The following is a 57,093-nucleotide window of genomic DNA, read 5'->3' as shown; positions in this document are numbered from 1 at the left end:
TCCAACCCCTTGCCGAAGCCTTAGCCGAAGGTTAGCGTCCCGCACCGCACCGCTAATCAGAGCCGCAGCCGTACTAGAGACAAGGACGTCTGTCATGTCGGCAATGAGCAGCAAGTGGGATCGTCGATCGGTGCTCCGGGCGGGAGCGGGCCTGGCCGCGCTGGGCTCCCTGGCCGCCTGCGGAGGCAACAACGGCCGCTCGGGGGGCGGCGGTTCGGGCAAGAACCTGGTGCAGTACTTCCACGCCTACGGCGAGACCGGCACCGAACAGGCGATCAAGCGGTACGCGAAGGCGTACGACGGGGCGAACGTCACCACCCAGTGGATCACCGGGTCCGACTTCGAGAGCAAGCTGTTCGCGACGCTGCTCACCGAGAACGCGCCCGACGTGTTCGAGTTCCACCCGCAGATCCAGCTCGTCAGAAGCGGCCAGGTGGAGCCGCTCGACGACCTCATAGCCCCGGTGAAGGACGACTTCAACCCGGCCGACATCACCTCGCACACGGTCGACGGAAAGATCTACGGCGTCCGAATGATCGACGACCCGCAGTTCTTCTTCTACCGCAAGTCGCTCCTCGAGAAGGCGGGCGTCGAGCCGCCGACCACCCTGGACGAGCTGATAGAAGCGGCGGCGAAGCTCACCACCGGCAAGGTCAAGGGCGCCTTCCTCGGCAACGACCTGCACGCGGTCATCAGCCCCATGATCTGGTCGGCGGGCGCCGACACCCTGGACGAGAAGAACGGGATCGCGTACCACACCGAGGGCGTCAAGGAGGGGCTGAAGAAGCTGCGGACGCTGTTCACCAGCGGGGACCTGCTGCTCGACGCCCCGGCCGACTACTGGGACCCCTCCGCGCTCAACCAGGGCCTGACCGCCATCCAGTTCTGCGGCATGTGGGCCATGCCCGCGATGCAGCAGGCGCTCGGCGACGACATCGGGATCTTCCCGTTCCCCAGGGTCACGGACGCCGGAAAGCAGTCGGTCTACAACGGCGGCTGGTCGATGTTCGTCAACGCCAAGGGCAGACACGTCGACCTGGCCAAGGAGTACGTGAAGTGGCTGTGGATCGACCAGAAGAACTACCAGGAGGACTGGGCGCTCTCGTACGGCTTCCACATCCCGCCGCGCACCTCGCTCGCCGGGTCCGCCGACAAGCTCAAGACCGGACTGCCCGCCGAAGGCGTCCGGCTCTTCAACGAGTTCGGGCACTTCGACAACATCGGCTGGACCCAGTCGATGATCACCGCCATGGAGGACGTCTTCGCGGACTGCGTCCGTAAGGACGGGGACCCGGAGGCCGCCCTCGACAAGGCCGACAAGACCGTGAACCGCGAGCTGAAGAAGCTCTTCGGATAGGCCGGCGGGCGGTTCTCGACATGTCGACCACCACGACGCGCGGTGTCACGCGCCCCGCCCCGGCCGAGAAGCGGCGGACCCCGCCACGACGAAGGCTCCGCGGCGGCAACACCCTCAACTTCTGGCTCTTCACCGGCCCGTTCCTCGCCGGCCTGGTGATCTTCGTCTACGTGCCGATCGGCTGGAGTCTGTGGCTGAGCTTCTTCGAGGCCCGGTTCACGGTCACGCCCGACAAGTTCATCGGCTTCGACAACTACCGGCAGATGCTGACGGACGACGGCTTCACCGGCGCCCTCGTCACCTTCACCGTCTTCGCCGTGATCATCGTGCCGGTGACCTGGGCGCTGTCGCTGGCGCTCGCGCTGATGGTGAACCGGCTGCGCTTCATGCGGGCCTTCTTCCGGTCCGTGTTCTTCCTGCCCACGGCGTGCAGCTACGTCGCCGCCTCGCTGATCTGGAAGATGTCGATCTTCAGCGGGGTGCGATTCGGCCTGGCGAACACCGTCCTCGGCTGGTTCGGCGTCGACAACATCGCCTGGCTCGCCAACCCCGACCCGCCCTGGTACTGGCTGGTCATCGTCACCGCCCGGCTCTGGCTGCAAGCGGGCTTCTACATGATCCTGTTCCTGGCGGCGCTCCAGAACATCCCGCCGGTGCTCTACGAGGCCGCCGCCATCGACGGCGCAAAGCCCGGCTGGCAGACCTTCCGGCACATCACGCTGCCGCAGCTGCGGGCCACCTCGGCCGCCGTGATCCTGCTCCTGCTGGTCGCCGCGTACCAGGCGTTCGACGAGTTCTTCAACCTGCTGTCGAAGACGACCTGGGGCCGCCCGCCGCTGGTCGAGCTGTACTACACCGCGCTCGGCCAGGCGCAGGACTACGGCGCGGGCAGCGCGGGCGCCGTGATCCTCACCCTGCTGATCTGCCTGGTGACGCTGGCCCAGGGCCGGTTCCTGGGCTTCGGACGAGGGGAGGGCGTCCGATGACCGCCACCGTGCCCGCGTCCGGCGGGAAACGGCGAAGGCGCGCCGGTGTCCTGTCCTCCACCGGCCTTTACGTCGCCACCGGCGTCGCCGCCCTGCTCTTCCTGGTCCCCTTCTACCTGCTCGTGCGCAACGCCCTGTCCACCGACGCCGGGATCACCGGCGAGAACTGGCAGTTCTTCCCCACCGACCTCCAGTGGGGCAACGTCAGGGAGCTGTTCACCGACTCGACGGTGCCCTTCGCCCGCTCGCTGTGGAACTCGGCGGTCGTCGGCGTGCTGCACACCCTGGGCACCCTGCTGGTCTGCTCGCTGGCCGGTTATGGGCTGGCCCGCATCCCCTACCGCCACGCCGACAAGGTCTTCTACGCGGTCCTGGTGACCCTGATGGTGCCGTCCGCCGTCACCTTCGTACCGAGCTTCGTGCTGGTCTCGTCGCTCGGCTGGGTGGACAGTCTGCGCGGCCTCATCATCCCGGGGCTCTTCAGCGGTTTCACCTGCTTCCTGTTCCGGCAGTACTTCCTGGGGTTCCCCAAGGAGCTGGAGGAGGCGGCACGCGTGGACGGGCTCGGGCACTGGGGCGCGTACTGGCGCATCGTCGTGCCCAACTCGCTGAACTTCTTCGCCGCGATCGCCACGATCACCTTCATCAGCGGCTGGAACGCCTTCCTGTGGCCGCTGGTGATCGGCCAGGACCCCGATGCCTGGACGGTCCAGGTCGCGCTCTCCTCGTACATGACCAACCAGACCGTCAACTTCCATCTGATCTTCATGGCCACGGCCGTGTCCATCCTGCCCCTGGTGTTCGTGTTCCTCTTCCTCCAGCGCTGGCTGGTGCAGGGGATCGCGCAGACGGGCATCAAGGGCTGACCCGTTCCCCGTAAGTCCTCCCACGACCACGACCAGGCCCTTTCACGATCTGGAGACCGATGTCCTTCCGCACCTCCCCCGAGGTCCCGTCACCGTCCGCCACCGACTACGTCGAGGACGTCTCACCGGGCGGCGGCGCCCTGCCGCCGCGCGCCTGGTACGCGCGCTCGGACGCGGCGTCCCTGTCCCTGAACGGAAACTGGCGGCTGCGGCTGTCCCCCACCGCCGACGCCCAGGACGACTCGTTCGCCGCCGAGGGGTACGACGCCGGGGACTGGCCGGAGGTCGCGGTGCCGGGGCACTGGGTCCTCCAGGGCGACGGCGCCTTCGGCCGCCCGATCTACACCAACCACCTCTACCCGTTCCCGGTCGACCCGCCGCACGTACCGACCGAGAACCCGACCGGCGACCATCTGCGCGTCTTCGACCTGCCGGACGACTGGCCCGCCGAGGGCGGCTCGGTGCTGCGCTTCGACGGCGTGGAGTCCTGCGCCCGCATCTGGCTGAACGGCACGGACATCGGCGAGTTCAAGGGGTCACGGCTGCCGCACGAGTTCACCGTCGGGCACCTGCTGAAGCCGTCGGGGAACGTGCTCGCCGTCCGCGTCCACCAGTGGTCGGCGGGTTCGTACCTGGAGGACCAGGACCAGTGGTGGCTGCCGGGCATCTTCCGGGACGTCACGCTGCTGCACCGCCCCGCGGCCTGCGCCCTGGACTTCTTCGTGCACTCCTCCTACGACCACGTGACGGGCGAGGGGACGCTCCGCGTCGACTCCGACGTGGACGGCCGGATCACCGTGCCCGGCCTCGGTATCGACGTCGCGACCGGCGAGTCCGTCACCGTGCCGGTGCGCCCGTGGACCGCCGAGACGCCGCACCTGTACGACGGCGAACTGGCCACCGGGGGCGAGCGGGTGCCGCTGCGGATCGGCTTCCGCACGGTCGCCCTGGAGGACGGGCTGATCAAGGTCAACGGGCGGCCGGTCCTCTTCAGGGGCGTCAACCGGCACGAGTGGCACCCGGAGCACGGCCGCGCCCTCGACCTCGACACCATGCGCCAGGACGTGCTGCTGATGAAGCGGCACAACGTCAACGCCGTGCGCACCTCCCACTATCCGCCGCACCCGGCCTTCCTCGGCCTGTGCGACGAGTACGGGCTGTGGGTGATCGACGAGTGCGACCTGGAGACCCACGGCTTCACCGAACAGGCGTGGCGGGACAACCCGGTGGACGACGACCGCTGGACGCCCGCCCTCCTCGACCGGGCCGCGCGGATGGTCGAGCGCGACAAGAACCACCCGTCGGTCATCATGTGGTCGCTGGGCAACGAGGCGGGCACGGGCCGCGGCCTCACCGCCATGGCCGAGTGGATCCGCGCCCGTGACGCCGGACGCCCGATCCACTACGAGGGCGACATCGACTGCCGTGACACGGACGTCTACTCCCGCATGTACGCGGACCACGCCGAGGTGGAGCGGATCGGCCGGGGCCTGGACGGCGGCACGGCCAGGCGCCGCACGCTGCCCTTCATCCTCTGCGAGTACGGGCACGCCATGGGCAACGGCCCCGGCGGACTCGCCGACTACCAGCGCCTCTTCGAGACGTACGAACGGCTCCAGGGCGGCTTCATCTGGGAGTGGATCGACCACGGCGTCCGTGACGAGCGGTACGGGTTCGCGTACGGCGGGGACTTCGGGGAGGAACTGCACGACGCCAACTTCGTCTGCGACGGGCTGCTCTTCCCCGACCGGACGCCGTCGCCGGGGCTCGTCGAGTACAAGAAGGTGATCGAGCCGGTCCGGATCGGGGGCGACGGCGCCGCGGGCACGGTCAGGGTCGCCAACGCCCATGACTTCGCGGACCTGTCGGCGCTCGCCTTCGAGTGGTCGTACCAGGTCGGCGGGGAGACCGCCGAGGCGGGAACGCTGGTGGTGCCGCCGCTCGCGCCCGGCGAGTCGGCCGACCTGAAGCTGCCCGCACCGCCGGCCGACGGGCGCGGCGCGGAGACCGGGTGGACGGTACGGGCGGTGCTGGCCGAGGACACCGCGTGGGGCCCGAAGGGGCACCTGGTCGCCTGGGCGCAGCTCCCGGTGGCCGGGGCGCGCCCTGAGCCCGTGGCCCCGTCGTCCCCGCCCGTGCCCGGCGACCGGACGATCACCCTCGGCCCGGCCGTCTTCGACGCCCGCACCGGTGCGCCGCGGACGATCGCCGGGGTCGGCGTCACGGGGCTGCGCCTGGACGTGTGGCGGGCGCCGACGGACAACGACGAGGGCGCGTCCTGGCAGTCCGACACCCGCTGGGGGCAGCTCTGGCGCAAGTTCGGGCTGCACCGGATGCGGCACCGGACCGACGCCGTGGAGCCGGGCGGGGACGCGCTGACCGTACGGGCCCGGGTGGCGCCCGCGGGCTGGGAGATCGGCTTGCGCACGGTGTACCGGTGGACGTCGGACGGCACCCGGCTGCGGCTGACGGTGTCCGTGGGCCCGGAGGGCGACTGGCCGGTGCCGCTGCCCCGGCTCGGCATCCGGTTCGGGCTGCCCGCGACCGCGGACCGGGTGACCTGGTTCGGCGGCGGCCCCGGCGAGGCGTACCCGGACACGAGGTCGGCCTCGCTGATCGGCCGTCACGAGTCCACGGTCGACGCCCTCCAGACGCCGTACGTGCGTCCGCAGGAGAACGGCGCGCGGGCCGATGTGCGCTGGGCGGAGCTGGGCGGGCTGCGCATCGAGGGCGATCCGGAGTTCTGGTTCACGGCCCGCCGCTGGACGACCGAACAGCTCGACGCGGCGGACCACCTGACCGATCTGGAGCCCGGCGACACGGTGTGGGTCAACCTCGACCACGCGCAGCACGGCATCGGCTCCCAGTCCTGTGGCCCGGGTGTCCTCCCGGCCTATCAACTGCACGCCGCGCCCGCGGAGTTCTCGTTCGTCTTCTCCGCCACCGGCGACTGACCGTCCACGTACGATTCCCGACCATGAACGATCAGGACCTTCCCCCGTACGACGACCAGGACGCCGTCTGGAGCCGGGTGGCCGCCCTGTTGCCGTCGGAGGAGGAGGCCGAGGAGGTCCGGGGCTGCCGGGAGATCGGGGAGCAGGAGTCCGGCCTGCTGCTCCTGGTCGACCGGCTGTCCGGGCAGGGGGTCGCGGTGAGCGGACCGGCGCGGGCCGAGATCGCCGTGCTGGCCCAGGAGTGGACCGTCTGGGACCAGGTCGGCGACCGGCTCGCCGCCCTCCCGGCGGCCCCGCTGCCGCCCTCGGGGCTGCGGCTCTTCGCCGACGGTGACCGGGAACCGCTCCCCGCGGCGTCCGTGCTGCCGGACGGCGCGCCCGCGGAGGAGCTGTACCTGGTGCCGTGGCTCGCCTGCGCCGGCTGCGGGCGGACCCTGCTGCGCGGGCACGTGCGGGAGTGGTGGGGCCTGTTCTTCCTCGCCCGGTGCTACGTCGTCCGGGCGGACGACGGCGCCTTCGCGCCGAGGGTGTTCGACACGGCGACGGACGACGACGCGGTGTGGCACGCCTTCGGCGCGCTGCGCGCCTCCTGCGTCTGCGCGTAGCCGCCCGGCACCGTGTGCTCAGGGTCCTAGTGGTTCGCGCAGCACGGCGTCGGGTTCGGTACCTCGAAGGGGGCCAGGGTGCCGCCCACGGCGGGCATGGCGGCGAGGACGAGCTCGCCGTCCTGCCACTGCGGGCGTACGTGGTCCCGGGTGACCAGGCGCTGGTCCGGGTCGACCGGTCCCGGCGAGCCGAGGACGGTCACGCGGTCGATCGCGGAGGCGGACAGGACCTCCGCGACCGTCAGCGTGCCGGTGAGCCGCGCCGCGCCCGGGTACAGCACCGCGCGGCCCACCGCGTCGGGCACCCCGGGCACCGCCTCGTACCCCTGGTCCGCGAGGCGCTGTCGGACGGTGCTCAGCAGCGCCTCGGTGGGGACCGAGAAGGACAGGGCGACCTGCGGCCGGTCGCCCCGTACCAGGTGGGTGCAGCCGAACTCCGGCTCCGCGAGCGGGAGTACGGGCGCGAGGGTGCGCAGCAGGTGGTCGGCCTCGGCGAGGCTCCGCAGGCCCGCGCGCACCCCGACCGCGTACGGCCTGTTCACGAGGGCAGGACCCACACGGGGTTGGAGTAGAACCACAGGTCTGTCCACGGATCGGCGTCGCCGACCACGTCGATGGCCGGGCCCGCCGGGTCGACGGCCTTGCCGTTCACGCCGACGGCGGAGCGGTTGCCGTCCGTGCCGCGCAGCCGGACGTACACCGGACGGTCGGCCCGGCCGAGCTCGTACGTCAGCCGGACCGTGCCGGTGGACTTGTTGACCTCGTACGACTTGACGACCTTGGCGGTCGGCGCGGTGAAGGTGTCCTTGTCCTTGACCTCGCCGGTGACGTCGCCCTGGATGACGTCGACGCGGGCCAGATCGGGCACGAAGCCCGCCCAGTTGGGGCCGCCGGCCAGCGCCACGGTCACCGTCAGCGTGACTTTGGTGCCCTTCTTGACGTGCAGCGCGCCGCCGAGGGTGGCCCAGCGGCTGCCGCCGGAGACGCGGACGTCGAGGCCGCTGATGAGCCGGCCGTGGTCGACCCAGATCCGGCCGGCCCGGATGCCGTCCATGACGGCGGCGTAGGAGAAGCCGTCCGCGCCGACGTGGGTGCGGCTGTACTGGCCGGGGAAGAAGTCGCTCTGCGTGATGTCGATCCGGCCGCCGTAGACCGGGTCGTCGTACCTGCCGTTGGCGTCGAAGTCGCCGCCGCCGCGGGCCGCGGTGTCGGCGTAGACCTGGTGGGAGTCGGAGTTGGCGGTGATCCACCAGGGCTTGCCCTCGGCGAGCAGGCTGTCCCACAGACCGCCGACGGTGGCGGTCATCCAGTCGAAGCCGCCCCAGGTGCGGTAGCTCTCCAGCGGGTAGGCCGCGAAGGAGTCGGCGCTCGGGCTGTTGTCGTAGATGCCGCGCGCCCCGCCGGGTCCGAGCGGCGTGGGCAGGCCGCCGGCCTGGTGGCCCGGGGCGCCCTCGAAGCCGACGGCGATGCGGTGGCTCGCGGGCGTCGCGTCGCGCCAGGCGCGGATCTCGTGCGGGGAGTCGATGCCCTTGCGCGCCGGGTGGTTGGCGAGCATCAGCGCGTCCTTGACCTTGCGCCGCTTCACCTGGTCGGAGAGGAAGGAGAGGCCCGCGACGGCGAGCGCCTCGTTGGCGGCGGAGGAGGAGGTGGCGCTCTTCACGGCGCCGTCGTAGCCGGTCTCGAACTGCTTGAGGACGGAGACCTCGTTGCTGCCCGGGTGCACGAAGACGGTGCCGTGCTCGGCGGCCGGGATGTTCCACTCCAGGCCCTGGAAGACGAGGGTGTCCTCGTACGCGGCACGGGCCGCCTTGATGTCCGGGTTGACCTTCTCCACGCCGATCTTGGCGTGGGTGGCGCTGCCGTGGTCGGTGATGACCAGCCAGTCCATGCCGTTGCGGGCGCCCTGGCGGACCTGGTCGACGACGCGGTACTTGCCGTCGCTGCTGTACTGGGTGTGGATGTGGTGGTCGCCGGCCAGCCAGAGGAAGCCGTTGCCGCGCCGGCCGCTCCTGGAGGACGCAGCGGAGGAGGCCACCGCGGGCGCGGCACCGGCGGTGCCCGCCAGCACGCTGCCCGCCGCCAGGCCGGCGCCGAGCAGACCCGCGCGGCGCAGCAGCCCGCGGCGCGACTGCTGTTCGGGGCTCAGCGCCTCGTCGGGCACGGAGGTGTCGAAGGCGGCGGGCAGCGCCGCCCCCTCGTGACCGTGGTCGTGATGGTGGTGATGCCCGTGCCCGTGCGAGTGACCCATGTGCTCTCTCCTCTGTCCGCTCTGTCCGGCGTGACCGATGGCCGCGTGAGGAGAATCGAGGCGAAACGTGAACGTTGAACGACACCGGGATGATCGTCCGGCGGCATGGGTGCGGCGGCTCGCCCCCCGCACCCATGATGATTTCGTCATGTACGGTGGAGGAATGACGGAACAGAGCAGCTACCGGCATCTGCGTGAGTTCCGTGAGGCTTTCGACAAGCCCGAGCCGCTGGCCTGGCCGGAGATCAGCCACGGACAGCTGCTGATGATGATGAGCCCGAAGAAGCAGCATCAGCTCGTCGCCCACCGCCTGCGTACGCAGCTGGAGCCCCAGTTGAGTGCGGACCTGGTCCTCATGCTGGAAACCGACATGGAGGATCCGGGACTCGGCGTTCTGCGGGTACCCGACCTCGTCGTGATCGATGAGGAAGAGGCCACGGCCGAGAGCGATGCGATCGATCCCCGCCGCTGCCACCTCGTGATCGAGATCGTCTCCCGGTCCAACCCCAGCAACGACTACGAGGGCAAGCTGCGGGACTATCCGGCCATGGGGGTGCCGCACTACCTGATCGTCGACCCCAGGGACGGCAGTGCCGTCCACCACTGGGCGCCGACCCGGCGCACCGGCGCGCCCACGTACGACAACAGGCAGCACTACACGTTCTCGGACATCATCACCGTCGCCGACTGGAAGATCGACACTGCCGCCCTGCCCCGCTACAGCCAGGACACCGGGCGGTGAACGACACGGCCGGTCTGGTGCGGTTCTGGCGCAGACAGAGGGGCATGTCCCAGGCGCATCTGGCCGAACTCGCCGGCACCGGGCAGGCCGCCATCTCACGCATCGAGTCCGGGCGAGACCTCCCCACCTTGGCGCTGCTGGAGCGCATCGCATCGGCACTGGACTGCCGGCTGACGGTCACCTTCACCTCAAGCCCGGAGGAGACTTCTCCGGCGGTACGGCGATCTCCGCCCACACCGTCTTGAAGAAAGGTGTCGGGCCGGGCGGGCCGGCGGCGCGGAGCTGAACACCAGTGGCCCCGGCTCGGTCTCTCTCCCGCCGCATGGGCGGACTTCGTCGCGTTCGCCTCACGCGGCTGAGCCCGGCTCCCGGAGCGTCCGGAGGAACAGCCACCCGACGGCGGGCAGGACGATCAACGGGGTGAGGGCCGTCCGCAAGGACGTCGCGTCGGCCAGCGTGCCGATCAGCGGGCTCGCCAGGCCGCCGACGCTGACCGCCAGCCCCAGCGTGACGCCGCTCGCCGTGCCCACCCGCCGGGGCAGATAGTCCTGGCCGAGCGTGATGTGCAGCGAGAACGGCACGTACAGGCCCGCCGAGGTGAGGGCGACGAACAGGTAGAGCGGCGGTCCGGGTACGAGGACGACGCCCGCGACGGCGAGCACCGACAGGGCGTACGACCACCGCACGACCCTGATGCGGCCGTACCGTTCGGCGAGCCTGCCCCCGGCCACCGTGCCGACGGCGCCGCCGAGGTAGAGCACGGACAGGGCGGCCGTACCGGCGGCCGTACCCCCCGCGGTGCGCTCGCGCACGTAGAGCGAGATGAAGGCGCTCAGGCCGACGAAGACGACCGACCGGCAGACGATCGCGCCGGACAGCTTGAGGAAGGAGCCCCAGTCGTCGTGACCGGCCCGGTCGGTCACCACCTTGGCCGGCGCGCCCGCCAACTGATGTGCATCTGTACCGAGTTGACGTAGAGCCAGCAGGCACAGCACCGCCCCCGCCAGGGCGGGGACGACCAGCAGCGGGGACGCCCCGAGGCCGCCGGCGGCGATGACGGCGGAGACCAGCAGCGGCGCGGCGGCGAAGCCGAGGTTGCCGCCGAGGGAGAACCAGGCCATGGCCGTGTGCCGGCCGCCGCCCGCCCGGCGGGCAACCCGGGCGGCCTCGGGATGGTAGGCGGCGACACCGACGCCGGACACGGCTACGGCGGCGAGGGTGAGCGCGTAGGAGTCGCCGACGCCGCTGAGGGCCACGCCCGCACCGGCCGCCAGCGTGCTGACCGGCAGCAGCCACGGCATGGCCCACCTGTCGGTGAGCGCCCCGAACAGCGGCTGGATGACGGAGGAGAGCAGCGAGGCGGCGAGCACGATGCCGGAGGCGGCGGCGTAGGTGTAGGCGCGTTCGGCGACGAAGTACGGCACCAGCGCGGCCACCGCGCCCTGGTGGACGTCCACGCAGGCATGCCCGAAGGACAGGAGCGTCAGCGGCCGCCCACCGGCGGGCGGCCCGGCACCCGGTCCGGGTGCCGCCTGCCCTGACCGCTGTTCACCGGACGGTGGGACGTGGGGTTCTCGACGGATCAGCACCCGTCGATCGTCGCCGCGGCACTGCCTGTCGCGCTTCCGATAAAATGCCAACCTGTGTCGAACGTCCGCCACACCCCGCACGCCCCGACCCACGCACGGACGCTGGCCGCCGGGGAGCACATCGACGCGCACCGCCACGACGAGCACCAGATCGTCTACGCGGGCTCCGGCGTCCTGGCCGTCACCACCGACGCCGGTACGTGGTTCGCGCCCGGCAACCGGGCGATCTGGGTCCCGGCGGGCACCGTGCACGCGCACCGCGCCCACGGCGAACTCGACCTGCACCTGGTCGGCCTGCCCGCCGACGACAACCCGCTCGGCCTCGACGTGCCCACGGTCCTGACCGTCGGCCCCCTGCTGCGCGAGCTGATCGTCGCCTACACCGCCGACCCCGCGGACACCAGCCCCGAACGCGGCCGCCTGCGGGCCGTCCTGCGCGACCGGCTGCGCGCCTCGCCGCAGCGGGCCGTGCACCTGCCGACGCCGGACGACCCCCGGCTGGCGGCCGTCTGCGCGCTGGTCCACGCCGACCCCGCCGACACCCGTACGCTGGCCGCCCTCGCCGCCGCCACCGGGGCCGGCGAACGCACCCTCAGCCGGCTCTTCCGGTCCGAGTTCGGCATGACCTTCCCGCAGTGGCGCACGCAGTCGCGGCTGTACCACGCGCTGCGGCTGCTGGCGGACGGCGCCCCCGTCACGACGGTCGCCCACCGCTGCGGCTGGTCCTCGGCGAGCGCCTTCATCAACGTCTTCCGCCGCGCCTTCGGCCACACCCCCGGGTCGTACCTGCGACGCCCCTGACACGGCCTCGACCATAGGCCACCCAGGTAAATACCTAGAGCCTCTAGTTTCCTTCGTATAGCGTCTTCGCCGTGCCCGGAGCTTCCGCGCACGGAGGGGAGCGGAGACCGATGATGATGGCGCGCGCGGGGATCACCGCCGACCGGCTGGTGGCGGCCGGCGCAGACCTCGCCGACGAGGTCGGCTTCGAGCACGTCACCGTGTCGGCGCTGGCCCGCCGGTTCGGGGTGAAGGACGCGAGCCTGTACTCGCACGTGCGCAGCGCCCAGGAACTCCGGGCGCGGGTCGGGCTGCTCGCGGCGGGCGAGATGATCGACCGGATCGCCGCCGCGGTGGCCGGGCGGGCGGGCAAGGACGCGCTCGTCGCGTTCGCGGACGCCTACCGCGCGTACGCCCTGGAGCACCCCGGGCGGTACCGGGCCACCCACGTACAGCAGGACCCCGCCGTGGTCGTCGGCTCCCCCGTACCCCGGCGCACCGCCGAGGTCACGTACGGCATGCTTCGCGGCTACGGCCTCGCCGAGCCCGATCTCACCGACGCCGTGCGGCTGTTGCGGAGCACCTTCCACGGCTACTGCCACCTGGAGTCCATCGGCGGGTTCGGCGCCCCGCGCGAGGTGGCGGCCTCCTGGGCGAACTCGCTCGACGCCCTGCACGTCCTGCTGGAGAACTGGCCGCGCACGGCGCCCGCTTCCCCGGCTTCCCCGGCTTCCCCGGCTTCCCCGAAGGAGACACCCGATGACTGAGCAGGTCGCCGACGACCACGACGTCCGCGGCACCGGGCCCGTGCTGCTGGTCCTGCCGGGCGGGGCCGGGCACCCGATGGGGCTGGAGGAGCTGACCGGCCGGCTCGCCGAGCGGTTCACCGTCGTGACGTACGACCCGCTGGGCCTCGCCCACGGACGGCTCGGGCGGCCCGTCGGGGAGCAGCGGGTGCGGGCATGGAGCGACGGCGCGCACCGGGTGCTGGCCGGAGTGGTGCCGCGGGGCGGGCAGGCGTACGTCTTCGGTACGAGTTCCGGGGGCGTCGCCGCGCTCGATCTGCTCGCCCGGCACCCGGAGGGCCTGCGGCACGTCGTCGCGCACGAGCCGCCGGTGGTGGAGGTGCTGCCGGACGCGGCCGGGCAGCGGGCGATGTTCCAGGAGGTGTACGCCGCGTACCGGGCGGCGGGTCTCGATGCGGCGGGCGCCCGGCTCGGGGCCGGCCTGGAGGAACGGGCGCCGGGACCGCTGCCCGGGGGCGACCCCCTGTCCCCGGAGGAGGAGGCGGCCAGCCCGTTCGCGCTCTTCCTCGCGCACGTCCTGGTCCCGTTCACCGGGTACGCGCCGGACGTGGGCGCCCTGCGGGCCCTGTCGGGCCGGCTCACGCTCGGCGCGGGCGCCGGCTCGAAGGGGCAACTGCCGCACCGTACGGCCGCGGCGGCGGCCCGGCTCTGCGGTGCCGGTCTCGCCGAGTTCCCCGGCGGCCACCTCGGCGCCGTCGGGCATCCGGCCGAGTTCGCCGGTCTCCTGACCGAGGTCCTGCTGCGAACGGGACAGTGAGCAGGGGCGAACGCCCTCGGAGCGTTGTCACCGCCATGCGGAATCCGGCGATCTCGTAGACTGAAAGCTTCGCCGGTGCCCTGTGCCGCCGCGGGGGAGGGAGCGCGTCCGTGTCTCAACAGCAGTTACGCCGGAGGCCGTTGAGATCCGGCTCGACACCACCCGCACCGAGCGGATCCGCCCGGCTGGTGGGCTGGCTCGGCGGCCTCAGCTGCCTGGCCGCCGGTTACGGCGTGTTCCAGTTCCTCTTCGAGGTGCTGCCGGACAGCGTCGACGGACAGCTCGCCCACTATCTGATCCCGGGCGTCAGCGGGGCCGGCACGGCGGTCGCCACCTGGCTGGCCGCGGCCCTGGTGCGAGCGCGCGGCACCGAGCAGGCCGACGCAGGCACGCGCCGCCCGCTCCCGCGCACGCCCCTGGCGGGCCCGGGTCCGCTGCCGGGCGTCTTCTCGGCGGCGTACGAGACCCTCGCGGGGCAGGTCGCGGTCGTCGACGACCCGGTGCGGGGACGGCTGACCGGCTGGCCGCACTCGCTCGGCGAGAGCACCGGCGACGGCAGGGGCCCCGGCGCGGCCGACGGCACGGGCGCGGGCACGGGCGCGGGCACTCCGGCGCCCCCGACCCCCGTCGGCACGGCCTACGGGCTGCACATCGCGCTCGACCTCGGCGTGCCCGACGGCCGGCTGTCCACCGGCGACCTGGTGGACACCCTGTGGCGGCTGCGGCTGCCGGGCGGGGGCTGGTCGGCGCGGTCGCAGGGCGCCCAGGCGCGGCCCGAGGTGACCGCGCTGGTCCTCGGCGCGCTGGCCAGGGCGGGCGCCTCGCAGGAGCGGCTGACGGCCGAGGTCGCCCTGTGCGAGGCCGCCTTCACCCGGGAACTCGACCGGGCGGCACGGGAGTTGACGCACGTGCTCACCACCGTGCTGCGCGGTCTGCTGCGGGCCGCGCCCGGGTCCGACGCGCTGCCGCTGCTGCGCGAGACCCTGGTCGACGGCGCGATCACCGATCCGCGCCGGGACCACCGCCGCTGCTGGGCCTACCGCCTCACCGGTCCGGGCCGCCGCCCGTCGCCGCTGCACACCGCGCAGGCCGTGGTCGCCCTGGACCGGGCCGCGCGGGTGCTCGGCGAGAGCGCCAACGCCCGCGCCGCCCGGGAGGACGGCGTCCGCTGGCTGCTCGCCTGCCCCGACGCCCCGCACGACGCCTGCCTCGACCTGGAGAACGTACGGGAGGAGGTGCGCAGGCCGCGCACCGACGACCCCACGCGCCACGAGGTGCTGAACGTACGGCACTTCACCGCCGCCTGGGTCGTCCGGGCGCTGCTCACCCCGTCCGCCCGGGAGATCGCCCGCGCGGACGGTCTGGAGGACGGCTGGCGGGAGCGGCTGGACGGCGCGGCGGCCGCCGTGTGGGCGGGGCAGACGGACGGCATCTGGACCTGGGTCCGCGACGACACCAGTGAGCTGCGCCGTCCCATGTGGATGACCTACCAAGGTCTTTCGGCGCTGCGGGCGCATGCCGTATGGATGTACCAGCCGGAGGCCTGACGGGCGCGGAGCCGGCGCACCGGGCGCCGCGGGCGCGCGGGTGAAGCACGAGAGACCGAAGCACGGAAGCGGTACGAGGGGTGTGCATGGGTGGTCGGCAGGTTGTGGCGGCGCGGCGGCTGCTGACGGGGACACTGGACGAGGTGCTGTCCGAGCACGAGCTGGCGGCCGCGGCCCGCTCGGTCGTCGCCGCGCTCGGCTCCCCGGAGCGGCTGTGGGAGCTGACGGCCGAGCTCGCCTCCGGCGAGGGCGACCCGGCCGGCTGCGCCCGCCTCTCGTACCGGCACGTCCTCGGCTTCGACAAGCTGCTGCTGATCGACGGCGGGCCCCGGCACATGCTGCGCGCCCACGTGTGGCACGCCGGCGGGAGCGCGGCCGGGCGGGAGGACATCCACAACCACCGCTCGGCGCTGGCCTCCTGCGTCGTGCGCGGCCGGCTGACCATGGAGCTGTACGAGCCGCGCCCCGACGGCCAGATACCGGCGGACCGCTACGAGGAGTCGCTGTCCGGTGCGGCGGCGGACTGGCTGCTGGCGCCGGCCGGTCCGGCGCGGCTGCGTCTGACCCATGTGGCGCAGTACGCGGCCGGCAGCACGTACGCGCTGCCCGCCCACACGCTGCACCGCGCGTGGAGCGACACGGCGGGGCCGACGGTGACGCTGTTCCTGGAGACGGGGGCCGGACGGCGGGCCACCACCGACGTGTTCACGGGGGCCGGTCCGCACCCGGCGGCCGTGCCGAAGGTGCCGATGGACGAGGGCGAGTACCTGGCAGCGCTGACCGCGCTGGCGGAACTGGTCAAGGCGGGCCCGGAGATCGGCTGAGCACGGGCCCGGAGACGCGGGGGGAGACCGGGCCCGGGGGGTCAGGTGAGCGGCAGCGCCTGGCGCACGATGTCCAGGTTGTAGGCGTCGATGTCGACGCCGGACAGCTCGGCGGGCGTCAGCCAGGCGTACGCCTGGTCCGGCTCGGGCAGGACGATGTGCCGGGTCAGCGGCCGCACCAGGAAATTGTCCTGCCAGTTCTTGATCTCGTGGCCGCGGTACTCGCTGACGAAGGAGGAGTCGCCGACCTTCCGGACGACCTCGCCGAGGAGACCGGTCTCCTCCTTCAGCTCGCGCAGCACACCGTCGCGGGGGCTTTCGTCCGGTTCCAGTTTCCCGCACGGCACCCCCCACACCCTGGGCAGGAAGCGCTCTCTCACGCTGCGCCGGACGAGCAGGACCCGTCCCTGGTCGAGCACCACGGCGGCCGCGAGCCGCTTGTCTCCGGGGATGTCCATGTCCATGGTTCCTCGGTTCCTGGCCGGTTGGGAATCCACAGGGTCTGATACCCGGGAAAGCGTCAACGGTACCAGGATCGGGCCGTACGGGACCCGTGTTCACCGGCGCTCGGAGGCTCGGGCACTGAGCGCCCGCACCTCGGCGTACGACGGGGCGGCGCCGTTCGGCGGGCGCCCCGCACGGATGTCTGCGGCGGCCTCCAGGGCCGCGCCCAGGGCCCGCCTGAACAGCAGGGAGCCGAGGCTGACCCGCCGTACGCCGAGGTCGCCGAGGCGGGCGACGGTCGGGCCCGCGGGTGAGTAGAGGATGTTCAGCGGCACGTCCAGCGTCCCGGTCAGTTCGGTGATGCGGGCGGGGTCGGTCAGGCCGGGGACGAACACGCCGTCCGCGCCCGCCTGCCGGTAGGCGTCCAGGCGGCGGCACGTCTCGGCGTGATCGCCGTCGCCGAGCCAGTACGTGTCCGTGCGGGCGTTCACGAAGAGGCCGGGGACGGCGGCCTTGACCGCACGGATCTTCGCCGCGTGCAGGCGCGCGGGCCCGAGGCCGTCCTCCAGGTTGATCCCGGCGGCCCCGGCGTCCGCCAGCTCCCGGGCCAGCTCGGCCACGTCGTCCGGGTCCTCGGCGAAGCCGTCACCGGCGTCGGCCGAGAGCAGGAACGGGAGCGGCGACGGGCCCCGGCCCAGCGCCCGGACGAGCCGCACCGTCGCCTCCCGCCCCGCCGGAGCGCCGTCGGGCAGCCCGGCCGCCGCGGCCACGCCGAGGCTCGTGGTGGCGACCGCCGGGAAGCCCTGGGCTGCCAGGGCGACGGCCGACGCGTGGTCCCAGGCGTTCGGCAGCAGGAGGGGCGTGTCCCCATGGTGCAGATCGGCGAAGGCGGTCGGGGCCCCGGCGCGGGGCGGCGGTTCGCTCATACCGGGACGGTAGCCGCGCGACACTTCGGCCCCGGCCGAACGGTGCGGGGCGCGATCCCGGGCGCGCGGTTCCGGGCTTACGGCGCCGGGCGCGCGGTTCCGGGCTTACGGCGCCGGCCGGGGCGCGGGCGCCGGGGCCGACTCGGAGGGGCCGGACCTGGGACGCCCCGGTTCCGGACGGGGCGCCCCAGGCGTCTGGTTCACCGCACGCGGCGTTCGGGCAGCAGCCGCTGGGCGACGAGCGCGTCGCGGACCAGGCCCGCGTAGACGGTGGCGCCGTGTGCGGAGGTATGGGTGTTGTCGCGCTTCTCGTCGTAGAGGTACAGCGCCTTGGACTCCTCGACGCCGAGCGCTTCGACGAGGGCCTTCGTCTCGGCGGTGAGGTCGATCAGCGGGACCCGGTGCGCGGCGGCGACCTCGCGGATCACCGCCGGATGGTTCACGCCGAGGCCGTTGACCAGCAGGGCGGTGTCGTTGTTCAGCGTGCCGTCCGTATTGAACCAGCGCCGGACGATCGGGGTGACAAGAACCGGCTGGCCACCTTTCTCCCGGACGCCGGCGACGAGGGCCTCCAGGTTGGCCCGGTAGGTCGCCTCGTCCGTCGTCTTGTCGTTGTGGGCGAGCTGGACGAGGACGAGGTCGTGCGGGCGGATCAGCGGCTTGACGGTGTCGAAGAGACGGGGGTCGGCGAGGTAGCTGACCGTGCTCTCGCCGGAGTCGGCGTAGTTGGCGACGGACAGGTCCTGGCGGAGGAACTGCGGCAGTTGCTGGCCCCAGCCGCTGTACGGGTCGCCGGGCTGGTCGCAGACCGTCGAGTCGCCGACCAGGAAGATCTGCCTGGGGTGCCGGGCCGGGGTGACGCGGATGCCGGAGAGCGCGGGCGCGGAGCCGCCGAGCACCAGGTCGAGCCCCGGTGTGCCCTCGGCGCCGGTCGGTTCGCCCTCGGGGGTGCGGACGTTCACGGTGAAGGAGCGGGTCACGCGCTCACCGGCGGCGGTGGCGGTCTCCGGGAGCAGGGAGCGGCGCGTCTCGCCGCCGACGCTCGTGGCGGCGGCGGTGTCACCGCCGAGGACCACCCGCACGTCGTACGTGCCGGGCGCGACGTCGAAGTGGCAGGCGGTGGCCGTGCAGTGCGACAGGCCCGCGCCGGTGCCGGGCGCCTGTCCGTACGCGTACGCGTGGGCCGGTACGGCGGTCAGCAGCGCGGCGGCGGCCAGCGTCACCGGCAGGGCGGCGGTTCTGACAGCCGCGGCGGCCCTGGCGACGGCAGTGGTCCTGGCGACGGCGGCGGTTCTGGCGACAGCGGCGGTTCTGAAACGTGTCATTGCGGCTCCTCCGAGAGGACGACAGACCCGGGGGCTGGACCGTACCCGTTTGAGCAAGCGCTTTCTAGACCATGACCAGATTCGATGCGATCTCCAACACCAGCCTCGCGAAAGCCCTTTCGCGAAGTCGATTCGACTGTCACCCTGCGAGGCACCCGCAACCCCCACACCTCCCGGAGGAGGGCACCCCCATGTCCGGATCCGTGAACAGACCGGTCCGACGCCGTGCCTTCGTGCTCGGCACCGCGGCCGCCGCCGGCTCGGCCGCCCTGGCAGGACCGCTCGCCGCCCCGGCCGCCGCGGCGAGTTTCGGCTGGACCGACGACGGCTCGAACTACGTGATCGACACCGGCGCGAACCTCGTCCTCAAGGTCAGCAAGACCAACGGCGACCTCACCTCACTGGTCTACCGGGGCACGGAGTACCAGGGCTACGGCGGCAAGAACAGCCACGTCGAGTCAGGGCTCGGCACCTCCACGGTGACCATCACCCAGTCCGGCACGACGATCCTGGTCTCCGTCACGTACGGCACGCTCAAGCTGTACTACGCGGCCCGCAGCGGCGAGAACAACGTGTATGTATGGACCAACAAGGCCGACACCTCGGTCTCGGCCACCCGGTACATAGTCCGCGTCAAGGCGGGCCTGTTCCTCAACGACGAGCCGGACTCGTACACCTACGCGCCGACCACCATCGAAGCCTCCGACGTCTTCGCGAAGACCGACGGCCAGACCCGCTCCAAGCACTACTCGAAGCTGCGGGTGATGGACTACAACTACATCGGCTGGACGACCGGGAGCGTCGGTCTCTACATCGTCCGCTCCAACCACGAGAAGGCGTCCGGCGGCCCGTTCTACCGCTCGCTGCTGCGCCACCAGGAGTCCGGCGGCGGCGGCCTGTACGAGATCCTGTACTACGGCGAGAACCAGACCGAGTCGGAGCGCTTTGGCCTCCAGGGCCCCTACGTCATCGCCTTCACGGACGGCGGCGCGCCCTCGTCCTCGCTCTACCCGGGCACCCTGACCACGTCCTGGGCGGACTCGCTCGGCCTCTCCGGATACGTGTCCGCGAGCGGCCGGGGCCGGGTCGCGGGCGTGGGCATCACGGGCCGGAACACGTCGTTCGCGTACACCGTGGGGCTGGCCAACTCGGCCGCCCAGTACTGGGGTGCGGCGCGGTCGTCGGACGGCTACTTCTCGATCGCCGGGGTGCTCCCGGGGACGTACACGCTGACCGTCTTCAAGGGTGAACTCGCCGTCTACACCGGCTCGGTGATGGTCTCGGCGAACACGACGACCACGCTCAACACGATTGCGATCCCGTCAACGAACGATCCGGGCAACGCGAGCGTGATCTGGCGCATCAACGACTGGAACGGCACGCCGAGCGGCTTCAAGAACGCCGACCTGATGACGTACGCGCACCCGTCCGACGTGCGCGCCTCCTCCTGGACCGGGAACGTCGTGATCGGCAGCGGCACCGAGACCTCGGCCTTCCCCTGCTACCTGTGGAAGGACGTCAACAGCGGGATCATCGTCTACTTCAAGCTGACCGCAGCGCAGGCCGCCGCCGCGCACACATTGCGCATCGGCGTGACGACGGCCTACGCCAACGGCCGCCCGCAGGTCGTGATCAACGACACCTGGACCTCCGCCGTCCCCTCCCCGCCCACCCAGCCGAGCACCCGGTCACTGACCGTGGGCTCCTACCGGGGCAACAACAACACGTTCACCTACAGCGTGCCGGCGTCCGCCTGGCTGACGGACACCAGCGCCTACAACACGCTGAAGATCTACGTGGCGAGCGGTTCGGGGACGACGTCCTATCTCAGCGCGGGCACGGCGATCGACGCGATCGACCTGCTGGCCTGAGAGGTTGATGCGTCATGTCCCGCGCGTCCACTGTTGATTGGTCGCCCCGTTGCAGGTGTACGTGATGACGGCGGCGGAGTCGGCGGTGGACGCGCCGGACACGTCCAGGCACTCGCCGGTCGCCCGGGACTTGAGCAGCCAGTAGCTCCCGGACGCGGTCACGCTCCACTGCTGGGCGGTGGCCGCGGTGCAGTTCTCCTGCGTGACGTTCGAGGCGTTCTCGGTCAGGCAGAGGGAGCTGTGCCGCGCCATCAGCGCGTAGTAGCCGCTGCCGAGCGACTTGAACCAGTACTTCTGATTGCCGCCGCCGTTGCAGGTGTACTGCTTGACCACCGCGCCCGCGAGCAGCGACTGGCTGGTGACGTCCGCGCACTTGGCGCTGTGCCGGGCCGCGAGCGTCTCGTACGTGGCGCTCGTCCCGGTGACGGTCCCGGCGGCGGTGTCGACGGTGATCTCCGGATACCAGCTCATGCTCAGACTGGTGGAGCTCGGGAAGGTCAGCGGCGCCCACACGTACCGGGAGTCGTTGACCGTCCCGCCGAAGGAGTTCCCCCAGCGGTCACCGAGATAGAGGTACGAGGTCCCCGACGTGCCCTGCACCGGCAGCACGTACGCGGTCTGCGAGCCGTACGCCGTCGAGTCGCCGACGTTGGTCATCGCGGACCAGGGCCCGGCGAGCGAGGTGGCCGTCGCGTACTGCTGCTGGTTGGGGCTCCAGCCGGTGGCCCCCGACGTCAGCATGAAGTAGACGCTGCCGCGCTTGAAGAGGGCGGGTGCCTCGCGGTGGCCGCCGGGCCAGGGGTTGGCGACCAGGGCGGCGATGCCGGTGTAGTCGGCGGTCAGCCGGTAGATGTGCAGGTCATAGTTCTCACGGGCGGCGGAGACCATGTAGCCGGTGCCGTCGCTGTCGGTGAAGACGGTGATGTCGCGGGACATGTACTGGCCGAGCGGCTGGAAGCTGCCCTGCCAGGTGTAGGCGCCGTCGACGGTGGAGGACGTGGCGACGGCGGCGCGCGCCTCGCTGTAGTCGGTGCCGTTCTCCTTGTGCATCCACATCACGAACTTGCCGGTGGACGCGTTGTACATGACCTTCGGGCGCTCGATGTTGGCGGACGCCAGCTCGCTGCTGCTGGACTGGCTCAGGACGTGGGCCCGGAACTCCCAGTTCTTCAGGTCCGTGGAGCGGTAGGCGTCCACGTACCGGAAGGTGTTGTCGGCGTTGCGGTTCTCGCCGAACCAGTAGTAGTAGGAGCCGACCTTGAGGACACCGCCGCCGTGCGCGTGCACGGCCGCACCGGTCGTGTCGGTGAACTGGGTGCCGTTGGTGAGGGTCTGTGGGGCGGCTTGGGCGGGGGCCGCGGTCGCCAGCGTGCCCGCGAGCGCCAGGCAGAAGGCTGCGCAGAAGGACACGAGGGTTGCGTACGCGCGTCTCATGACGGGGTCCCTTCCGTCGTGGTGTCGGCTACCGGGACGCCGAAGTCGGGGGTGCCGTCCGCCTTCCAGCCCAGGGGCTGGACACGGGTGTGGCGGTTCGGGTCGTCGAGCGGGTCTCCGGTGATCTCCTTGTACTGGCGGGCGTGGTAGACGAGGACGTCGGTGCGGCCGTCCTCGGCGACCGTGAAGCAGTTGTGCCCGGGGCCGTACTGCTTGGTCGTGTCGTTGCTGGTGAAGACCGGCGTGGGCGACTTCGACCAGGCGGCGGGGTCGAGCAGGTCGGCGTCGTCGTCCGCGGTGAGCAGCCCGAGGCAGTAGTTGAAGTCCGTGGCGCTGGCCGAGTAGGTCAGGTACACCCGACCGCCCCGCTGGATGACCGACGGTCCCTCGTTGACCTTGTAGCCGGTCGTCTCCCACGCGTACTCGGGTGTGGTGAGGCGGACCTGCGGTCCTGTCAGGGTCACCGGGTCCGCCATCGCGGAGAGGAAGACGCCGGTGTTGTTGTCCATCCCGGGTTCGTGCTGCGCCCAGGCGAGGTAGCGGGTACCGCGGTGCGTGAAGGTGGTCGCGTCGAGGGAGAAGGTCTCCCAGGCGGTCCTCAACTGGCCCCTCTCGACCCAGGTGCCCCGGAACGGGTCGGCGCTCGCGTTCTCCAGGACCCAGATGCGTATCGCCCAGACGTCGTTCGCGGGCGCGGCGGCGAAGTAGACGTACCACTTGCCGTCGATGTGGTGGATCTCCGGCGCCCAGATGTGCGCACCCATGTCGCCGGTGGCGTGCTTGCGCCAGATCACCGACTCCGTGGCGGTCGCGAGGCCGTTCAGGGTGCGGGAGCGGCGCAGCACGATCCGGTCGTACTCCGGCGCGGTGGCCGTGAAGTAGTACCGGCCGTCGGTGTGGCGATGGATGTGCGGGTCGGCGCGGTTGCGGACGAGCGGGTTGAGGTACGGGGCGGCGGCGAGCGGCGGCGCGTCCGGCTCCGCCGCCTCGGCGGTACCGGACGCCGCGCCGGGCGCGGCGGCGAGCGCGGCGCCTGCGGCGAGGGCGCCCTTCAGGAGCAGTCTGCGGGCCGGGGGGTCGGGCAGATCGTCGGCGCGGCTCATACAGCTACCTCTCCGGAGGTGGGGACGGGCGCGAGGCATGTGCGTTCGAGATCGCGAACAACATTTGTGATTACGAACGCCGAAAAGGTAAAGGCGTGCCATGGGGAGGTCAACGGGTCCGGCGGGACAAAGGCGAGGGGTGCGGGACAAAGGCAGCGGAGGGCACACTCCGGCCAGGGCGCGTCTCGGCTAGCGTCGACGCATGACCGGCAGCGCCACCTTCACCGATGCCCTCGCCCGCGGCACCCTCGTCCTGGACGGCGGGCTCTCCAACCGGCTGGAGGCGGCCGGGCACGAGCTGAGCGACGAGCTGTGGTCGGCGCGGCTGCTCGCCGACCGGCCGGACGCGATCACCGAGGCGCACCTCACCTACTTCCGGGCCGGCGCCGACGTGGCGATCACCGCGAGCTACCAGGCCACCTTCGAAGGGTTCGCCCGGCGCGGTATCGGGCGGGAGCGGGCGGCCGAGCTCATGGGCCGCAGTGTCGAGTTGGCGCGCGCTGCGGCGCGGCGCGCGCGGGCGGAGGGCGTCGCCAGGCCACTGTGGGTCGCCGCGTCCGCGGGACCGTACGGGGCGATGCTCGCGGACGGCTCCGAGTACCGGGGGCGGTACGGGCTCAGCGCCGGTGAGCTGGAGCGGTTCCACCGGCCGCGGCTCGAGGTGCTGGCCGGGGCGGGCCCCGACGTGCTGGCCCTGGAGACCGTGCCGGACGCCGAGGAGGGGGCGGCGCTGCTGCGGGCGGTGCGCGGGCTCGGCGTACCGGCCTGGCTCTCGTACTCCGTGGCCGGTGACCGCACCCGCGCCGGGCAGCCGCTGGCGGAGGCGTTCGCCCCGGCCGCCGACGCCGACGAGGTGATCGCGGTCGGCGTCAACTGCTGCGCCCCGGCGGACGTGCCCGGCGCGGTGGAGACGGCGGCGCGGGTCACCGGCAAGCCGGTCGTGGTCTACCCCAACAGCGGTGAGCGCTGGGACGCGGCGGCCCGTGCCTGGGACGGCCGCGCGACGTTCTCCGCCGCGCAGGTCGCGGGGTGGGAGCGGGGCGGGGCGCGGCTGATCGGGGGGTGCTGCCGGGTGGGGCCTGACGCCGTGTCCGGCATCTCGGAGCTGCTGCGGGGCGGGTGAGTCCACCCGTCGGGACCGATCGGCCGCGTGGGTGTGCGGCCGCGTGGGTGTGCGGGTGCCCGGGTGTGCGGGTGCCCGGGCGTGCGGGTGCCCGGGCGGGTCGGCTCCCGTAATCTCCCGGGCGGAAAACGCTGTCTACGGGGAGGTATCCCGCTCATGCCCATCGGTCCCCTCCACCCCACGCCCGGCGCGGCCGGCGCGCTGCGGCCCGCGTCCGCCGCGCGCATCACCGGCGGGTTCTGGGCCGCCCGGCGCCGCACCAACGCCGAGGTGAGCCTTCCGCAGGGCCCCGGCCGGCTCGAGGCGGCCGGCAACCTGGCCAATCTGCGGGCGGCGGCCGACGGCACGGACACCTTCACCGGCGACTTTCCGTTCCAGGACTCCGACGTGCACAAGTGGCTGGAGGCGGCGTCGTGGCAGCTTGCCGAGACTCCGGAACTGGGCGACGATGTCGATAAGTTGACCGAGCTGCTGGCCGCCGCGCAGGGTGCCGACGGATATCTCCAGACCTACTACCAGGTGGCCCACCCCGACCGGCGCTGGCGCGAGCTCGGCTGGGGGCACGAGCTGTACTGCGCGGGGCATCTCATACAGGCCGCCGTCGCCCATCACCGGACCACCGGACGGACGGAACTGCTCGGCGTGGCCGAGCGGTTCGCCTCGCATGTCGACGCCACCTTCGGTCCCGGCAAGAAGATCGACGGTGTCTGCGGGCATCCCGGGATCGAGACGGCCCTCGTCGAGCTGTACCGGGAGACCGGCGAGCGGCGCTGGCTGGATCTCGCCACGTACTTCGTCGACCGGCGCGGTCACGGGCTGCTCGACGCGGACGTCAACCTCCATCTGGGCAAGGCCTACTGGCAGGACCACACCCCGGTCCGGGAGACCACCGCTGTCACCGGGCACGCGGTGCGGCAGCTCTATCTGCTCGCCGGTGTCACCGATCTGGCCGCCGAGACGGGGGACACGCAACTCCGGTCCCTTCTTGAACGGCTCTGGGACGGCATGGTGGCCGGCAAGACGTACCTGACCGGCGGGCTCGGGGCGCGGCACGAAGGCGAGTCGTTCGGCGACCCCTTCGAGCTGCCGCCCGACCGCGCGTACGCGGAGACCTGCGCTGCCATCGCCTCCGTCCACTGGTCCTGGCGGATGGCGCTGCTGACCGGCGAGGCGAAATACTCCGACCTGGTCGAGCGGACGCTGTTCAACGGCTTCCTCTCCGGGGTCGGCCTCGACGGCGAGACCTGGCTGTACGTCAATCCGCTCCAGGTCCGCGAGGACTACGACGGCGCCCACGCGGACGACCAGTCGGCCCGCCGCACGCCCTGGTTCCGCTGCGCCTGCTGCCCGCCCAACGTGATGCGACTGCTCGCCTCGCTGCCCCACTACATGACGAGCGGGGACGGGGAGGGCTTGCAGGTTCATCAGTACGCGTCCGGCACGTACACCGCCGGGGGCGGGACCCTGCGGGTGGAGACGGGCTATCCGTGGGACGGGCGGGTCGTGGTGACGGTGGAGGCGGTTCCGGACGAGCCGTGGGCTCTCTCACTGCGGGTGCCGTCCTGGTGTACGGACGTTGCGGTGGAGGCGTCCTGGGGTGAGGAACTGTCGGCCACCGTCGCGGGTGGGAGCGTGGGCAGCGGTGGGAGCGCGGGCAGCGGTGGGTGGTGGCGGGTGCGGCGGCGCTGGGCGGTGGGCGACGCCGTCACCCTCCGGCTCGGTATGGCGCCCCGGCTCACCCGGCCCGATCCTCGCGTGGACGCCGTTCGCGGGTGCGTCGCCGTCGAGCTGGGGCCGCTGGTCTACTGCCTGGAGGGTGTTGATCAGCGGGCAGGGGTGCGGATCGATGATCTTGTTCTGTCCGTGGACGCTCCGCTGACGGCTACACACCACGCGGATCTGCTCGGCGGCGTCACCGTCGTCACGGCCGGCGGACGCCGGAGGAGCGACGGAGTTTGCGTACCATTGACAGCGGTGCCGTACCACGTCTGGGCGAACCGGGGCGCGGGGCCGATGCGGGTGTGGCTTCCGCACGTGTGAGCGCCGCCTGCCACAGGGCCATCTCCTGGTCGCGCAGGCCGTGCACGACATCCGCCTGCGGTCCGCCGCGGAACACTCGCACCGGGTGCGTCCCGTCCCAGGCGGGCCAGCCGGGGTGGCCCTCGACCGCGAACCTCACCCACGCCGAGTGCATCGCGGTCGCCAGCTCCCGCGGCGCGCCGGGTCCCGCCAGTCGCTCCGCCTCCGGCACCCCTGCGGTGTCGAAGACGAAGCCCAGCTCCAGGGCGTGGCAGGCGCCCAGGTCCAGGTCCGGCACGTTCGACGGCCAGCCGAACTCGTAGACGTACGTGGGGGCGTGGCCGGTGCGGGACTCCGCGAGGCGGTGCAGCGGCACCCTCAGGAGGTAGTCGGTGACCAACTGGCCGACCACCTCCGAGGTGCGGGCGTCGGGGTGGGCGGCACGGTAGCCGCGGGCCACCTCCGGGCCGCAGTGGCAGCGAGCCATCGCACCGGCCAGGGCCACCGCGCCGAGCCGGTCGATGCGCTCCAGCATGCCGGTGGGCGCGAGCCACAGCCGGTACTCCTCGCTGGTCCAGCCGGCCAGTACGGCGATGTCCCGGGCGGCGCCGTCGAGCAGCGCCCGCAGCGGGTCACGGGGTACCAGGTCGCCGTCGACGACGATGCCGAAGGCCGGGCCGCCGAGGACCGGGCTGGCCCGGCGGCCGACCTCGGCCTGCGCCTCCGCCAGCAGGGGGCGGTCGACCGCGGCGAAGGCGGCGGCGGTCGCGGGAATTCTCAGGCGGGCCGCCATCCGCCGCACCAGGCGCCTGACCTTCTCCCGGTCCGTGGCCTCCGGCGGGCCGCTCTGGAGGACCGCCCGGTGGAACAGGCCCTGTGCGCGCGGGCTCGCCAGCAGCGCGCCGATGCTGATCGCGCCCGCCGACTCGCCGAAGACCGTCACCCGGTCCGGGTCGCCGCCGAACGCGGTGATCGACTCGCGCACCCACTGGAGGGCGGCGAGCTGGTCGTGCAGGCCCAGGTTGGGCGGCGCGTCCGGGAAGAGGCCGTAGCCCTCCACGCCGAGGCGATAATTGAAGGAGACGAGGACGACGCCGTCGCGGGCGAAGGTGCTGCCGTCGTAGACGGGGACGGCGGACGAGCCCCGGGTGAGGGCGCCGCCGTGGATCCACACCATGACCGGCAGCCGGGCGCCCGGGTCCGGGTCCGGGGTCCACACGTTGAGGTTGAGGCAGTCGTCGCCCGCCACGACGGGGTCCGACAGCAGCCGCGCGAACGCCTCGGAGTACGGGGGTTTGGGCGGGGTCGGGCCGAAGGTGCCCGCGTCGCGCACGCCGTGCCAGGGCTCGGGCGGGGCGGGGGGACGGAAGCGGTGCGGGCCGAACGGCGGGGCGGCGAAGGGGATGCCGCGGAAGACCGCGGCGCCCTTCTCGTACCGGCCGCGTACGGCTCCGTACGGGGTGGGGACCACCGGTTCCTCGTGCCTGCCGTTCTCTTGTTCCATGCAGCCGCCCTCTCCTCGGCACCGTGCGGGCGTCTGCCCGCGCTGTCACCGCATCACACCACGGCTTTCATCGTCTCCCGTCCGGGTTGCGGCCGCTTGCCGGGACGGGCGGCTCGGGGCGGGCGGTCCGTCGGCCGTGGTTCGCCGCGTCCGGTGGGTGGGCCGGGGCCGCGCCGGATTGCGGCTGCCGGTCGCGGGGAGGGTGACGGCAGCGCCCGTCCGTGCGATTGCGGCTGCGGGTGGCGGGCTGGCAGTCGCAAGTTTCGGGGGCGGGAATCCCGGGATCTCCGCGCTCTTCCGGGCGATGGGCGGGCGGCTCTACTGTAGGGCGCATAGGAAGCGCTTTCTATGCTTCCCGTGCGGCGTACGCCTGTCCCTCGCGCCTGGAGGCGCGACGCGGGCGGCCGAAACTTTCGCGGCCCTCGGGACAGGGCCTGAGGGGTGGTTGTCGATGGTCCGTAGCGGGAGCGTGTCGGCCGGGCCGACGCTCGCGGTCGTCGCACGCGCGGCCGGTGTCTCCGTGCCGACGGCCTCGAAGGTCGTCAACGGGCGGGAGGACGTCGCCCCGGAGACCCGGAAGAGAGTCACCGAGGCCCTCGACCGGCTCGGCTACGTGCGCCGGCCCCGCCTCGACGCGGTCAGGCCGCCCGGTCTCGTCGATCTGGTGCTGCACTCGCTGGACACCTCGCGGTCCGGCGCGGTGCTGCACGGCGTCGAGCACGCGGCGCACGACGCGGGTCTCGACGTGGTGGTCTCGGCCGGACTGACCCGCGCGCGGGGCGGCCGGCCCGAACGCGGCTGGCTGGACAAGCTCATCGCCCGCGGCTCGGCCGGTGTCCTGTTCCACCTGGCCGAGCTCACCGTCTCCCAGTACGCCTGGCTGGAGCAGCACCGCATCCCCTTCGTGATGATCGACCCGATGCGCGAACCGCCGCCGGGCGTGGTCTCGGTCGGCGCCGCGAACTGGCACGGCGGGCTGCTGGCCACCGAGCATCTGCTCGCCCTCGGCCACCGGCGGATCGCCGTCGTCGGGGGCCACCGGCGCAAGGTCCGCGACGGCGCGCGGATCGCCGGGTACCGTTCCGCGCTCGCGGCGGCCGGGCTCCGCCACCGGCCCGAGTACGTCCGCCACGGCGGCTTCGACGAGACGGTCGCCCGCCGCCGTACGCAGCAGCTTCTGGACCTGACGGAGCCGCCCACCGCCGTCTTCGTCTGTTCCGACCGGATGGCCCTCGGCGTCTACCAGGCGCTGGCGGAGCGGGGGTTGCGGGTGCCCCAGGACATCAGCGTGGTGGGGTTCGACGATCTGCCCGAGGCCCGGTGGGCCACGCCCGCGCTGACCACCGTGCGCCAGCCGCTGTCGGAGATGGCGGCCACGGCGCTGCGGCTGCTCGTCCGCATGATGGCCGGCGACCGGCCCGAGGGCACCCGCACCGAGCTGTCCACCCGGCTCGTCGAACGGGCCAGCACGGCGCCGCCCGCGCGGTGACGAGCCACGATTGAACGGAACCCGCCTACGGGCCGTACGGAGTACGGAGTGACGGCGGGATCTTTCCGAGCCCGGTCCGCCGCGCCATCACCGGGCTACGCACGGAAGGAACTTCGGGTTGTCTCTCTCCTCGCGGTCACAGCAACATCCGGACACGGGCACGGATGCAGACACGGGCCATCCGGACACGGGCACGGATGCAGACACGGGCACGGAAGCGGGGGCAGCGGCCGGGGTGTCCGAAGAGGGAGCGGCAGTCGGGGCGGTCATGGGCGCAGGCTGGCGTGCCCGGTATCCCGCGGTGGCCCGTGGTGTCACCGTCACCGTCAGCTTGCTCTCGTTCGCGCTCGTCATGCTCGCCCTGCTGCTGCCCAACCGGCTCTCCGGGTTCCACCCCGCCGAGTTCACCCGGCTTCCGGGGGAGGCCGTGTTCGGGGCGGCGTTGCTGCTCGTGCTTCCGCGCAGACCCCGCATCGTGGTGGCCGTGCTCGCCGGGGCCTGCCTGGGCGCGCTGACCGTGCTGAGCCTGCTGGACATCGGGTTCAGTCAGTTCCTCGGGCGCGGGTTCAACATGGTGCTCGACTGGTCGCTCTTTGGTGACGCCGAGTCCTATGTGAAGGATTCTTTGGGGGCGGCGGGTGCGACCGTTGCCGTGGTTGCCGTTGTGGTCATCATTCTTGCGCTCTTTGCGTTGCTCGCTCTTGCCGTTGTCCGGCTCGGGAATGTGATGGCCCGGCACAACGCCGTGGCTACGCGTACGGTGCTCGCGCTCGGGACCGTCTGGGTGCTGTGCATGGAGACCGGGGCGCAGTTCGCCGGCGTGCACGTCGCCGCCGACCACGCCGCGGGGCTCGTGCAGTACCGGGTGCGTGCGGTGCGCGACACGCTGCGCGACGAGGCCGCCTTCGAGGAGCAGGCCAAGCACGACAAGTTCGGCAGCACACCGCCCGGTCAGCTGCTGACCGGCCTCCGCGGCAAGGACATGATGTTCACCTTCATCGAGAGCTACGGCCGCAGCGCGGTGGAGGACCCGGTCACCGCGCCCGGCGTCGACGCCACCCTGACCGCCGCGACCGAGAAGCTGGCCGACGCCGGGTTCGCCGCCAGGAGCGGCTGGCTCACCTCGGCCACCTATGGCGGCAACAGCTGGCTGGGGCACTCGACCTTCCTGTCCGGGCTCTGGATCGACAACCAGCAGCGCTACCGCACCGTCACCTCCAGCGACCACCTGAGCCTCACCCGCGCCTTCCAGAAGACCGGTGCCTGGCGGACGGTCGGCATCATGCCTGGCGTTCAGAAAGGCTGGCCCGAGGCCAAGTACTTTGGACTGGACAATGTCTACGACTCTACTGAACTCGGTTACAAGGGGCCCAAGTTCAGTTGGTCCACCATGCCCGATCAGTACGCCCTGACCGCCTTCGAGCGGCTGGAGCATGGGAAGAAGCATGACAAGCCATTGATGTCGGAGATCATTCTGACTTCCAGTCATCAGCCTTGGGCGCCCATTCCGAAGACCGTTCCGCAGGACGAGGTCGGGGACGGCTCCATCTACAAGGGGATCGAGAAGGCCGGCAAGAACCCCGCTGACGTCTTCTACGACTCCACCAAGGTCAAGCAGGAGTACGGCAAGTCCATCCAGTACTCGGTGAACAGCCTCATCGACTACGTCACCCGGTACGGGACCAAGGACACCGTGCTCGTCTTCCTCGGCGACCACCAGCCCATGGCCCGGGTCAGCGGCGAGGACTCCGACCGCGACGTGCCGTGCGCGATCGTCGCCCGCGACCCGAAGGTGCTGGACAAGATCGCCGACTGGGGGTGGTCGGACGGCCTCCAGCCCGGACACGACGCCCCTGTCTGGAAGATGAGTGCCTTTCGGGATCGGTTTCTGACGGCCTACGGTTCGACTCCCTCGTCCTGAGTGGTCGGGCGCGCGTGGTCACTGGGAGGCGCCTGCCGTCCAGGTGATTCCGCCCAGCACGTGAGCCTGGAAGTCCGGGTCTTCGTACGCCTCGGACGCGTGGCCCAGCGCCGTGTAGAACACCCTGCCCGCGCCCTGTTCGCGGCACCACACCAGCGGGTGGTCGGCGCCCATCCCGCCGCCGTCGTACGAGGACTCGTCGGCGGCGGCCAGCACGCGCACCGCGCTCCGGGGGCTGCTCCGGAAGTCGTACCACTCGTCCGTGACGGGCCAGACCGGCGGCAGGTGCCGCGTCGCCGGGTGGTCGCGGTCCTCGACGACGACCTTGCCCGGCTGGTACTCGGGGTGCCGGGCGAAGCGCGCCCCGAGCAGTTCGCCGTAGAACGGCCAGTCGTACTCGGTGCAGGCTGCCGCGTGCACTCCGGCGAAGCCGCCGCCCGACTCGATGTACGCCCTGAGCCGGTCGCGGCCGCCGGGGGTCAGCACCTCGCCGCTGGTGGAGAGGAAGACGACCGCCGCGTACGGGTCGAGGGGGCGCTCGAACGCGCCGGGGTCCTCGGTCGCGTCGGCCGTGAAGCCGTGCGCCGCCGCGAGGGCGCGTACGGCGGCGACGGCGTCCGGGATGGAGGCGTGCCGGTAGTCGGTGGTCCGGGTGTAGAGGAGGAGGCGGGAGGTCATGGCGTCGAGCCTATGGCCGGTCCCCGTCACGGCTCCTGCGGTCCCTGGTCCAGGCGGAACGGCGGGTACACGTCCGTCATGAGCGCCGCGTAGGCCGTCACACGGGCGACCCAGCGGTGCAGGCCGATGTTCAGGTCGTACATGCCGTGCGGATAGCGGCCGGTGAAGAGGAGGGCTACGCCCGCGTAGAGGGCCAGGACGCCGGTGAGTCCGCCGGCGGCGTTCGGGCCGCCGATGAAGAACCCGGTCACCACCGACTGCGGCAGCACCAGCAGCCACCACTTGACCAGTACCAGGCCGCGGGAGAGCGGTCCGGGGCGGGCGATCTCCAGGTGCGCGGGGTAGTCCGGCACGTCCGCCAGGGTGAAGGGCGGATAGCGGTCCGTGGCGAGCGAGCCGTAGCCGTAGTACGCCACCCGCCAGGTCCAGCGCAGCACCCCGACGTTGAAGTCGAACAGGGTTCGCGGGTAATGAGTGGTGAACAGGATGGCGACGAAGGCGATGACCGTGACCAGCAGGAACGCTAGCCACAAGAAGGCCAGGATCAGGTAGTGCGGGATCGCCAGCAGCCACTTGACCAGCCAGAGCCAGCGGGACAGGCCCGGTTCGGGCTCGTGGCGGGCCTCCAGCGTGACGGGGCTGCAGGGCGGCACCCTCAGTTCGGTGGTCGGCTCGGTGGTCGGATATGTCATGCCGCTGCCTCCCCGTCACCGCACGGAACGGCATGGAACGGAATTGGACCTGCCGCTTTTCCCCCGGATATGCGATACGCGCGTTTTCTTTCCTGTACAACCGGGCGGGGATTGCGGCAAGGCACCCGGCCGGGACCGTGTCCGTTTCGTTCAAGACGGCCGCCGGGGCGCCGCCTAGCGTGGCCGGTATGACTCCACGATTCGATGTGATCGGCGTCGTCGTCTCCGACCTCGCCGCCTCGCTCGCCTTCTACCGGCGCCTGGGACTCGGATTCCCCGACGGTGCCGAGGACCAGCCGCATGTCGAGGCCGCGCTGCCCGGCGGGATCCGGCTGGCGCTCGACACCGAGGAGACGGTCCGGTCCTTCCATCCCGGGTGGCGTCCGCCGCACGGTGGCGGCCGGGTCTCGCTCGCCTTCCGCTGCGACAGCCCGGCGGAGGTCGACGCCGTCTATGCGGACCTGGTCGGCGCCGGACACCACGGCGAGCTCAAGCCGTGGGACGCCGTCTGGGGGATGCGGTACGCGGTGGTGCTCGACCCGGACGGCAACGGCGTGGATCTCTTCGCTCCGCTGCCGGTGACCGGCTAGGGGCTGGGCTGCATCAGAGGAGTTCGGCGAGTGTGGTGCCGGTCAACTGCCGTACCTCCCGGGACAGGTGGGGCTGGTCCGCGTAGCCGGAGCGGGCCGCCGTCAGCGCGAAGGACGTCCCGGTCCTGGCGAGGGCCAGGGCCCGCTGGAGGCGCAGGATCCGGGCCAGCGTCTTGGGGCCGTACCCGAACGCGGTCAGGGAGCGGCGGTGCAACTGGCGGGCCCCTAGGCCGAGCCGGTCCGCGGTCGCCGCTACGGGGCGGCCCGCGTCGAGCGCCGCCACCAGTTCCCGGAGCAGCGGATCGAAGGGGTCCGAGGCGGCGGCCCGCGCCAGGGCGATGTTCTCCAGCGCGTCGAGGGTGCGCGCCGGGGTCCCGGCCGCCCGGAGCCGGGCGGCGAGACGGCGCACCTCGGGGGCCTGCCAGAGGTCGGACAGTTCGACGCGGCGGTCCTTCAGTTCGTGCGCGGGGACGCCGAGGAGCGTGGGCGCGGTGCCGGGGAAGAAGCGGACGCCGGTCCAGCGGGCGGGTCCGCCCCCGGGGCGGTACGCGCGGGTGTCGGGGCCCGCGACGAGCAGGCGGTCGCCGTTCCACAGCAGGTCCATGCAGCCGTCGGGCAGGACGGGGCGGGCGTGCGGCGCGCCGGGCTCGTTCGTCCAGAGCACCGCGCCCGGCAGCCGGGACGGTCGTTGCGCGTACACACCGGCCAGGCTACGCCGCGCGTGTGCTCACTCGCCGGACGGCGACTCGCTTCCGTTGCGGTGCTGGTGGTGCGTGCTCTTGGCGTGGGTGCGCAGCCGGGACGTGACGTCCTCCGGGGGCAGGAAGCGCGACCAGCGTTCGGGGAACTCGGAGGGCATGTCCGGGTCGTCGGGGTCGGGGTCCACGGAGCGGGCGGCGGAGGCGCGGGCGATGTACTCGGCGACCTGGGCCTCGCGCAGGCGTTCGTTGGCGGCGCGGGCGGCGGCCGTGGCGGCGGCCGGCCAGACCCGGTCGATGGCGGCGTTGACCGCCGCGCCCACCAGGACGGCGAATGCTGAGACCCCGATCCACAGCAGGACGGCGACAGGTGCGGCGAGCGAGCCGTAGATCGTCGGGCCCTCGACCGTGTTCGTCAGGTAGATGCGGAGCAGGAAGCTGCCGAGCACCCACATGGCGAGGGCGACCAGGGCGCCCGGGACGTCCTCGATCCACGGGGAGCGGACCGGCACGGACACGTGGTAGAGGGTGGTCAGGAAGACGATGGACAGGACGATCACGACGGGCCAGTAGAGGACCTGTACGACGGTCGTCGACCACGGCACGATCTTCACCACGGCGTCAGGTCCGGCCACCATCAGCGGCAGCGCGACCGAGCCGATCAGCAGCGCCACGACGAAGAGCAGGAACGACATCACGCGGGTGGCGACGATGCCGCGGGTGCCGTCGAGTCCGTACATGACGGTGATGGTGTCGATGAAGACGTTCACCGCGCGGGAGCCCGACCACAGGGCGAACAGGAAGCCGAGGGAGATGACGTCGGGGCGGCCGCCCTTCATCACGTCGTCCAGGATCGGCTGCGCGATCTGGGTGACGCCCTTGTCGGACAGGACCGTGCGGGACGCCTCCAGCAGGTTGTTCTGGAGGCTGACGATGGTGTCGGCGCCGGTCCAGTCGTCCACGTAGCCGAGCAGCCCGATCAGGCTGAGCAGCAGCGGCGGGACCGAGAGCAGGGTGAAGAAGGCGGCCTCGGCCGCGAGGCCCAGGATCCGGTACTCCATGCACGAGTTGACGGTGTCCTTCAGCAGCAGCCAGGCGGTCCTGCGCTTGGAGACGTTGCGGTACAGGGCACGCGCGCGGTGGAGTCGGCCGCCGGGGCCCTCGGCTTGTTCACTTGCTGGCTGCACGCCCTAACGGTATCCGCACTTCCGGGCCGCACTCACCCTCCGGCGTGCGCCTTCACCGGGCGCGGGCGCCCTGTGGTGGGTGCGGACGCGATCGGGTCCCACGCTCCACGGAAGGCCCCGTTCCTCCCCCGTGGCCGCGTAATGCGGCAGAAAACCAGGCGCAACACAGCAGAAACCGGCACGGTATTCGAACGCTGTTTCTGTCATGGCCTCGACGGCCGAATTCCGGAGGGTCACAAGCGGAAGGCTCGGTGGTGTTTGCACTGCACATCCGGAAAGTTCCCCGGTCGGACGGGTACGCGGGACGGTGCGGCCATACGCGAGCAAAGGAGTCTATGTAACAGGAAAGCGACAGAGATTCGATGCTTCTTGAAACGCTCATGATCCTGCCGAAAGAATTCGGATTGCATTCCGCTGGGCACACCGTCACAGGAGAATGAGAAATACCGCCTGACCTGGCACTTCGCAGCCGCTCGGGCGCACGACCACGGGGGACATCACAGGGCCCTGACCCGGGCCCGGCCACGTCGCGATACCCGTGATCCGTGCGAGAACCGTACGGATCATTGTCGTGCTGCGCGCTGCCATTCCACGCGGTCAACCAACCCCCCATGACGAACAGAATCGTCTCCGATGCATTTCTGTACCGCGTTTTCTCAGCCGTCGTCCGGGCGCTCCGAAACCACACGTTCCACACGCATTTACAACACCGCCCGGATTCGCCGCGGCCGTGAACGACGGCCATGTCCCCACCGTATGCATTCCTGGAGGATTCCAGGAGACCGCGGACGGGACTTTCGCCGCCCACTCTCCGCGCTCCCCCCACTCCCCCCGCGCTCCCCCGTGACGCCGTGCGCCCCGGCGGCTCCGGCGAACCATCATTTAACAGCACATTTCAGCCAAAGTGTGTGACACATCAATCCAACCGGCGATCCATACCGAACAACCCGTAAGCACCGACAACCATCCCAAGGAGCTGAAGTGGTGGGAAAACCCAGCGAGGTCATAGCGGCCGACCCGGTCGAAGTCCCGGCCACCCGGGACGGGCACGCCCCCGCGGTGAACGGCGTCGCCACCGGCACGGAGCCGCTCCTCGCCGAGCTGCTGTCCGGCGTCCTGCGCGTCGACCGGGTGCCCCCGGACAGCCACTTCTTCGACGATCTCGGGGCGAACTCCCTGGTCATGGCGCAGTTCTGCGCACGCGTCAGGAAGCGGGACGATCTGCCGCCGGTATCGATCCGGGACGTCTACGCCCACCCGACCGTCCGTGACCTGGCGACGGCGCTCGACGAGGCGCCCCGGCAGGAGGAGACCCCGGCCCCGGCTCCGCCCGCCGAGGCCCCCGCGCCCGGCAGCACCCTCTGGTACGTCGTCTGCGGTGCACTGCAATTCCTGGTCTTCGCCGCCTACTGCTTCGTCGCCGGACTGACCGCCGTCGAGGGCTACGACTGGATCTCGGCCGGCTCCGGCGTGGCCGACGTCTACCTGCGGTCGGTGGTCTTCGGCGGCTGCGTCTTCGCCGGTGTCTGCACCTTGCCCGTGGTGGCCAAATGGGTGCTCGTCGGCCGCTGGAAGGAGCAGGAGTTCCCCGTCTGGAGCCTCGCCTACGTGCGGTTCTGGATCGTCAAGGCGCTGCTGCACGCCAACCCGATGGTGCTCATGGCGGGCAACCCGCTGTACGTGCTCTATCTGCGGGCCCTCGGCGCGAAGATCGGCAAGGGCGTCACCATCCTGTCCCCCGCCGTCCCGGTCTGCACCGACCTGTTCACCGCCGGGGCCGGCACGGTGATCCGCAAGGACTCGTTCTTCTCGTGCTACCAGGCGCACGCGGGCCGCATCAGGACCGGCCCCGTCACCCTCGGCAAGGACGTCTTCGTCGGCGAGAAGACCGTCCTCGACATCCACACCTCGATGGGCGACGGAGCCCAGCTCGGCCACACCTCCGCGCTGTACAGCGGCGTCTCGGTGCCGGCCGGCGAGCGCTGGCACGGCTCACCGGCCCAGCGCACGGACGTGGACTACGTACGCATCCCGCCGGTCCCCGGCTCCACCCTGCGCCGGTTCGGCTTCGGCCTGGCCACGCTGGTGCAGACCGTCTTCGTCTACATTCCGCTGCTGGTCGGCGGCGTCTACATCCTCGGCGCCCTGGCGCCCTCGCTGACCGCGCTGTTCAGCCCCGAAGAGCAGAGCCTCGGCTCACCGCGGTTCTACGCCGAGGCGCTGCTCCTGTCCGCCGGGATCTTCGTCGGCCTGCTGACCGTCGGCCTGTTCGCCATGACGGTCCTGCCGCGGCTGCTGAACCGGGTGATCGAGCCGGAGAAGGTCTATCCGCTGTACGGCTTCCACTACTCGGTGCAGCGCTCGATCGCCCGCCTGACCAACTTCAGGTTCTACAAGTGGCTCTTCGGCGACAGCTCGTACATCGTCCACTACCTGCGGCTGCTCGGGTACGACCTGACGCACGTGGAGCAGACCGGGTCGAACTTCGGCACCGAGATGCAGCACGAGACGCCGTACCTGGTCACCGTCGGCAGCGGCACGATGGTCGCCGACGGTCTCTCCGTCCTCAACGCGGAGTACTCCGGCACGTCGTTCCGCGTCTCCCGGACGACCATCGGGGCGCGCAGCTTCCTGGGCAACGCCATCGCCTACCCGGCGGGCGGGCGCACCGGCGAGAACGTCCTGCTGGCCACCAAGGTGATGGTGCCCCTCGACGGCGAGGTCCGCTCGGGCGTGGGCCTGCTGGGCTCCCCGCCCTTCGAGATCCCCCGCACGGTGGAGCGGGACAGCCGCTTCGACCACCTGCGCGACGGGGCCGAACTCAAGCGCAGGCTGTCCTCGAAGAACCGGCACAACCTGCGCACGATGGGCCTGTTCCTGTTCCTGCGCTGGGTGAACACCTTCGCCCTGACGGTGATCGGCTTCGCCGCCTACGACCTGTACGGGACGCGGCCCGCCGCCGGCGGCGTCTTCGTCGGCGGCTCGATGGTGCTGAGCCTTGCGTTCACCACCGCCTTCTGGGTCCTGGTGGAGCGCGTCATCGGGCGGTTCCGGCCGCTGGAGCCGAAGCTGTGCTCGATCTACGACCCGTACTTCTGGTGGCACGAGCGCCTGTGGAAGGTGCCCGACCTCTATCTCAACGTGTTCAACGGAACGCCGTTCCGGAACCTGGTCTGGCGCCTGCTCGGCGTCCGGATGGGCCGCCGGATCTTCGACGACGGCGTCTACATCACGGAGCGCACGCTCGCCTCGATCGGCGACGACGCGACGCTCAACACGCACAGCAAGGTCCAGGCCCACTCGCAGGAGGACGGCACCTTCAAGTCCGACCACATCGTGATCGGCGACGGCTGCACCCTCGGGGTCGGCTCGCTCGTCCACTACGGGGTGTCGATGGGCGACGGTGCGGTGGTCGGCGCCGACTCCTTCCTGATGAAGGGCTCGGAGGTCCCGTCCGGCGCTTACTGGACCGGCAATCCCGCGGTGCCCGTGCGGCAGCGGTGCCGGTGACCGGCAGCACGACGAAGACAGCAGTGACCACGGTGGAGGGGGAACCGATGACGACCGAACGGACGAGGCAGGCGGAGGAGACGGAACAGGCCGGGGACGCCGGACGGGCGTACTGGCACGGGGTGCTGACCGCCGGGGGCCCGACCGCCCTGCCGCGCTGGTCCGCCGATCCGGCGCCGGGCGTCGCGGAGCACGAGGTGCCCGTACCCGACCGGCTGGTGCGGGACCTGCGGGAGCTGGGCGTACCGATCGGCACGGCGCTGCTGGCCGCGCACGCCAAGGTCCTCGCCGCGCTGTCCGGCGAGGCGGAGGTGGCCACCGGGCTCGTCGCCGGGGACGGCGGCAGGCCGCTGCCCTGCCGGCTCACGGCGGGCCCCGGCACCTGGCGGGAACTGCTGCTGCACGCCCACGCGGCCGAGGCCGGCCTGCGCGCGCACCGGCACTTCCCCGTCGACACGCTCCGCCTCGAACTGGGGCTGACCGAGGCGCCGTACGAGACGGTGCTCGACCCCGAAGGCAGCGGCGGGGAGCTCGACGAGGACACCGTGCTGCGGGTGGCGGCCGTACGGGCCACCGCGCCGGCGGGGGGCGCGCGGGACGGCGATCTGCTCGCCCTGCGGCTGCGGTACCGCACCGGCGTGCTGGACGCGGAGAGCGCCGCCAGGATCGCGGGCTACCACGTCACCGCGCTCGCCCTGCTCGGCGCGGGCCCGGACACCGACCACCGGCAGCGGGCGCTGCTGTCCGCCGCCGAGCTGCGCTTCCAGCTCGAAGGGCTCGCCGGGCCGGACCGGGAGCTGCCGGACCGCCGGGTGCACGAGCTGTTCGAGGAGCGGGTGGCGGCCCGGCCCGACGCGGTGGCGGCCGTGCACGACGGCGAGGTGTGGACCTACGCGGAGCTCAACTCCCGGGCCAACCGGCTCGGCCGGGCGCTGCTCGCCCGCGGGCTGCGCCCCGAGGACGTCGTCGCCGTGGTGATGGAGCGCGACCTGGACTGGCTGGCCGCCGTCCTCGCGGTGTTCAAGGCGGGCGGCGTGTACCTGCCGGTCGAGCCGGGTTTCCCCGCCGGGCGCATCGCGGCCACGCTGACCCGGGCCGGCTGCGGTCTCGTCGTCACCGAGCACGGCAGCACCGCCACGCTCGACGCCGCGCTCGCGGACACGGCGGGCGAAGCGGGCGGGCCGGGCGCGGTGAAGCTGTACGCCGACGCGGCGTACGCCGAGGGCCACGACGACGGTGACCTCGGAGTCACCGTCACGGCCGGACAGCTCGCGTACATCTACTTCACCTCCGGCTCGACCGGGGAGCCGAAGGGCGCGATGTGCGAGCACGCCGGGATGCTCAACCACGTCCTGGCGAAGATCGACGACCTGGGGATCGGCGCGGACACGGTGGTCGCCCAGACGGCGCCGCAGTGCTTCGACATCTCCCTGTGGCAGCTCGTCTCGGCGCTGGTGACCGGCGGCCGGACGCTGATCGTCGGGCAGGAGACGATCCTGGACGTCCCCGCGTTCGTGGACACCCTCGTACGCGGCCGGGTCGGCGTGGTCCAGCTCGTGCCCTCGTACCTGGAGGCCGTTCTCTCGGAGCTGGAGCAGCATCCGCGCGAACTGCCCGCTCTGCGCCGGGTGTCGGTCACCGGGGAGGCCGTGAAGCGGGAGACGGTGCAGCGCTGGTTCGCGGCCGGGCCCGGTATCGGGCTGGTGAACGCCTACGGCCTGACCGAGACCTCCGACGACACCAACCACGAGGTGATGGACCGGGTCCCGGACCACGCCCGGGTCCCGCTCGGCCGCCCCGTGGCCAACGTACGCGTCTACGTCGTCGACGAGCACCTGGCACCGGTGCCGCTCGGCGCGCCCGGCGAGATCGTCTTCTCCGGGGTCTGCGTCGGCCGCGGCTACGTCAACGACCCCGAGCGCACCCGGCAGGCGTTCCTGGAGGATCCGCACCGGCCCGGCGAGCGGCTGTACCGCAGCGGCGACCAGGGGCGCTGGCTGCCCGACGGCAAGCTGGAGTTCCTCGGCCGCCGGGACACCCAGGTGAAACTGCGCGGGTTCCGGATCGAGATCGGCGAGATCGAGGCGGCGCTGCTGCGGGTGCCCGGCGTACGGGACTGCGCGGTGGTCGTCGCCCGGGGCGCACGGCTGGTGGCCTTCTGCGCGGGCGGAATCCCGGTCGCCACCGAGATCCTGCTCGAACGCCTCGGCCGGTCGCTGCCCGCGTACATGGTGCCCTCCGCCGTCCACTGGCGCGAGAGCCTGCCGCTGACCGCGAACGGCAAGACCGACCGCAAGACGCTGACCGCGCTCGCCGGGGAACTCGACGTCGTCGAGGACGTGCTGCGCGAGCCGGTCACCGACGACGAACGGCGCATGGCCGCCGCGTGGGCCGAGGTCCTCGGCATCCCCGGGGACCGGATCGGCCGGCACGACGACTTCTTCGACCGGGGCGGCACGTCCCTGGCGGCGGTGAAGCTGGCGATCGCCCTGGACCGCGCGGTCTCCCTGAAGGACGTCACCCGTCACCCGGTCCTCGCGGACCTGGCCGGGCTGCTCGGACAACGGGCCGCCGACCGGGCCGCGAGCGAACGGCCGGCCCGCTGAGAACCGAACGGGCGGGCCGGATTCCCGACCTGTCAGCGCAGATCCGCACGACCGGCGAAATACCGAAAGCCGAAAGGAAGAAAGCACATGTCGTCCTCAACCGGGACCTCACTGCCCGCCGTCCGCACGCTCCGGGGCACACCACCGCTGCTGGAGGTCGACGCGGGCCTCGATGCGGCCGACTGGGCCGCCGGGCACCGCGACGCCCTGCGCGGCGCCGTCGCCGAGCACGGCTCCGTCCTGGTCCGCGGCCTGGAGCTGCGCGACCCGGGCACCACGGGCACCGTCTTCCGGCGGCTGGCCGGCGGCCTGATGGCCGACCGCGAGTCCTTCGCACCCCGGCGCGCCTACGCCGACGGTGTCTACTCGTCGTCGAAGTGGCCGCCGAACCAGCAGATGTGCATGCACCACGAGCTGAGTTACGCGCTCGAGTTCCCCGCTCTGATGATGTTCGCCTGCCTGGTGGCGCCCGCCGGGGGCGGGGCGACCGCGGTAGCCGACGCCGAGGCCGTGCTCGCCGCGCTCCCGGCCGGACTGACCGGTCGGTTCGAACGGGAGGGCTGGCTGCTCACCCGCACCTACAACGACGAGATCGGGGCGTCGGTCGCCGAGGCGTTCGGCACGGACGACCGCGCCGCCGTCGAACGGTACTGCCGCGCCAACGCCATCGAGTTCGCCTGGCAGCCGGACGGCGGCCTGCGCACCCGGCAGCGCCGCGGCGCGGTGGTCCGCCACCCGGTGACCGGCAGGCGCTGCTGGTTCAACCAGATCGCGTTCCTCAACGAGTGGACGATGGACCCCGAGGTGCACGAGTACCTGGTCGACGTCTACGGCGCCGACGGGCTGCCGTTCAACACCCGCTTCGGCGGCGGCGACCCCATCGGCGAGGACGTGGTCCGGCAGATCAACGAGGTGTACGAGGCGCACACCGTGCGCGAGCCGTGGCAGGCGGGCGACCTGCTGCTCGTCGACAACGTGCGCACCGCGCACAGCAGGGAGCCCTTCGAGGGGCCCCGGGAGGTGCTGGCCGCGCTCGCCGACCCGGTCCGCCTGGCCGACTGCTCGCCGACCGGGGAGGGGACCGCCCGATGAACACACCCAAGGTGCCGCCCTTCTCGGTGATCCCCGGCGCCCAGGTGCAGCAGGCGCTGCACGGGCGCGAGCGGGAGATCGTGGAGCTGGTGGAGACGGCCTACCGGCTGCACGGCGCCGGTGACTCGGTGAACCCGCCCTCGTACTTCCTGCGGTTCCCGGACCGGCCGTCCTCCCGGATCATCGCGCTGCCCGCCTCGATCGGCGGCGAGCTGCGGGTCGACGGCCTGAAGTGGGTCTCCAGCTTCCCGGAGAACACCGCGTCCGGGATCCCGCGGGCCTCGGCCGTGCTGATCCTCAACGACCACGACACGGGCTATCCGTTCGCCTGTCTGGAGGCGTCGATCATCAACGCCGCCAGGACGGCGGCGTCCGCCGCGCTGGCCGCGGACCGGCTCAGCCGCGGGCGGCAGCGCCCGAAACGGGTCGGTTTCATCGGGACGGGCCTGATCGCCCGCTACATCCACACCTATCTGTCGGCGACCGGGTGGTCGTTCGACGAGACCGGTGTGCACGACCTGTCCGCCGGGAGCGCCGCCGGTTTCCGGGGCTATCTGGAGCGGGCGGGCGCGGGCGGCAAGATCACCGTCCATGACCGGGCCGAGGACCTGGTCCGCTCCAGCGACCTGCTGGTCTTCGCGACCGTGGCGGCGAAGCCGCACATCCACGACCCGTCGTGGTTCGCGCACCACCCGCTGGTCCTGCACGTGTCACTGCGCGATCTCGCGCCGGAGGTGCTGCTCGCGTCGGCCAACATCGTCGACGACGTCGAGCACTGCCTCAAGGCCGAGACCTCGCCGCACCTGGCCGAACGGCTCACCGGGAGCCGGGACTTCCTGGACGGCACGCTCGACGACGTGCTGAGCGGACGGCTGACCGTACCGGCGGACCGGACGCTGGTGTTCTCGCCCTTCGGTCTCGGGGTGCTGGACCTGGCGGTCGGCAGGTTTGTCCACGACGAAGTGGCCGCGCGCGGCGAGCTCCGCGCCGTCGACGGCTTCTTCCACGAGCTGCGCCGGCACGGATGACCCGCCGGGTCCGTGCCACACAAGAGGGGGACACCATGCCAGTCATTTCCGCACCACTGGAGTACAACGAGGAGGAGCTCTACGTCGACCTGCGTGCGGCGTTGCAGCTTCCCCTCTACCTGAAGTGCGAGGGGTTCAACTTCGCGGGGTCGATCAAGCTGAAGGCCGCCACCGAGATGGTGGAGGCCGCCGAACGCGAGGGCCGGCTGCGGCCCGGCTCCGTCCTGGTCGAGTCCTCGTCCGGGAACCTGGGCGTGGCGCTCAGCGTGCTGGCGGCCAGCAAGGGCTACCGGTTCCTGTGCGTCACCGACTCCCGCTGCAACCTGCCGACCCGGCGGCTGATGGAGACCCTGGGGGCCCGGGTGCACGTCATCGACCAGCCGGACGCGGCCGGCGGTTTCCTGGGCGCCCGGATCTCGTACGTGCGCGCGCTGTGCGCCTCCGACGACCGGTACGTGTGGCTCAACCAGTACGCCAACCACGGCAACTGGCGGGCGCACTACCGCAGGACCGCGCCGGCCATCGCCCGCCGGTTCCCCGACCTCGACGTGCTCTTCGTCGGGGCGGGCACCACCGGCACCCTGATGGGCTGCGCGCGCTGGTTCTGGCAGTGGAACCGCCGGGTGCGGGTCGTCGCCGTGGACAGCGTCGGCTCGGTCACCTTCGGCGGGGCGCCGGGCCCGCGGATGATTCCGGGCCTCGGCACCAGTGTCCGCCCCGAACTGCTCGACGAGTCCTACGTGGACGACGTGGTGCATGTCGACGAGACGGACACCGTCCGCGTCTGCCGGCGGCTGGCCGCCCGCGGCTTCCTGTTCGGCGGCTCCACCGGCACGGTGGTCAGCGGCGCCGCGCAGTGGCTGGCCCGGCACGACCGGCGGCGGCGACTGACCTCGGTGGCGATCGCCCCCGACCTCGGCGAGCGCTACCTCGACACCGTCTACCGCAACAACTGGCTGGAAGACCTGCACGGCGACGACGTCCTTGCCCCCGACGAGCTGGCGGCCTTCTCCAAGTCGGCCTGAGCGGCCGCACCACCACGGCGGACCACGCCGGCCGGGGGGCCGGCGGTGGCCCGCCGGGCACGTGGACCCGACGGCCACCGGCACCGGGAAGGACCGGCCCCCGGTGCTGTGGCCGGCGATCTGGTGAGCACCGCCGTACCGGGGGGTAGGTTCGCAGACATGGCAGCCAGCACCCACACCGTGACCAATCAGGCTCCGCCTCTGGTGGACTACGACGTCTTCAGCGCCGACCGGGTCCTCGTGGCGGCGGTCGAACGGCATCTCGATCCCGGCCTGCTCGACGAGGCCCGCGAGGACCTGTCCGGCTTCGGCCGCTCGGCGGGCTCCGCGCAGGTGCAGGAGTGGGGGGCGCTGGCCAACGAGAACCCGCCGAAGCTGCGCACCCACGACCGCTACGGCAACCGGATCGACGAGGTCGACTTCCATCCGTCCTGGCACCGGCTGCTCGGCAAGGGCGTCTCGGCCGGGCTGACCTCGGCCTGGGGGCGGCCCGGCGGTCACGTCCGGCGGGCGGCCGGCTTCCTGGTCTGGACGCAGGCCGAGGCGGGCAACGGCTGTCCGCTGTCCATGACCCACGCCGCGGTGCCCGCGCTGCGCACCGACCCGGCACTGGCCGCCGAGTGGGAGCCGCGGCTGACCTCCGTCCTCTACGACCAGGGGCTGCGGCCCGCCGCGGAGAAGGCCGGCGTGCTCTTCGGGATGGGCATGACGGAGAAGCAGGGCGGCAGCGACGTCCGCGCCAACACCACGACCGCGCGGCCGCTCGCCGAGGACGGCACGTACGAGCTGACCGGCCACAAGTGGTTCTGCTCGGCGCCGATGTCGGACGGCTTCCTGGTCCTGGCCCAGGCCCCGGACGGGCTGACCTGCTTCCTCGTGCCGCGCGTCCTGGCCGACGGCACCCGCAACGTGTTCCGCATCCAGCGCCTCAAGGACAAGCTGGGCAACCGGTCGAACGCCTCGAGCGAGGTCGAGTTCGACGGGACCTGGGCGCGCCGGGTCGGCGAGGAGGGGCGCGGGGTGCGCACCATCATCGGGATGGTGGCGGCGACCCGGCTCGACTGCGTGCTCGGCTCCGCCGCGCTGATGCGGCAGGCGGTCGCGCAGGCCGTCCACCACAGCGCCCACCGGCAGGCGTTCGGCGGCCTCCTGATCGACAAGCCGCTGATGCGCAACGTCCTCGCGGACCTGGCTCTTGAGTCGGAGGCGGCGACGACGCTGGCGATGCGCCTGGCCGCCGCGTACGACGACGGCGGCGAGCAGGAGCGGGCGCTGCTGCGGCTCGCGGTGCCGGCCGCCAAGTACTGGGTGACCAAGCGGTGCACGCCGGTGGCGGCCGAGGCCCTCGAATGCCTCGGCGGCAACGGGTACGTGGAGGAGTCGGGGCTGCCCCGGCTGCTGCGCGAGTCGCCGCTCAACTCGATCTGGGAGGGCGCGGGCAACGTACAGGCGCTGGACGTGCTGCGCGCCCTCCAGCGCGAGCCCGGCGCCCTCGACGCGTATCTGCGTGAGGTCGGGCAGGCCAGGGGCGCCGACCACCGGCTGGACGCGGCGATCAAGAACCTGCTGGCCGAACTCGCCGATCTGGACGGCATCGAGGGCCGGGCCCGGCGGCTCGTCGAGCGCCTCGCCCTGGTGCTCCAGGGGTCGCTGCTGGTGCGGTACGCGCCGCCGGAGGTCGCGGACGCGTTCTGCGGCTCGCGGCTCGGCGGCGACTGGGGCACGGCCTTCGGCACCCTGCCGCACAGCCTGGACCTGGCCTCGGTGGTGGAGCGGGCACGGCCGGTGGGCTGAGCGTCCGTGCCGACGGGCCGGGCGTCCGTGCCGACGGGCCGGGCGTCCGTGCCGGTGGTCCGAGTGTTCGCGCCGGTGGGACGAGTGTTCGCGCCGGTGATCCGAGCGTCCCTGTCCGGGTCGGCGGTGACGCGGGCACGGCCGGTGAACCGGGTGCCGCGCGGGGGTGGTGCTGCGCCGACACGGCACCACCCCCGCTGGCCGGCCCCGTGCTGAGAGCGCGTACGCCGCACGGGCGGCGTGGCTCAAGTCTCAGTCACACACCAGCGGTACGCCAGTGCCGCAAGGGTTGCAACGTTGTAACCGGTCCGCCGACCGGGAACGGACCGCACCGTTCCGGCCACGGCGGAACCAACCCCGGCCTGCCGGTCCGCCGCCCGTCCGACGCCCGTCCGACGGCCGTCCGGGGGCGTCGGCCATTGTCCGCGCCAGGGCGTCCGGCGTCCGGGATCCCGCCGGATTCCCGGGTCTTCGACCGGGCCGCCTGATTACTGCCGTAGCATCCCTCTCACAGGCCACCCCGCCCGCTCCTCGCTCAAGGACCGGCTCAAGAGGAGCAGTTGGCCTTCCTCGGGAGGACTCATGAAGCAGCGTGGCAGGCACCGCCGCAGGAGGAGAGGCCAGGCGCTGCGCGCCACCCTGGCCGGAACGGCACTGGCGCTGACCGCGGCCGCCACCCTGATCAGCACCTCGCAGGCGACCGGCAGCGGCGACCCGGGCGGCCTGACGCCGCTCACCTCCGCCGCGGAGACCGGCAAGCTCCAGTTGCGCGAGCACCGGGTCGCCGATCAGACGCTGTCCACGCTCACCAGCCGGATGGGCGGGAACGTCGGGGTCGACGGCGTGCTGCGCAGCGCCAACCACCCGATGCGGAACAAGTCCGACTGCTCCGGCACCGAACAGGCGGCCCTGCCGGTCAAGCCCGCCGCCAGCCGCGCCTACTGCTGGGACAGCGGCGACGCCACGACCCAGAAGTGGCTGCCGCAGTCCGTCACCACCTCCGGCGACGCCGACGACGACGGAAAGTGGGGCGCCGACCGGGTCATCCTGTCCGGCTGGACGCACAACGACCACAAGGCGGGCGAGCCCGCCGAGGACCAGGGCCTGGCCCGGGTCGCCTTCATCGACGCGAACGACCCGGACGACCTGAAGTACCGCTGGGTCCTGCTCGTCGCCCCGCTGAGCGGCGGCACCGACTTCGGCGCCGTGCGCTCCCACATCGGGGGCATGGTCTGGTACCAGGACAAGCTGATCGTCACCGCGAAGAACGGGGCCGACCACGACAACGCCCTGTTCGTCTTCGACATGCACCGCATCCTCCAGGCGAACGTGAACAGCACGGCGGTCGGCGCGGTCGACGGCGGCTTCTCCGCCCACGGCTACCAGTACGTGCTGCCCGCCATCGGCTCGTACAGCCTGACCGGCGGCGCCTGCACGGCGAGCAGCGACGACAAGGTGCCGTGCTTCGCGTCCGTCTCCCTGGACCGCACCTCGACGCCGGACAGCCTGGTCGCCAACGAGTGGTTCAGCTCCGGCGGCACCCAGCCGGCCCGCATCTGGCGCTACTCGTACAGCACGGAGAGCGACCGCACCGGGCTGCTCGCCCTGGGCTCCGGCGACCTCGTGAACGCGAAGGAGGCGTACGAGACCGAGGCGGTCGGCATCCAGGGCGTCCTCTCGCACCGGCCGAGCGGCGCGGACCGGGCCGACTGGTACCTGGGCCAGGCACCGGGCACCCGGGGCCGGCACGGGACGCTGTGGCGGCAGAACGTGGACGGTGCCTCGGCGGCGACCTGTACGGCCGACCAGTCCACCGCCTGCTGGGGGCAGCACACCGAGTCGCTGTCGTACTGGCAGGAGACGGGTGAGGTGTGGAGCCTCACGGAGTGGGCGGCGAACGGGGACAATGCGTGGGAGCCGGAGGCGATCGCGGAGCGCGTGCTTTTTGCGGTGCCGCTGGCTGACGTTACGGGGTCCCTGGACTGAACGGGGTCTCGACCAAGGGGGCGGGGCGTTCTCGGGTGTGTCGGCTGCGGAGCCGTCGTGGCTTGTCGCGCAGTTCCCCGCGCCCCTGAAATCTCGCCCCGGCCTGCGTCTTCTCGCACAGGCGTGCTTCCCTTTCCCCCATGAGCAGCAGCATCGCCGTGACGACCTGGTCACTGGAACAGACTTCCCCGGCCGATCTGCGGGTCGCCGCCGCACCCGATGGAGACATCCGGATCGTGCGCGCCGAAGTGCCCTCGCCCGAGTTCAGCCGTTTTCTGTACGCCTCCGTGGGTGGAGACATCCGGTGGACGGATCGGCTGGGGTGGACGTACGCCGAGTGGCGGGAGGTGCTCGGGCGGCCGGGGGCGGAGACCTGGGTCGCCTACGACCGGGGGACGCCCGCCGGGTACGTCGAGCTTCAGGCGCAGGACGGCGGGGCCGTGGAGATCGTCTACTTCGGGCTGCTCCCCGCCTTCCGCGGCCGGCGCATCGGCGGCCACCTGCTGTCGTACGGGGCCGCGCGGGCCTGGGACCTGGCGGAGCGGTGGCCGGGGCTGGCGCCGACCGAGCGGGTGTGGCTGCATACGTGCAGCAAGGACGGCGAGCACGCGATGGACAACTATCTGCGCCGTGGCTTCACCGTCTTCGACACCAAGGTCGAGGACGAGCCGGAGGTGGCGACGCCCGGCCCCTGGCCCGGGGCCCGCATAGGCTGACCTGCGACGAAACCTCCGGTCACGCGATCGTGTGAGCAACGACACCCTTGTCTCGCCGTACGAGACACGGGTGTCCACATGATGGATGATGGTGGACTCTCCCGGAATCCACGTGACACGCTTCCGTCATGTCTGGAACTGGAATTGCCTTGGTGAGTCGGCGACACGTCGATCTCTGCCGCATGTCCAGCGCCATCTGTCCGGCGAGCTGAACAGCCCAGCACCGCCGAGATTCTCCCGTACCGACCTCGCGCAATGACGCGCCCGTGCTTTTCGCATGCATTCGCGCGCGCAGGTCAGAGCCGCTTCCTGCCTGTCCCGTAGTCCCGAAGGACGTATCAGCCATGGCCGCCACCCCGCAGAATCCCGCCGCGCCCCGCCGCAAGGTGAGCCGTCACCGCGGCGAGGGGCAGTGGGCCGTTGGTCACCACACTCCGCTCAACGGCAACGAACAGTTCAAGAAGGACGACGACGGTCTCAATGTGCGGACACGCATTGAGACGATCTACGCCAAGCGCGGTTTCGACTCGATCGACCCCAACGACCTGCGCGGCCGGATGCGCTGGTGGGGCCTGTACACCCAGCGCAAGCCCGGGATCGACGGCGGCAAGACCGCGATCCTGGAGCCGGAGGAGCTGGACGACCGGTACTTCATGCTGCGCGTGCGCGTCGACGGCGGCCGGCTGACCGTCGCGCAGCTGCGCGCCATCGGCGAGGTGTCCCAGGAGTACGCGCGCGGCACCGCGGACATCACCGACCGGCAGAACATCCAGCTCCACTGGATCCGCATCGAGGACGTGCCGGCGATCTGGGAGAAGCTGGAGGGCGTCGGCCTCTCCACGACCGAGGCGTGCGGCGACTGCCCGCGCGTCATCATCGGCTCCCCCGTCGCGGGCATCGCCGCGGACGAGATCATCGACGGCAGCCCGGCCGTGGACGAGATCCACGAGCGCTACATCGGCAGCAAGGAGTTCTCCAACCTGCCGCGCAAGTTCAAGACGGCCGTCTCGGGCTCCCCCGTGCAGGACGTCGTCCACGAGATCAACGACGTGGCCTTCGTCGGCGTGGTCCACCCCGAGCACGGCCCCGGCTTCGACCTCTGGGTCGGCGGCGGACTGTCCACCAACCCCAAGCTGGCCCAGCGACTGGGCGCCTGGGTGCCGCTGGACGAGGTCGCGGACGTGTGGGCGGGTGTCGTCGGCATCTTCCGCGACTACGGCTACCGGCGGCTGCGCAACCGGGCCCGGCTGAAGTTCCTGATGGCCGACTGGGGTCCGGAGAAGTTCCGCCAGGTCCTGGAGGACGAGTACCTGAAGCGGAAGATGGTCGACGGTCCGGCGCCGGCCGAGCCCTCCTCCAAGTGGCGCGACCACGTCGGCGTGCACCCGCAGCAGGACGGCAGGTACTACGTGGGCTTCGCCCCGCGCGTCGGCCGGGTCGACGGCACCACCCTGACGAAGATCGCGGAGCTGGCCGCCGCGCACGGCTCCGACCGGCTCAACACCACCGTCGAGCAGAAGATGATCATCCTCGACGTGGCGCAGGACCAGGTCGACTCGCTGGTGGCGGGCCTGGAGGCGCTGGACTTCCAGGTGAACCCGTCGCCGTTCCGGCGGGGCACCCTGGCCTGCACGGGCATCGAGTTCTGCAAGCTCGCCATCGTCGAGACCAAGGCGCGCGGCGCCCTGCTCATCGACGAACTGGAGCGCCGTATGCCGGAGTTCACCGAGCCGGTCAGCATCAACATCAACGGCTGCCCGAACGCCTGTGCCCGTATCCAGACCGCGGACATCGGTCTCAAGGGCCAGCTCGTCCTGGACGACGACGGCAACCAGGTCGAGGGCTACCAGGTGCACCTGGGCGGCGCGCTCGGCCTGGAGGCCGGTTTCGGCCGCAAGGTCCGTGGCCTGAAGGTCACTTCCGAGGAACTTCCCGACTACATCGAGCGCGTCCTGAAGCGCTTCGTGGCCGAGCGCGAGGCCGACGAGCGGTTCGCCGCCTGGGCCACCCGGGCCTCCGAGGAGGCGTTGTCGTGAGCGAGCGCGCGGCGCCCTTCTACTGCCCCTACTGCGGGGACGAGGACCTGCGCCCCGGCGAAGCCGGCCACGGCGCCTGGGAATGCGCGGCATGCAATCGAGCCTTCCAGTTGAAGTTCCTGGGGCTGCTCACCCGGGGACTTCAGCGCAACGACGTTGGAGGGGACGAGATATGACGACCACGACCGTGCGTGACGAGCGCACCGGCGAGGGCCTGCGGGACCTCGCCGAGCAGGCCGGGCGCGACCTGGAGGACGCCACCGCCCTGGAGATCCTCCAGTGGGCCGCGGCCACCTTCGGCAAGAAGTTCTGTGTGACCTCCTCCATGGAGGACGCCGTGGTGGCGCACCTCGCCTCCCGCGCGCTCCCCGGAGTCGACGTCGTCTTCCTGGACACCGGCTACCACTTCCCGGAGACCATCGGCACCCGCGACGCGGTGGAGGCCGTGATGGACGTCAACGTCATCACGCTCACCCCGCGGCAGACGGTGGCCGAGCAGGACGCCGAGTACGGCCCGAAGCTGCACGACCGCGACCCCGACCTGTGCTGCAAGCTGCGCAAGGTCCAGCCGCTGGAGCGGGGCCTGACCGCGTACGACGCGTGGGCGACCGGACTGCGCCGCGACGAGTCCCCGACCCGGGCGAACACCCCGGTGGTCGGCTGGGACGAGAAGCGCCGCAAGGTCAAGATCTCGCCGATCGCCCGCTGGACGCAGGACGACGTGGACGCGTACGTGGCGGAGCACGGAGTGCTCACCAACCCGCTGCTGATGGACGGCTACCCGTCCGTGGGCTGCGCGCCCTGCACCCGGCGGGTCCTGGAGGGCGAGGACGCCCGGTCCGGCCGCTGGGCCGGGCTCGGCAAGACCGAATGCGGGCTGCACGCATGACCACGACGACCACCCCCACGACCGATCAAGACCCGCGGGAGAAGCAAGTGACGACCGGGGCCACCATCTGGCTCACGGGTCTGCCGAGCGCCGGCAAGACCACGATCGCGTACGAGCTGGCAGGCCGGCTGCGCGAGGAGGGCCACCTCGTCGAGGTGCTCGACGGCGACGAGATCCGCGAGTTCCTCTCCTCCGGCCTCGGTTTCTCCCGCGAGGACCGCAACACCAACGTGCAGCGCATCGGCTTCCTCGCCGACCTGCTCGCCCGCAACGGCGTCAAGGCGCTGGTCCCGGTGATCGCGCCGTACGCCGACAGCCGCGAGGCGGTCCGCAAGCGCCACCAGGCGAGCGGAGCGGCGTACCTCGAAGTGCATGTCGCCACCCCCGTCGAGGTGTGCAGCGAGCGTGACGTGAAGGGGCTGTACGCCAAGCAGGCGGCGGGCGAGATCTCCGGGCTCACCGGGGTCGACGACCCGTACGAGGCACCCGAGTCGCCCGATCTGCGTATCGAGTCGCACACCCAGACCGTGCGGGAGTCCGCGGCCGCGCTGCATACGCTGCTCACCGAAAGGGGCCTGGCATGACGAGCGCCGTCACCGTCTCCGAGGAGACCGACAGCCCGTACGCCCTGTCGCATCTGGATGCGCTGGAGTCCGAGGCGGTGCACATCTTCCGCGAGGTGGCGGGCGAGTTCGAACGGCCGGTGATCCTCTTCTCCGGCGGCAAGGACTCCATCGTCATGCTCCACCTCGCCTTGAAGGCGTTCGCGCCCGCGCCGGTACCGTTCTCGCTGCTGCACGTGGACACCGGACACAACTTCCCCGAGGTCCTGGACTACCGCGACCGTGTGGTCACCGCCCACGGGCTGCGCCTCCATGTGGCCTCCGTCCAGGACTACATCGACCGCGGTGTGCTCCGCGAACGCCCCGACGGCACCCGCAACCCCCTCCAGACCCTCCCCCTCACCGAGAGAATCCAGGCCGAACGCTTCGACGCCGTCTTCGGCGGCGGACGGCGCGACGAGGAAAAGGCCCGCGCCAAGGAACGCGTCTTCTCCCTGCGCGACGAGTTCTCCCAGTGGGACCCGCGCCGCCAGCGGCCCGAGCTGTGGCAGCTCTACAACGGCCGCCACGCCCCCGGCGAACACGTCCGCGTCTTCCCCCTGTCCAACTGGACCGAACTCGACGTCTGGCAGTACATCGCCCGCGAACACATCGACCTGCCCGGCATCTACTTCGCCCACGAACGCGAAGTCTTCAACCGGAACGGCATGTGGCTGACCGCCGGCGACTGGGGCGGCCCCAAGGACGGCGAGACCGTCGAAAAGCGCCAGGTCCGCTACCGCACCGTGGGCGACATGTCCTGCACCGGCGCCGTCGACTCCGACGCCACCACCCTGGACGCCGTCATCGCCGAGATCGCCGCCTCCCGCCTCACCGAACGCGGCGCCACCCGCGCCGACGACAAGATGAGCGAGGCCGCGATGGAAGACCGCAAGCGCGAGGGGTACTTCTAACCATGACCAGCACCACCGAACCCACCGAGCCGCTGTCGGTCGAGCAGCTCTCCGCGACCACCCTGCTGCGGTTCGCCACCGCGGGATCCGTCGACGACGGCAAGTCCACCCTCGTCGGCCGCCTCCTGCACGACTCCAAGTCGGTCCTCGCCGACCAGCTCGAAGCCGTCGAGCGCGCCTCCGCCAGCCGCGGCCAGGAAGCCCCCGACCTGGCCCTGCTCACCGACGGCCTGCGCGCCGAACGCGAACAGGGCATCACCATCGACGTCGCGTACAGGTACTTCGCCACGCCCCGGCGCCGGTTCATCCTCGCCGACACCCCCGGCCACGTGCAGTACACCCGCAACATGGTCACCGGCGCCTCCACCGCCGACCTCGCCGTCGTCCTCGTCGACGCCCGCAACGGCGTCATCGAGCAGACCCGCAGGCACGCCGCCGTCGCCGCCCTCCTCCGCGTCCCGCACGTCGTCCTCGCCGTCAACAAGATGGACCTCGTCGAGTACAAGGAGTCCGTCTTCGCGGCGATCGCCGAGGAGTTCACGGCGTACGCGTCCGAGCTGGGCGTCCCCGAGATCACCGCGATCCCGATCTCGGCGCTGGCCGGGGACAACGTGGTGGAGCCGTCCGCGAACATGGACTGGTACGGCGGCCCCACCGTCCTGGAGCACCTGGAGACCGTCCCGGTCAGCCACGACCTGGCGCACTGCCACGCCCGGCTGCCCGTGCAGTACGTGATCCGCCCGCAGACCGCCGAGCACCCCGACTACCGCGGCTACGCGGGCCAGATCGCGGCCGGCACGTTCCGCGTCGGCGAGTCCGTGACCGTGCTGCCGTCCGGGCGCACCACGCGGCTCGCCGGGATCGACCTGCTCGGCACCCCGGTGAACGTCGCCTGGACGCCGCAGTCGGTGACGCTGCTGCTCGAGGACGACATCGACATCTCGCGCGGCGATCTGATCGTGCCGAGCACGGACGCGCCGGCGACCACCCAGGACGTCGACGCGACCGTGTGCCACGTGGCCGACCAGCCGCTGACCGTCGGCCACCGGGTACTGCTCAAGCACGGCACCCGTACGGTCAAGGCGATCGTCAAGGACATCCCGTCCCGGCTGACCCTGGACGACCTGTCGCTGCACCCGCACCCGGGGCAGCTCGTCGCCAACGACATCGGCCGCGTCAAGATCCGTACCGCCGAGCCGCTGCCGCTCGACGCGTACGCCGACTCCCGGCGCACCGGATCGTTCATTCTCATCGACCCCTCCGACGGCACCACGCTCACCGCGGGCATGGTCGGCGAGTCCTTCGCCGCGCCCGAGCCGGTCAAGGACGAGGCGGACGACGACGGGTGGGACTTCTGACATGTCCCCCACCGACTACTTCTCCACGTTCGCCAAGGAGGGCGGCCGGGTCGGCAGCGGCGCCCTCGGTAGCGGGCAGGGCGGGGTCGGGCGATGTGCGTGAAGACGTACGCGCACCGCTTGCGCGCCCACGCCCCCCACCGCCGTGAACGAAGACCTGCCGACCTCCCGGCCACGACCTGAGAGACCGTGACCGCCGGGCCGACGAGGGGACTGCCTCCCGTGCCTGCCAAAACCGCCCTCCGCCGCACTCTCGCGGTGATAGCCGCCCTGCCGCTCCTGACCCTCGCCGCCTGCGGGTACGGCTCACAGGCGAAGGACGACGACAGCGCCAAGGTCGCCGCCGGAGCGAAGAAGACCGACGGGCTCGACTCCGTCAAGATCGGTTACTTCGGCAATCTGACCCACGCCACCGCGCTGGTCGGCAACCAGAAGGGCTTCTTCCAGAAGGAGCTGGGCGCCACCAAGGCGAAGTACGCGACGTTCAACGCGGGTCCGTCCGAGATCGAGGCGCTGAACTCCGGCTCCATCGACATCGGCTGGATCGGCCCCTCGCCGTCGATCAACGGCTACACCAAGTCCCAGGGCAAGAGCCTGAAGATCATCGGTGGTTCGGCCTCCGGCGGCGTGAAGCTCGTGGTCAACCCGGAGAAGATCAAGTCCCTGAAGGACGTCAAGGGCAAGAAGATCGCCACCCCGCAGCTCGGCAACACCCAGGACGTGGCGTTCCTCAACTGGATCGCCGAGCAGGGCTGGAAGGTCGACGCGCAGAGCGGCAAGGGCGACGTCACGGTGGTCCGCAGCGACAACAAGGTCACCCCGGACGCCTACAAGGCGGGCTCGCTGGACGGCGCCTGGGTGCCGGAGCCGACCGCGTCGAAGCTGGTCGCCGAGGGCGCGAAGGTACTGCTCGACGAGGCCGACCTGTGGCCGGACAAGAAGTTCGTGATCACGAACATCATCGTGTCGCAGAAGTTCCTCAAGGAGCACCCGAAGGCCGTCGAGGCGGTGCTGAAGGCGTCCGTCGAGACCAACAAGTGGATCAACGCCAATCCGGACGACGCAAAGGCCGCGGCGAACAAGCAGCTGGAGATCGACTCCGGCAAGGCGCTGCCGGACGACGTCCTGGACCCGGCGTGGGAGTCGATCAGGATCCTGGACGACCCGCTGGCCGCCACCCTCGACACCGAGGCGGAGCACGCGGTCAAGGCGGGTCTGCTGGAGAAGCCCGACCTCGACGGCATCTACGACCTCACCCTCCTGAACAAGGTCCTCAAGGCCGCGGGTGAGTCCACGGTCGACGACGCCGGTCTCGGCGCGACCTCGTAAGGACGGATCCCGATGAGTTCCCAGGAGGTGACGACCATGGCCACCACTCTCGCCAAGGCTGCCGACGGCACCGGCACGGCCGGCCACGCCGCCCGGATCGAGCACGTCTCCAAGTCGTATCCGGGCCCCGCCGGGCAGCAGCTCGTCCTGGACGACATCACTCTCGATGTCGCGCCCGGCGAGTTCGTCACCCTCCTGGGGGCCTCGGGCTGCGGCAAGTCGACGCTGCTGAACCTGGTGGCCGGGCTCGACGAGCCCACCGCCGGCACGATCACGACGGACGGCCGCCCGGCCCTGATGTTCCAGGAGCACGCGCTCTTCCCCTGGCTGACCGCGGGCAAGAACATCGAGCTCGCGCTGAAGCTGCGCGGCGTCGCCAAGTCCGAGCGGCGCACGAAGGCGGAGGAACTGCTCGAACTCGTCCGGCTTCAGGGCGCGTACGGCAAGCGGGTGCACGAGCTGTCGGGCGGGATGCGCCAGCGCGTCGCGATGGCTCGGGCGCTCGCGCAGGAGAGCCCGCTGCTGCTGATGGACGAGCCGTTCGCGGCGCTCGACGCGATCACCCGGGACGTGCTGCACGACGAGCTGACCCGGATCTGGCGCGAGACGCGGGTGTCCGTCCTGTTCGTCACGCACAACGTGCGCGAGGCCGTCCGGCTCGCCGAGCGCGTGGTGCTGCTGTCCTCCCGTCCGGGACGGGTCGCGCGTCAGTGGGAGGTCGGCATCCCGCATCCGCGCCGGATCGAGGACAGCGCCGTGGCGGAGCTGTCCGTCGAGATCACCGAAGAACTGCGGGGAGAGATCCGTCGTCATGGCCAGCACTGAGACCACGGCCGTCACCAAGGACGGCGCAGCCAGGGACGGCGGCGATCTCGCCGGGCTCGAAGCGGGCCTGGACGCGCTGGAGACCGTCCAGCAGGGCCGCAGGCCCTTCCGGCAGACCTTCAGGGAGAAGATCCTGCCGCCCGTCACCGCCGTCGTGCTGGTGCTCGTGGTGTGGCAGGCGCTCGTCTCGTTCAAGATCGTCGACGATCCGACCAAGCTGCCCGCACCGGCCGACGTGTGGCACGTCGTCCAGGACGCCTGGCTCCAGGGCAATCTGCTCGGCTACATCTGGACCAGCGTCTCGCGCGGCCTACTCGG

The 57,093-nt window shown here is 71.7% G+C and carries 50 protein-coding genes (2 of these 50 cut by a window edge); 37 read left to right on the top strand and 13 right to left on the bottom strand.

What is annotated here, in order from left to right; genetic code table 11:
* The 6 genes from ACFV6E_RS11565 to ACFV6E_RS11540 all read left to right on the top strand — a co-directional run.
* Positions 1-24, top strand: the final stretch of a protein-coding gene (locus ACFV6E_RS11565; protein WP_385460797.1) for an ROK family transcriptional regulator. The gene continues 1,206 nt to the left of window position 1, outside the view; 24 of the gene's 1,230 nt are visible here — the last part of the coding sequence; its start codon lies off the left edge, out of view; its stop codon occupies positions 22-24.
* 70 nt (positions 25-94) lie between these two features.
* The gene (locus tag ACFV6E_RS11560; protein ID WP_385460770.1) at positions 95-1,357 is read left to right on the top strand and encodes an ABC transporter substrate-binding protein; all 1,263 of its coding nucleotides are present in this window, start codon (positions 95-97) and stop codon (positions 1,355-1,357) included.
* A 20-nt stretch (positions 1,358-1,377) separates the two neighbouring features.
* The gene (locus ACFV6E_RS11555) at positions 1,378-2,343 is read left to right on the top strand and encodes a carbohydrate ABC transporter permease (RefSeq protein ID WP_385160709.1); all 966 of its coding nucleotides are present in this window, start codon (positions 1,378-1,380) and stop codon (positions 2,341-2,343) included.
* Complete coding sequence (locus tag ACFV6E_RS11550; protein WP_385160711.1) at positions 2,340-3,209, top strand: carbohydrate ABC transporter permease; 870 nt, start codon at positions 2,340-2,342, stop codon at positions 3,207-3,209. Before ACFV6E_RS11555 ends, ACFV6E_RS11550 begins: the two co-directional genes overlap by 4 nt.
* A gap of 59 nt (positions 3,210-3,268) precedes the next feature.
* On the top strand, positions 3,269-6,163 hold the full coding sequence (locus ACFV6E_RS11545; protein WP_385460767.1) for a glycoside hydrolase family 2 TIM barrel-domain containing protein: 2,895 nt from the start codon (positions 3,269-3,271) through the stop codon (positions 6,161-6,163).
* A gap of 23 nt (positions 6,164-6,186) precedes the next feature.
* Positions 6,187-6,768, top strand: coding sequence for a hypothetical protein (locus ACFV6E_RS11540; protein ID WP_385460765.1), 582 nt, complete (start codon positions 6,187-6,189; stop codon positions 6,766-6,768).
* A gap of 26 nt (positions 6,769-6,794) precedes the next feature.
* On the opposite strand, the gene ACFV6E_RS11535 is transcribed toward ACFV6E_RS11540, so the two are convergent.
* Together ACFV6E_RS11535 and ACFV6E_RS11530 are read right to left on the bottom strand one after the other, a co-directional pair.
* Positions 6,795-7,310 carry a hypothetical protein gene (locus ACFV6E_RS11535; RefSeq protein ID WP_385460762.1) on the bottom strand — a complete coding sequence of 172 codons (516 nt, stop codon included), beginning with the start codon at positions 7,308-7,310 and terminating at the stop codon, positions 6,795-6,797.
* Positions 7,307-9,016: a PHP domain-containing protein gene (locus ACFV6E_RS11530; protein WP_385460759.1), complete on the bottom strand. Its 1,710-nt coding sequence runs from the start codon at positions 9,014-9,016 to the stop codon at positions 7,307-7,309. The genes ACFV6E_RS11535 and ACFV6E_RS11530 overlap by 4 nt, the downstream gene beginning before the upstream one ends.
* A 163-nt stretch (positions 9,017-9,179) precedes the next feature.
* Here ACFV6E_RS11530 and ACFV6E_RS11525 point away from each other — a divergent pair, with 163 nt between their 5' ends.
* Positions 9,180-9,758, top strand: coding sequence for a Uma2 family endonuclease (locus ACFV6E_RS11525; RefSeq protein ID WP_385460756.1), 579 nt, complete (start codon positions 9,180-9,182; stop codon positions 9,756-9,758).
* Positions 9,755-10,003, top strand: a complete 249-nt coding sequence (locus ACFV6E_RS11520) for a helix-turn-helix domain-containing protein (protein WP_385160723.1) — start codon at positions 9,755-9,757, stop codon at positions 10,001-10,003. Before ACFV6E_RS11525 ends, ACFV6E_RS11520 begins: the two co-directional genes overlap by 4 nt.
* 102 nt (positions 10,004-10,105) lie before the next feature.
* Here the strand turns inward: ACFV6E_RS11520 and ACFV6E_RS11515 are convergent, their stop codons facing one another.
* Positions 10,106-11,215 carry an MFS transporter gene (locus tag ACFV6E_RS11515; protein WP_385460753.1) on the bottom strand — a complete coding sequence of 370 codons (1,110 nt, stop codon included), beginning with the start codon at positions 11,213-11,215 and terminating at the stop codon, positions 10,106-10,108.
* A 186-nt stretch (positions 11,216-11,401) separates the two neighbouring features.
* On the opposite strand from ACFV6E_RS11515, the gene ACFV6E_RS11510 reads away from it, so the two are divergent.
* From ACFV6E_RS11510 to ACFV6E_RS11490, 5 genes are all read left to right on the top strand, one after another.
* Complete coding sequence (locus tag ACFV6E_RS11510; RefSeq protein WP_385460750.1) at positions 11,402-12,148, top strand: AraC family transcriptional regulator; 747 nt, start codon at positions 11,402-11,404, stop codon at positions 12,146-12,148.
* A gap of 116 nt (positions 12,149-12,264) precedes the next feature.
* Entirely contained in the window at positions 12,265-12,894 is a 630-nt protein-coding gene (locus ACFV6E_RS11505) for a TetR/AcrR family transcriptional regulator (RefSeq protein ID WP_385460794.1), read from the top strand.
* Positions 12,887-13,690 (top strand): alpha/beta fold hydrolase, encoded by an 804-nt coding sequence (locus tag ACFV6E_RS11500; RefSeq protein WP_385460748.1) that lies wholly within the window; start codon positions 12,887-12,889, stop codon positions 13,688-13,690. Before ACFV6E_RS11505 ends, ACFV6E_RS11500 begins: the two co-directional genes overlap by 8 nt.
* A 140-nt stretch (positions 13,691-13,830) precedes the next feature.
* A complete protein-coding gene (locus ACFV6E_RS11495) occupies positions 13,831-15,237 on the top strand; it encodes a hypothetical protein (RefSeq protein WP_385460745.1) in 1,407 nt (468 codons plus the stop codon).
* A gap of 86 nt (positions 15,238-15,323) precedes the next feature.
* Positions 15,324-16,061, top strand: a complete 738-nt coding sequence (locus ACFV6E_RS11490) for a hypothetical protein (RefSeq protein WP_385160731.1) — start codon at positions 15,324-15,326, stop codon at positions 16,059-16,061.
* A gap of 41 nt (positions 16,062-16,102) precedes the next feature.
* On the opposite strand, the gene ACFV6E_RS11485 is transcribed toward ACFV6E_RS11490, so the two are convergent.
* The 3 genes from ACFV6E_RS11485 to ACFV6E_RS11475 all read right to left on the bottom strand — a co-directional run bounded on the left by ACFV6E_RS11485 (position 16,103) and on the right by ACFV6E_RS11475 (position 18,756).
* Complete coding sequence (locus ACFV6E_RS11485; RefSeq protein WP_385160733.1) at positions 16,103-16,519, bottom strand: NUDIX hydrolase; 417 nt, start codon at positions 16,517-16,519, stop codon at positions 16,103-16,105.
* Positions 16,520-16,618: 99 nt separating this feature from the next.
* Entirely contained in the window at positions 16,619-17,431 is an 813-nt protein-coding gene (locus ACFV6E_RS11480) for an isocitrate lyase/phosphoenolpyruvate mutase family protein (RefSeq protein ID WP_385160735.1), read from the bottom strand.
* Between the two features lie 200 nt (positions 17,432-17,631).
* Positions 17,632-18,756, bottom strand: a complete 1,125-nt coding sequence (locus ACFV6E_RS11475; protein WP_385460742.1) for a rhamnogalacturonan acetylesterase — start codon at positions 18,754-18,756, stop codon at positions 17,632-17,634.
* Between the two features lie 191 nt (positions 18,757-18,947).
* Here ACFV6E_RS11475 and ACFV6E_RS11470 point away from each other — a divergent pair, with 191 nt between their 5' ends.
* The gene (locus tag ACFV6E_RS11470) at positions 18,948-20,627 is read left to right on the top strand and encodes a rhamnogalacturonan lyase B N-terminal domain-containing protein (RefSeq protein WP_385460739.1); all 1,680 of its coding nucleotides are present in this window, start codon (positions 18,948-18,950) and stop codon (positions 20,625-20,627) included.
* Positions 20,628-20,639: 12 nt separating this feature from the next.
* Here ACFV6E_RS11470 and ACFV6E_RS11465 read toward each other — a convergent pair whose 3' ends face one another.
* Both ACFV6E_RS11465 and ACFV6E_RS11460 read right to left on the bottom strand, forming a co-directional pair.
* Positions 20,640-22,061, bottom strand: coding sequence for an RICIN domain-containing protein (locus ACFV6E_RS11465; protein WP_385460736.1), 1,422 nt, complete (start codon positions 22,059-22,061; stop codon positions 20,640-20,642).
* Positions 22,058-23,164 (bottom strand): family 43 glycosylhydrolase, encoded by a 1,107-nt coding sequence (locus ACFV6E_RS11460; protein WP_385460733.1) that lies wholly within the window; start codon positions 23,162-23,164, stop codon positions 22,058-22,060. The genes ACFV6E_RS11465 and ACFV6E_RS11460 overlap by 4 nt, the downstream gene beginning before the upstream one ends.
* A gap of 202 nt (positions 23,165-23,366) precedes the next feature.
* On the opposite strand from ACFV6E_RS11460, the gene mmuM reads away from it, so the two are divergent.
* Both mmuM and ACFV6E_RS11450 read left to right on the top strand, forming a co-directional pair.
* On the top strand, positions 23,367-24,287 hold the full coding sequence (mmuM, locus tag ACFV6E_RS11455; RefSeq protein WP_385166907.1) for a homocysteine S-methyltransferase: 921 nt from the start codon (positions 23,367-23,369) through the stop codon (positions 24,285-24,287).
* Between the two features lie 156 nt (positions 24,288-24,443).
* Positions 24,444-26,327, top strand: coding sequence for a glycoside hydrolase family 127 protein (locus ACFV6E_RS11450; RefSeq protein ID WP_385460730.1), 1,884 nt, complete (start codon positions 24,444-24,446; stop codon positions 26,325-26,327).
* On the opposite strand, the gene ACFV6E_RS11445 is transcribed toward ACFV6E_RS11450, so the two are convergent.
* Entirely contained in the window at positions 26,209-27,810 is a 1,602-nt protein-coding gene (locus tag ACFV6E_RS11445) for a carboxylesterase/lipase family protein (protein WP_385460727.1), read from the bottom strand. The genes ACFV6E_RS11450 and ACFV6E_RS11445 overlap by 119 nt on opposite strands.
* A gap of 451 nt (positions 27,811-28,261) precedes the next feature.
* Between ACFV6E_RS11445 and ACFV6E_RS11440 the strand changes: the two genes are divergently transcribed.
* Entirely contained in the window at positions 28,262-29,299 is a 1,038-nt protein-coding gene (locus ACFV6E_RS11440) for a LacI family DNA-binding transcriptional regulator (RefSeq protein ID WP_385166901.1), read from the top strand.
* A gap of 118 nt (positions 29,300-29,417) precedes the next feature.
* Positions 29,418-31,220: a sulfatase gene (locus ACFV6E_RS11435; RefSeq protein ID WP_385460724.1), complete on the top strand. Its 1,803-nt coding sequence runs from the start codon at positions 29,418-29,420 to the stop codon at positions 31,218-31,220.
* Between the two features lie 18 nt (positions 31,221-31,238).
* Here ACFV6E_RS11435 and ACFV6E_RS11430 read toward each other — a convergent pair whose 3' ends face one another.
* Positions 31,239-31,898 (bottom strand): ThuA domain-containing protein, encoded by a 660-nt coding sequence (locus ACFV6E_RS11430; RefSeq protein WP_385460721.1) that lies wholly within the window; start codon positions 31,896-31,898, stop codon positions 31,239-31,241.
* A gap of 26 nt (positions 31,899-31,924) precedes the next feature.
* Positions 31,925-32,590 carry a DUF4389 domain-containing protein gene (locus ACFV6E_RS11425; protein WP_385460718.1) on the bottom strand — a complete coding sequence of 222 codons (666 nt, stop codon included), beginning with the start codon at positions 32,588-32,590 and terminating at the stop codon, positions 31,925-31,927.
* Between the two features lie 188 nt (positions 32,591-32,778).
* On the opposite strand from ACFV6E_RS11425, the gene ACFV6E_RS11420 reads away from it, so the two are divergent.
* Positions 32,779-33,180, top strand: coding sequence for a VOC family protein (locus ACFV6E_RS11420; RefSeq protein WP_385460715.1), 402 nt, complete (start codon positions 32,779-32,781; stop codon positions 33,178-33,180).
* A 13-nt stretch (positions 33,181-33,193) separates the two neighbouring features.
* Here ACFV6E_RS11420 and ACFV6E_RS11415 read toward each other — a convergent pair whose 3' ends face one another.
* Together ACFV6E_RS11415 and ACFV6E_RS11410 are read right to left on the bottom strand one after the other, a co-directional pair.
* Positions 33,194-33,880, bottom strand: coding sequence for a helix-turn-helix domain-containing protein (locus tag ACFV6E_RS11415; RefSeq protein WP_385460712.1), 687 nt, complete (start codon positions 33,878-33,880; stop codon positions 33,194-33,196).
* A 27-nt stretch (positions 33,881-33,907) separates the two neighbouring features.
* Complete coding sequence (locus ACFV6E_RS11410) at positions 33,908-35,065, bottom strand: YihY/virulence factor BrkB family protein (protein ID WP_385166893.1); 1,158 nt, start codon at positions 35,063-35,065, stop codon at positions 33,908-33,910.
* Positions 35,066-36,046: 981 nt separating this feature from the next.
* Here ACFV6E_RS11410 and ACFV6E_RS11405 point away from each other — a divergent pair.
* The 18 genes from ACFV6E_RS11405 to ACFV6E_RS11320 all read left to right on the top strand — a co-directional run.
* Positions 36,047-38,575, top strand: coding sequence for a Pls/PosA family non-ribosomal peptide synthetase (locus ACFV6E_RS11405; protein WP_385460709.1), 2,529 nt, complete (start codon positions 36,047-36,049; stop codon positions 38,573-38,575).
* A 47-nt stretch (positions 38,576-38,622) separates the two neighbouring features.
* Entirely contained in the window at positions 38,623-41,181 is a 2,559-nt protein-coding gene (locus ACFV6E_RS11400; protein WP_385460706.1) for an amino acid adenylation domain-containing protein, read from the top strand.
* An 87-nt stretch (positions 41,182-41,268) separates the two neighbouring features.
* The gene (locus tag ACFV6E_RS11395) at positions 41,269-42,273 is read left to right on the top strand and encodes a TauD/TfdA family dioxygenase (RefSeq protein WP_385166889.1); all 1,005 of its coding nucleotides are present in this window, start codon (positions 41,269-41,271) and stop codon (positions 42,271-42,273) included.
* Positions 42,270-43,301: a 2,3-diaminopropionate biosynthesis protein SbnB gene (sbnB, locus tag ACFV6E_RS11390; protein ID WP_385166887.1), complete on the top strand. Its 1,032-nt coding sequence runs from the start codon at positions 42,270-42,272 to the stop codon at positions 43,299-43,301. Before ACFV6E_RS11395 ends, sbnB begins: the two co-directional genes overlap by 4 nt.
* Positions 43,302-43,336: 35 nt before the next feature.
* The gene (gene sbnA / locus ACFV6E_RS11385) at positions 43,337-44,326 is read left to right on the top strand and encodes a 2,3-diaminopropionate biosynthesis protein SbnA (protein ID WP_385166886.1); all 990 of its coding nucleotides are present in this window, start codon (positions 43,337-43,339) and stop codon (positions 44,324-44,326) included.
* A 159-nt stretch (positions 44,327-44,485) separates the two neighbouring features.
* Positions 44,486-46,120 carry an acyl-CoA dehydrogenase family protein gene (locus ACFV6E_RS11380; RefSeq protein ID WP_385460703.1) on the top strand — a complete coding sequence of 545 codons (1,635 nt, stop codon included), beginning with the start codon at positions 44,486-44,488 and terminating at the stop codon, positions 46,118-46,120.
* A 582-nt stretch (positions 46,121-46,702) separates the two neighbouring features.
* Positions 46,703-48,106, top strand: coding sequence for a hypothetical protein (locus ACFV6E_RS11375; protein WP_385460700.1), 1,404 nt, complete (start codon positions 46,703-46,705; stop codon positions 48,104-48,106).
* A 140-nt stretch (positions 48,107-48,246) separates the two neighbouring features.
* A complete protein-coding gene (locus ACFV6E_RS11370; RefSeq protein ID WP_385166882.1) occupies positions 48,247-48,822 on the top strand; it encodes a GNAT family N-acetyltransferase in 576 nt (191 codons plus the stop codon).
* A gap of 128 nt (positions 48,823-48,950) precedes the next feature.
* A complete protein-coding gene (locus ACFV6E_RS11365; RefSeq protein ID WP_316944184.1) occupies positions 48,951-49,034 on the top strand; it encodes a putative leader peptide in 84 nt (27 codons plus the stop codon).
* A 132-nt stretch (positions 49,035-49,166) separates the two neighbouring features.
* Positions 49,167-50,858: a nitrite/sulfite reductase gene (locus ACFV6E_RS11360; RefSeq protein ID WP_385166880.1), complete on the top strand. Its 1,692-nt coding sequence runs from the start codon at positions 49,167-49,169 to the stop codon at positions 50,856-50,858.
* Positions 50,855-51,034 (top strand): hypothetical protein, encoded by a 180-nt coding sequence (locus ACFV6E_RS11355; protein ID WP_385166879.1) that lies wholly within the window; start codon positions 50,855-50,857, stop codon positions 51,032-51,034. The genes ACFV6E_RS11360 and ACFV6E_RS11355 overlap by 4 nt, the downstream gene beginning before the upstream one ends.
* Positions 51,031-51,747, top strand: coding sequence for a phosphoadenylyl-sulfate reductase (locus ACFV6E_RS11350; protein WP_385166877.1), 717 nt, complete (start codon positions 51,031-51,033; stop codon positions 51,745-51,747). The genes ACFV6E_RS11355 and ACFV6E_RS11350 overlap by 4 nt, the downstream gene beginning before the upstream one ends.
* On the top strand, positions 51,744-52,331 hold the full coding sequence (gene cysC, locus ACFV6E_RS11345) for an adenylyl-sulfate kinase (RefSeq protein ID WP_385166875.1): 588 nt from the start codon (positions 51,744-51,746) through the stop codon (positions 52,329-52,331). The genes ACFV6E_RS11350 and cysC overlap by 4 nt, the downstream gene beginning before the upstream one ends.
* Positions 52,328-53,263 (top strand): sulfate adenylyltransferase subunit CysD, encoded by a 936-nt coding sequence (gene cysD / locus ACFV6E_RS11340; protein ID WP_385460697.1) that lies wholly within the window; start codon positions 52,328-52,330, stop codon positions 53,261-53,263. The genes cysC and cysD overlap by 4 nt, the downstream gene beginning before the upstream one ends.
* Before the next feature lie 2 nt (positions 53,264-53,265).
* Entirely contained in the window at positions 53,266-54,621 is a 1,356-nt protein-coding gene (locus ACFV6E_RS11335; RefSeq protein WP_385460694.1) for a sulfate adenylyltransferase subunit 1, read from the top strand.
* A gap of 222 nt (positions 54,622-54,843) precedes the next feature.
* Entirely contained in the window at positions 54,844-55,950 is a 1,107-nt protein-coding gene (locus tag ACFV6E_RS11330; RefSeq protein ID WP_385161584.1) for an aliphatic sulfonate ABC transporter substrate-binding protein, read from the top strand.
* Between the two features lie 36 nt (positions 55,951-55,986).
* Positions 55,987-56,775, top strand: a complete 789-nt coding sequence (locus tag ACFV6E_RS11325) for an ABC transporter ATP-binding protein (protein ID WP_385161590.1) — start codon at positions 55,987-55,989, stop codon at positions 56,773-56,775.
* Positions 56,762-57,093, top strand: the beginning of a protein-coding gene (locus ACFV6E_RS11320; RefSeq protein WP_385460691.1) for an ABC transporter permease. Its footprint extends 580 nt past the window's final position; the window shows 332 of its 912 coding nt (coding positions 1-332); it begins with the start codon at positions 56,762-56,764; its stop codon lies beyond the right edge, outside the window. The genes ACFV6E_RS11325 and ACFV6E_RS11320 overlap by 14 nt, the downstream gene beginning before the upstream one ends.

The organism is Streptomyces sp. NPDC059785 (assembly GCF_042732375.1).
Taxonomy (GTDB): Bacteria; Actinomycetota; Actinomycetes; order Streptomycetales; family Streptomycetaceae; genus Streptomyces.
Note: the sequence above shows the minus strand (reverse complement) of the source record. Positions and strands in the feature narration are given on the sequence as shown.

What these genes read in the sequence shown, in the direction of transcription:
- ACFV6E_RS11350 (WP_385166877.1), top strand. Translation starts at nt 51,031, where the DNA reads ATGACGACCACGACCGTGCGTGACGAGCGCACCGGCGAGGGCCTGCGG.
- ACFV6E_RS11420 (WP_385460715.1), top strand. Translation starts at nt 32,779, where the DNA reads ATGACTCCACGATTCGATGTGATCGGCGTCGTCGTCTCCGACCTCGCC.
- ACFV6E_RS11400 (WP_385460706.1), top strand. Translation starts at nt 38,623, where the DNA reads ATGACGACCGAACGGACGAGGCAGGCGGAGGAGACGGAACAGGCCGGG.
- ACFV6E_RS11555 (WP_385160709.1), top strand. Translation starts at nt 1,378, where the DNA reads ATGTCGACCACCACGACGCGCGGTGTCACGCGCCCCGCCCCGGCCGAG.
- ACFV6E_RS11335 (WP_385460694.1), top strand. Translation starts at nt 53,266, where the DNA reads ATGACCAGCACCACCGAACCCACCGAGCCGCTGTCGGTCGAGCAGCTC.
- sbnA (WP_385166886.1), top strand. Translation starts at nt 43,337, where the DNA reads ATGCCAGTCATTTCCGCACCACTGGAGTACAACGAGGAGGAGCTCTAC.
- ACFV6E_RS11450 (WP_385460730.1), top strand. Translation starts at nt 24,444, where the DNA reads ATGCCCATCGGTCCCCTCCACCCCACGCCCGGCGCGGCCGGCGCGCTG.
- ACFV6E_RS11540 (WP_385460765.1), top strand. Translation starts at nt 6,187, where the DNA reads ATGAACGATCAGGACCTTCCCCCGTACGACGACCAGGACGCCGTCTGG.
- ACFV6E_RS11375 (WP_385460700.1), top strand. Translation starts at nt 46,703, where the DNA reads ATGAAGCAGCGTGGCAGGCACCGCCGCAGGAGGAGAGGCCAGGCGCTG.
- ACFV6E_RS11485 (WP_385160733.1), bottom strand. Translation starts at nt 16,519, where the DNA reads ATGGACATCCCCGGAGACAAGCGGCTCGCGGCCGCCGTGGTGCTCGAC.
- ACFV6E_RS11430 (WP_385460721.1), bottom strand. Translation starts at nt 31,898, where the DNA reads ATGACCTCCCGCCTCCTCCTCTACACCCGGACCACCGACTACCGGCAC.
- ACFV6E_RS11360 (WP_385166880.1), top strand. Translation starts at nt 49,167, where the DNA reads ATGGCCGCCACCCCGCAGAATCCCGCCGCGCCCCGCCGCAAGGTGAGC.
- ACFV6E_RS11425 (WP_385460718.1), bottom strand. Translation starts at nt 32,590, where the DNA reads ATGACATATCCGACCACCGAGCCGACCACCGAACTGAGGGTGCCGCCC.
- ACFV6E_RS11525 (WP_385460756.1), top strand. Translation starts at nt 9,180, where the DNA reads ATGACGGAACAGAGCAGCTACCGGCATCTGCGTGAGTTCCGTGAGGCT.
- ACFV6E_RS11440 (WP_385166901.1), top strand. Translation starts at nt 28,262, where the DNA reads ATGGTCCGTAGCGGGAGCGTGTCGGCCGGGCCGACGCTCGCGGTCGTC.
- ACFV6E_RS11530 (WP_385460759.1), bottom strand. Translation starts at nt 9,016, where the DNA reads ATGGGTCACTCGCACGGGCACGGGCATCACCACCATCACGACCACGGT.
- ACFV6E_RS11395 (WP_385166889.1), top strand. Translation starts at nt 41,269, where the DNA reads ATGTCGTCCTCAACCGGGACCTCACTGCCCGCCGTCCGCACGCTCCGG.
- mmuM (WP_385166907.1), top strand. Translation starts at nt 23,367, where the DNA reads ATGACCGGCAGCGCCACCTTCACCGATGCCCTCGCCCGCGGCACCCTC.
- ACFV6E_RS11550 (WP_385160711.1), top strand. Translation starts at nt 2,340, where the DNA reads ATGACCGCCACCGTGCCCGCGTCCGGCGGGAAACGGCGAAGGCGCGCC.
- ACFV6E_RS11505 (WP_385460794.1), top strand. Translation starts at nt 12,265, where the DNA reads ATGGCGCGCGCGGGGATCACCGCCGACCGGCTGGTGGCGGCCGGCGCA.
- ACFV6E_RS11560 (WP_385460770.1), top strand. Translation starts at nt 95, where the DNA reads ATGTCGGCAATGAGCAGCAAGTGGGATCGTCGATCGGTGCTCCGGGCG.
- ACFV6E_RS11490 (WP_385160731.1), top strand. Translation starts at nt 15,324, where the DNA reads ATGGGTGGTCGGCAGGTTGTGGCGGCGCGGCGGCTGCTGACGGGGACA.
- ACFV6E_RS11445 (WP_385460727.1), bottom strand. Translation starts at nt 27,810, where the DNA reads ATGGAACAAGAGAACGGCAGGCACGAGGAACCGGTGGTCCCCACCCCG.
- ACFV6E_RS11500 (WP_385460748.1), top strand. Translation starts at nt 12,887, where the DNA reads ATGACTGAGCAGGTCGCCGACGACCACGACGTCCGCGGCACCGGGCCC.
- cysC (WP_385166875.1), top strand. Translation starts at nt 51,744, where the DNA reads ATGACCACGACGACCACCCCCACGACCGATCAAGACCCGCGGGAGAAG.
- ACFV6E_RS11325 (WP_385161590.1), top strand. Translation starts at nt 55,987, where the DNA reads ATGGCCACCACTCTCGCCAAGGCTGCCGACGGCACCGGCACGGCCGGC.
- ACFV6E_RS11460 (WP_385460733.1), bottom strand. Translation starts at nt 23,164, where the DNA reads ATGAGCCGCGCCGACGATCTGCCCGACCCCCCGGCCCGCAGACTGCTC.
- ACFV6E_RS11365 (WP_316944184.1), top strand. Translation starts at nt 48,951, where the DNA reads ATGTCTGGAACTGGAATTGCCTTGGTGAGTCGGCGACACGTCGATCTC.
- cysD (WP_385460697.1), top strand. Translation starts at nt 52,328, where the DNA reads ATGACGAGCGCCGTCACCGTCTCCGAGGAGACCGACAGCCCGTACGCC.
- ACFV6E_RS11370 (WP_385166882.1), top strand. Translation starts at nt 48,247, where the DNA reads ATGAGCAGCAGCATCGCCGTGACGACCTGGTCACTGGAACAGACTTCC.
- ACFV6E_RS11470 (WP_385460739.1), top strand. Translation starts at nt 18,948, where the DNA reads ATGTCCGGATCCGTGAACAGACCGGTCCGACGCCGTGCCTTCGTGCTC.
- ACFV6E_RS11380 (WP_385460703.1), top strand. Translation starts at nt 44,486, where the DNA reads ATGGCAGCCAGCACCCACACCGTGACCAATCAGGCTCCGCCTCTGGTG.
- ACFV6E_RS11545 (WP_385460767.1), top strand. Translation starts at nt 3,269, where the DNA reads ATGTCCTTCCGCACCTCCCCCGAGGTCCCGTCACCGTCCGCCACCGAC.
- ACFV6E_RS11465 (WP_385460736.1), bottom strand. Translation starts at nt 22,061, where the DNA reads ATGAGACGCGCGTACGCAACCCTCGTGTCCTTCTGCGCAGCCTTCTGC.
- sbnB (WP_385166887.1), top strand. Translation starts at nt 42,270, where the DNA reads ATGAACACACCCAAGGTGCCGCCCTTCTCGGTGATCCCCGGCGCCCAG.
- ACFV6E_RS11475 (WP_385460742.1), bottom strand. Translation starts at nt 18,756, where the DNA reads ATGACACGTTTCAGAACCGCCGCTGTCGCCAGAACCGCCGCCGTCGCC.
- ACFV6E_RS11480 (WP_385160735.1), bottom strand. Translation starts at nt 17,431, where the DNA reads ATGAGCGAACCGCCGCCCCGCGCCGGGGCCCCGACCGCCTTCGCCGAT.